The following is a 56557-nucleotide window of genomic DNA, read 5'->3' on the forward strand; positions in this document are numbered from 1 at the left end:
GGGCACGGGCCGACGCGACGCGGCAGGCACTGCTGAGCGCGGCGCAGGAGGTCTTCGCCGACCGCGGCTACGCCGACGCGGGCATCGCCGAGATCGTCGAGCGGTCCGGCATCAGCGTCGGCAGCCTCTACCACCACTACGGCGGCAAGGCCGGGCTGTACGTGGCGCTGTGGGAGGACCTGAGCGGCGAGCAGGAGGCGAGCGCCGCGCAGGCCGTGTCCGCCGCGCGCAGGGACGGCGAGACCGACCCGATCGCGCTGTTCATCGCCGGCGCCCGCGCCTACCTGCGGGTGTGCTGGGAGCGCCGGGACGCGGCCCGGCTGTTCCTCGGCGGCGAGGGCCCGTCCGGGTCGTCGCTGATGCGCCGCAGCCGCGCCCAGCACTGGATCGCGCAGAACACCAAGCTGCTGCGCGGCACCGAGCCCGCGGGCCGGGCCGAGCAGGTGCTGAGCCTGGTGCTCACCACGGTCATCGGCGAGGCCGGGCGGGAGATCGCCACGGCCGAGAGCGAGGCCGAGGCCGCGGAGATCATCGAAGAGGTCTGCCGCATCCTCATCCGGCTGGCCCGCTGAGCGGCCCGGTCAGCTCCGGCCCCTATCGGCGGACGGCGGGCCGCAGCCGGTGGATGCCGTCCAGGTCACCCTCCCGGAGGTCGTCCAGGGTGATGGCGAAGTCGCCGTTCGGCGCGGCGGGGTCGGCGAAGCGGCGGCCGGCGACCCGGTCCGGCAGATACCGGCGCAGGCTCCGGCTCGTCCCGGCCGGGTAGGCGACGGGGCTCCCCCACCCGTCCGGCATGCCGTCGCCGCCGAAGATCACCCAGTGGTCGGTGGCCACCGGCTCGTCCAGCCGCGGCGGGCCGCCGGTGTGGCAGTCGACGGCGGGGACGACGATCCGGTCCGGGTCCGCCGGCTCGTACCACATCAGCAGCGGCTTGGCGCGGTGCGCGTCGGCGCCGTCGAAGCAGCAGACGGCGAGGGTGTGGCCGGGGTAGCAGTCGGCGTAGAACTCCATCAGCGCGGGGTCGAGGCGCGGCCGCCGGTGCGGGGCGACGCGGGCCAGCGCCTCCGGGATCAGGGTGGCGTCCGCGGCGAGCAGCACCGTGTAGACGTCGTGCTCGAACACCTGCACCGCCGCCGCGGCGGCCGGCGCGCCCATCCAGGCCATCGCCGCGGCGCCCGCCGGCGCCGGGGACACCGCCTCCACCATCCGGTCCAGGACGCCCTCGTCGCCGGACCCGACGGGCAGGAAGCTGCCGGGCGACATCGGCGCGCGGGCCGGCAGGTGCAGCAGCATGGCGTTGGGGCCGTCCGCCCGGTTCACCGGCGTGTTCTGGTAGCCGAGGACTTCGACGAGCCCGCGCCGCCGATGCCGGTGCCGGCCCGCGTACAGGGTCGTCCCGGAGAACTCGGCCAGGTCCATCGAAACGCACATGAACCCAACCTAGACGTGCGCCGATCAAGGTGTCCGCCGGAGAGCCGGGTGGGGCGCAGGTGATGTTTCGGGTCACACGGGACGCCACGGACCGTTATCCTGACCATCGGGTTACCGGTTCCTGACGGAAAGTCGAAGGGGTCCATGCCAACGTCCACCTGGTTCCGCCTCAACGTCGCCAAGCGCGAGCGGGTGCTCGAGGTGGCGATGCGCGAGTTCGGGGAGAACGGGTACTCGACGGGCAGCCTGAACACCATCGCGCGTGAGGCCGGCATCGCCAAGGGCTCCCTGTTCCAGTACTTCAGCGACAAGCTGGAGTTCTTCGCGTTCGTCTGCGACGAGACGTCGCGGCGGATCCGGGAGGAGATGGAGCGCCGCATCGAGCGGATCGACTTCGACCAGTCGTTCGACGAGTGGCTCTTCGACGTCCTGTGCGACTGGACCGAGTACATGGCCGACCACCCGCTGGAGCGCGGCGTCACCGCCGCGACGAACTTCGAGCTCGACAACAGCGTCCGGTCCGTGGTCCGCGACACCGCCAACCAGCACTACCTGCAGGTGATCCACCCGACCCTGCAGCTCTGGCAGGCCCAGGGCGCGATCCGCGCGGACGCCGACCTCGACGTCCTCGCGACGCTGATCCTGACGATCCTGCCGTTCCTGGCGCTCGCGCCGTACTACGACGGCCTCGACCCCGTGCACGACCTGCGCGGCCGCACCCCGGCCGAGCAGCGCCCGGTGATCCGGCAGCTCCTCGCGGGCTTCCACCCCATGTTCGCCCCGGACAAGTGACCGCGTCCGCCCCGGACAGGTGACCGTTACCGTGACCGGCGGCGGGCTCAGAGGCGGGCCGCGCGGGCCGGCCTGACCGGCAGCCAGACGATCCGGACGGGGGACCGTGCGGGCTGCGGCGGCAGCGCCCGCACCCGGGCCTCGGTGAGCCGCTTGCCGGCCATCCGCAGCCGCCTGCGCTGCGCCCGCGGCAGCGGAACCGGAAGCGCCGGCGCGCGGCGGGACAGCCGCACCCGAAGCAGCAGCAGCGCCACCGACACCGTCATCGCGGCGAGGAAGCCCGCCTGCAGCGACGAGAGCCGCTGCACGGTGAGGGTCTCGTCCTCGATCGTGCGCAGCCCGGCGACGGGGACGACGGGCGCCGGGCTCGTCGCGATCTGCGGTGACGCGATCGGGGGCAGCGCCACCTGCGGCCCCTTCATCCCGGCGAGCGGGTTGAAGGTGGACGGGGTCAGCGGCGGGACGCCGGGCGGGAGGTTCGCCAGGCTGATGCCCGGCGGCGGGGCGCCGGAGGCATCGGTGATGATCAGCTTGTAGCTGCGGGACACGCTGCTCGCCTTGGCCGCCGAGGCGGTGGCCCGCACCGTGATGAGGCCGGGTTCGGCGCCGGACGGCGCGCGCACGGTCGCGATCGCCGCGGCCCCGCCGGAGCCGACGGCGCCGAGGCCCTGCGTCCCCGGGCTCACCGACGCGCCGGACGCCGACATCCGCACGACGGCGTTCTGCGCGGTCGCGTTCGCCGACGACACCCGGACCGTCGCGGTGACCGATCCGCCGGGCTTCATCGTGGCCGACGACACCGACAGCGCGAGGGACAGCACGGGCTTCTTGGGCTTCGCCGGGCTGCCCGGCGTGCCCGGAGGATCGTTCGGGGTGGGGCTCGGGGTCGGTGACCCGGTGGGCGTCTCCGTGGGCGTCCCGGTGGGCGTCTCCGTGGGTGTCTCAGTCGGAGTCTCGGTCGGCGTCTCAGTCGGTGTCTCGGTGGGCGTCTCCGTTGGCGTCTCGGTGGGCGTCTCCGTGGGTGTCTCAGTCGGAGTCTCGGTGGGTGTCTCAGTCGGGGTGTCCGTCGGTGTCTCAGTCGGCGCTTCCGTGGCGCTCAGCGTGGGGGTGGGGCTGGTCTCGTCGGCGTTCACCGGGTGCGCGCCCGTCAGTCCGACGAGCGCCGCCGCGCCCAAGACCGCCACGACCGAACGTGCCGAACGTGAGCGCACCCTGCACGCACCTCCACCCCGTGGCGACCAGCCCGATTAATTGCTCAGAATTGGATGGAAGCACGCGGAGAATGGGCAATCAACCCCGTCCGCCAATGTCATTGCCCGCTGCTTATCGACGGACGGGACGACATTCTCCGATTGTCAGCGAGTGAGCCTTTTCCGTCCGTCGGCGGCTTCCTCCGCGCACCGTTGCCGCAGCGAGGTCGCGCGCAGCACCACCTCGATCGCGAAACGCGCTTCGGGGTCGTTCAGCCGGTCGCCGAGGACGCCTTCGAGCTGCCGCATCCGGTAGCGGACGGTCTGCGGGTGGATGCCCAGCTCCTCGGCGATCTCGGCGGCGGTGCCGCGGCTCACCAGCCAGGCGCGCAGCGTGTCCATGAGCCGGCCGCGCTGCCGGCTCGGGAACTCCGCCAGCTCGCTGAGGTGCCGGTGCGCGAGCCGGTCGACGAGGGCCTGGTCCGACAGCAGCAGCAGGGTGATGAGGTGGTCGTCGCAGTCGGTCACCGGACCGCCCTCGATGATGCCCGTCTCCACTAACCGCAGCGCGTGCCGCGCCCAGCGCAGCGAGTCCGCCAGTCCCCCGGCGGCCGCCCGGGGGCCCGCGACGAGCTGCCCCTCGGGCAGCACCCGCAGCAGCGACCGCCGCCGCTCGGGCGTCAGCCTGCCCGGGAGCACCAGGAACGGCTCGGGCGCGTTGAGGTCGGCGAGCACGTCCTCGTCCAGTGCCCCCCGCACGTAGGGGGAGCCGGGCGGGGCGGCGACCACGGTCATCTCGTCCGGGATCGGCCATCGCGCCCGTCCGGCGACCTCGTCCAGGGCGCTGCGAGGGCCGCGCGGGCGCAGCAGCAGCTCCAGCAGCCGCCTGCGGTGGCCCTTGAGCTCGCCGTCCGGCCGCTCCTCCAGGTAGCCCTGGAGCGCCAGCGCGGCCAGCTCGTCGATGTAGGTGAACAGCGCGTCGGCGAGCTGCGCCATGACGTCGCTGGACAGGTGCCGGCGGGGGCCGACCTTCATGATGCGGCGCCAGGCGACCTGCGCGCCGATGCGGAACGCGGCCTGGAGCGTGTCGAGCGTCCGCCCCTCCTGTGCCTCGAACCTGCCGAGCCTGCGGTACGTCTCGCGGTAGCGCTCCCGCGGCGCGCGGGGGTTCGCGACCTGCTCCACGAAGTCGGTCAGCGCCCGTTCGACGCCGATCCGGAGCGTCTCCACGTACGGCCCCTCCATCGGCCGTCCGTACTCGGGGATCGACCTGCGTACCTCCTGAATGATCTCCCTGGACAGACTCGGGAGCTCCGGCCGCATCATCGCTGCCAGCCGCCGCGGCAGCTTCGGCTGCGGCCGCACGGCCTCCTGCGTGAGCGTCCGCGTCATCGAGACACCTCCGAGAACGCCGCCGTCACGGGTCGTGGCGTGGTTCCGGGCAGGGGGCACCCGGCGTCCCGGACGGTCGGCTTCGCTACGGACAGCCAGGGACGCACCGAGCGGGGACCCCTGTGCGCCCCCGACAGGCTGTGAACTGAGACACGCCGACCGTAGATCCAAGTCGCCGCGGCCCAAGGTAAAGAGAACACAAAATCACTCTGTGCCGTCCGTGCGGACACACACGGTACGGCCGTGCTCGGCTCACCGCATGGACGCCCTCCGCTCCTGCCGCAGCCGGCGCGCCCGGAGCACCGCGTCGAGGACGAAACGCGACGCCGGATCGGCCAGTTGCTCGTCAAACGTCTCGCTGAGGCGCCGCATCCGGTACCGCACGGTCTGCGGATGGACGCGCAGCCGCCGGGCCGTCTCGACCGCGTTTCCCTGTGCTTCGAGCCATGCGCCGAGGGTTTCGGTCATCCGGGATCGCTGCGTTCGGCTCATCCCTGCCAGGGCCGCCAATCGGCGCCGCGAAAGCTGGTCGAGCAGTGCCTCGTCCGACAGCAGCCACAGCGTCAGCAGGTGCCGCTCGCACAGCGTCGGGCCGCCGTCCTCCAGGACGCCGGCCTCGACGAGCGCCAGCGCCCGCCGCGCCCACCGCAGCGAGTCGGCCGCCTCCGCCAGCGGGACGGTCAGTCCCACCGCGGACCGGCGTTCGGGCAGCGCCTCGACCAGCATCTCGCGGCGCGCGGGACCGAAGGTCCCCGGCACCAGCAGGTGCGGTTCGGTGTCGCCCAGGTCGGCGAGCACGTCCGGGGCCAGCGCGGTCCGGATGCAGCGCGTCCGCGCGGGCAGCGCGACCATCGTCACCTCGTCCGGCACCGTCCAGCCCACGTCCTTCGCCGTCGCGGCCAGCGCGCCGCCGGGCGCCCCGGGCCGCAGTACGAGCCGCAGCAGCCTCCGGTGCGCCCCGGCCAGCTCGTCCGCCGACCGCGACCGCGCCTCCAGGTAGCCCTGGACGGTCAGCGAGGCCAGCTCGTCGATGTAGGAGAACAGCGCGTCGGCGAGCTGCGTCATGACCGCCGACGGCAGCCGCCGCCTGCTTCCCACGTCCGCGACGCGCCGCCAAGCGACCTGGACCCCGACCCGGTACGCGGCCTGCAGCGCGTCCAGGCTGCGCCCCTCGTACGCCGCGCTGCGCCCGAGCTCCCGGCACAGCTCGTCGCGGCGCTCGTGGGTGTCGCCCATCCCGGTCACCTGGTCGACGAAGGCGGCCATGACCTGCTCCACGCTGACCTGGATCGTCCGCTGCGGCACCGCCGGGGCCTGCTGGGGGTGCGTCGGGACCGACCGCTTGACCTCGCTGACGATCTCCTCGGTGAGGGACGGCAGTTCGGCGCTCAGAATGGCGATCACCTTCGGCGGGATCGGTCCCGGACGCCCCCGCCCGGTGACGGTCCCCGTCATCGTCGGCCTCCTTCGCGCCGGCAGAGGAACGATGCAATGAAAGTAACCCAACGGCGCACGCCGCGCACCATTCCCGAAAAACTTTCACACTCCGTACGGGCTGTTCTACATCGCCAATTGCTCACTTATGCTTGCCTATTCCGCCCCGCACACCACATACGTGCTCACTTCGCGAGCGAATGACGTTCGGTGTTGATCACCGGATGATGGATTCGCTCGATGCTCCCGGCCGAATCGTTACCGTCCCGGCCGGGCCGCACGACGCCCGAGACCGGCGGAGAAGCATCACGAACAGGGACATGCAACAACAAGGTCCCCTATTACTCCACGTAACGATTTTCGCGCTACGTGGCGGCATGGACACCGATAGCGTCCACCTCATGCCCTCCGCCGAACACGAGGTGCCGCTCGACCTGTTCCGGAACCAGCCCGCGCTGGCCCCGGAACTCCTCCAGGCGGTATCCGGAATCAAACCCCCCGAGTACGAGCAGATATCACTGGGATCGGAGACGCTCACCGACTGCAACCCCACCGAGTACCGATGCGATTCGACCGTCCTCCTCGGCGACCCCAAGCGCCCGGATCTCGCGATCGTCGTCGAGGTCCAACTCAAGCCGGACCCGCGCAAGCACTACAGCTGGCCGGTCTATCTGGCCACGCTCCGGGCCCGGCGCGAGTGTCCGGTGACGCTGCTGGTGCTGTGCCCGGACGGGAGAACCTCCGCCTGGTGCCGTGAGCCGATCGAGAGCGGACATCAAGGCTGGGTCCTGCGCCCCTGGGTACTGAACCTCACCGAAGTGCCCGCCGTCACCGACCTGGACAAGGCCCGTTCCTTGCCGGAACTGGCGATCCTGAGCACCGTCGCACACGCCGACGGCCCCGACCAGAAGGCCGTCCTGACGGCCTTCGCCGAAGCCCTGGAGGTCACAGAGCGTGACAGGGGCGAGCTGTATCATGACTACGTGCGATCGAGGCTCTCCGCAGCCGCACGACACTGCTTGGAGGAGATCATGCAGGCCGGCACGTACGAGTGGAAGAGCGACTTCGCCCTCAAACACATCGCCGAAGGCGAGGCCCGGGGCGAGGCCCGGGGCGAGGCCAAGCTGCTTCTCACCGTCCTGGAGACGCGCGGCTTCACCATCGACGACGACCTCCGGGAACGCATCACCACCTGCCAGGACCACGAACAGCTCCACACCTGGGCCCGCCGCGCCACGGCAGGCGAGCCCCTCGACCGCATCTTCACCTGAAAGACGACCGGCCGCGTCGCAAACGCGAACGAGACGGGATGTCGCCGTAACCGCGTGAGCCGACGACGGCTTGGCTCCACGCCACGACCATCGTCGGCTCAACCGCGGTCCCGTCCATCCCTCTGCCAGGTGGGCTGTTCATTCCCGTCCGCGCGGGTCTGCTCTATTTGCGGCTTGCAGGACGCGTACAAGCCCTCCACATTCGGGCATGGACATGGAGGGCTGCGTCGCGGGTGCAGACGGGGCCGCCCGACGCTGCTTGGAGGAAGTCATGCAGGTCGGCACGCACGAGTGGGACATCGACCTCGCCCTCGAACGTATCGCCGAAGGCCGGGCCGATGGCTGGGTTGAGGGCTGGGTTGAGGGCTGGTTCGAAGGAGCGACCGAGGTGCTCCTCATCGTCCTGAAGTCGCGCGGCTTTACCATCGACGACGACGACCGGAAACGCATCACGTCCTGCCAGGACCTCGAACAGATCCGCAACTGGGCCCGCCGCGCCGCGACCGCCGAGTCCCTCGACGAGGTCTTGATCTGACAGCCGCGGAGTGTTGACGGCGACCGGCGGGTCACCGCCGGTCGCCGTCAGGTGAGGTCGAGGCGACCGCTCTTCACGGTGTCGAGGAAAGCGCCCCATGCTTCGGCCCCGAAGCCCAACACCGACCCGCCCGGATCCTTGGAGTCCCGCGCCAGCACAACCGCCTCACCCCGCCCGACCTCTACACACTGGCCTTCTTCAGCGCTGTAGCTGCTCGTGCGCCAGGCTCCGACCTCAACGCACTCACCACCGTTACCGATGCTGTGGCTGCTCTTGCGCCATCTGATAGGGACTGCGTCCATGGGGGATCACACTTCCTCGGAGTCGCGAGCATCAGGCCATGTCTTGGGCAGCGGACGCGATGAGAACACGCGACTCGTCACGGCCAAGGGCCTGCGCTCGCAGGTGATTGAACACAAGCGTATAACTATGGACATCGTCGACTTTCTCCAGATACAGGCTTCCCCGTCGGTACTCGACGTACACGACCGCCGGGTCAGCAGGTTCGGGGAAGCTTAAGATCCTGAAGCCGCCTTGCATCCCCGGATGAGCGCCTGCCGTGAAGGGGAGCACCTGGATAGTGATGTTCGGCTGGCGGGATAGCGCAACAAGCCAGTCGAGTTGATCTTTCATGGCGTTGCGGCCACCCACCACTCGCCGTATCACAGCCTCATTGCACACAAACCACATCTCTGGAGCATTGTCTGCTTCGAGAAGCCTCTTCTGCCGCTCCATACGGAGTGTGGTTTGCCTGTTGATCTCATCCTCGCTTGGGACGATAGCTTCAGCGAGATAGGTCGCTCTTGCGTATGCCTCGACCTGGAGGATCCCTGGCACGACTTCAGGCTGGTAATCCTGAATCGATGCCGCCTCCTCCTCTAGCCCGACGTAGACCTGGAACCAACTGGGCATGGTGCTGCTATAGGGGTGCCACCAGCCGCGCTTGCGGGCGTCCTTCGCCACCTGGAGGAGGGCTTCGCGCTCGTCGCCGGTGACGCCGTAGACCTCCAGCATGAGGGAGACCTCGCCGACGCGGGCGCCGCTCTGGCCCGTCTCGATACGGGTGATCGTCACGGGCGCGCACCCGATGCGTTCGGCGACCTGTTCGCGGGTCAACCCGCACTCCTTGCGCAACCGGCGAAGCTCAGCGGCGAGGCGGCGCTTGCGGACGGTGGGGCTGCGGCGAGCGGTCACTTCGTCCTCCTTGTATCCGTTTTATGGTGCCTTGGGATCAAGATCGAAAAAACAAACTGCGTTAGTTCAGTTCGTTTCTATTGCAGAACGCACGTCATCCGCGCACACTCTGACCGTAGCGAAAGTCACGCACGGTAGACGGGCGATCACGCAAGAAAGTCGGGTGAATCGTGGTCGTTCGCGTGCCCGGGGAAAGGGCGTCAGACGATGTCAGCGGATCAGCGGCCGCATTCGGTGCGGTTCAGCCTCCTGGCTGATCTGTGTTACAAACTGGGCGAAAGCCAGCAATGCACCTCTATGCTCGTCCACCCGTCGCGCGGTGAGGCCGTGCTTTGGGTGCCGGAGCGGGCGTGGCCGCGCACATGGCTCGGGGTCGCAGCGGTCGACCATCGGGGGCGGTGGCGCTACGCCTTCGGCGGGCAGTGGTGCATGGCCGGGGACGTCGGGGAGACGGCCGCGCGGGTGGCGTGGGCGGTGCGGGCCCGGTGAAGCACTTGGGAACGTGCGTCATTCCGTCCAGCCCGAGGAACGTGGTGAACGGACGGCGGTGGCTGCTGGGACGGCTCGAACCGCTGCTCGGTGCTGAACACAGCGCATGCGATGACAGCGTCCTGCTGCTGTCCGAGACGCTCACGAACGCGATCGTCCACGGCGAGGGCAATCTCGTGGAGGTGGACGCCTACGTGGACACGGCCAACATCCGGATCGAGGTCACCGACGAGGGCGGTGCCAGCGTTCCGCATCACGTCGATGATCCCCAGGGCGAACACGGGCGCGGCCTGCCCATCCTGTCGATGCTCGCCAAGTCGTGGGGCTTCGAGCAACTGGACGACGGCCGGCTGCGCGTCTGGTTCGAGGTCCCGCACACCGCGCCCCCCGATACTCGCGCCGCAACGCCGGAGGACGCTCCGACCCCGCCGCGTCCCCGTGACGGCGCCTACGAGGTGTCCGCTTTCGCGGCGAACAACTCCGCTCACTCCGGCGACCGGTGACCGCCTGCCCGGCGCGACCGGTCAGTCAGGGCGGGCGCGGCGAGAACGCGCGGCAACGCGATCCGCACGCCACCATGTGCTGGGAGCGAGGAAGGAGCCGACGTCACTGGTCGTCGTTCTTGTGGTCGTCCCGTTCGGCGAGTCGTTGGAGGTTCTTGCGGACCTCCCAGGCGGTGGCCGCAATGCTTGCGATGCTCGGAGCCGGGCGGGTGGGCCGGCGCGCGATGGGCGTTTCAGGCGCGTGACGCGTGACCGCCTGGGCCAGCCTTGCCGTGTCCAGTCGCCAGCCCTGGATCTGTCGCTCCACCAGCGACGGCTCGGCGATCAGGCGGGAGAACCAGGGCATCAGGGCCGCCTCATTGAACTCCCGCTCCAGCGCGGTAGGTGGCGGCAGCCCCGGTGGCCTGGGCAAACGTGCCATCCGCTCGGTGACGCCCGCGGCGTTGAGTTCGACCCCCACGCAGTGGCGGCGTCCCTTCTGGTTGGCGCCGTGCACGATCCGGTCGAAGGTCACGATGCAGTCGATCCACGACCAGGGGATCAACTCTGCCAGTTCGCTTTCGCCGGTGGGGCCGAAGTAGACGCCGCGGGCGTCCACCGCGAACGACACCTCCCCGCGACGTACCGACCTCGTGACGAGAACGGCCACGACCGCGGTCACCGCGCAGAACCCTGCCAGCGCGAAGACGATGCCGGGCCCGGGGTTTCGAATGGCCTGGTACAGCAGGAACGCGTCCACGGCACCGAGGGCCATCAGAATCGGCAGATTGCCGCGCCAGCTCTGCTGGGCGATATAGGCACCGTCGGAAAGCCCGTCGGGGGCGTCGTCAGGTCTCATGAGCAGCACTCCTCTGCCGGCCGCACGGGCGGCAGCAGCACCGGGGACCAGTGGGCCGGTGCACGCCCGCTGAATACCGTGGAGGAAGGAGTCGCAGTTACCGTGTCGATAGGAATGATCGGGTCGCCGGGCTCGACACCCGCACTCGGTACAGACGGCGGACTCACGGCCGCGTCATTGAGCGCGTACACGGTGAAATGGTATTCCCGGTATGGTGACAGGCCATTTATGACGGCGGTTGTCACGTTGCCGGGCACATAAGTCGTGGTGGTGGCCGGGCTGCTCACGATCGCGTACGCGCGAACGGGCAGTGCCCCCGGGTCCTCGGGTGCGGTCCAGGAGACGGTCGCCGACGCGGGCCTCGGGGCAGCGGCCACGCCGCCAGGAGCGGACGGACTGATCCCCGGGCCGAGACCGCCGGCCGTCAGGTTCGCGGGGGCCAGAGTCCCGGCGCGGCACAGTACGTGGACCAGGGCGCTTCCGCTGTAGCCCTGACTCGTGGCGGTGATCTCCGAGGTGCCCCGTTCGGTTGAAACGAACCGGCCGTTGCCGTCGATGGACCCCGGCCCTGAGGTGACCTTCCATTCGACGGGCCCCGGCGGGATTCCGGCGAACTTGGCCGTGAAGGCTATGGGCACGTTGACGTCGGTCTCCGTGCGTGCGGGGTCGATCGTGAGCCCGACGAAAGGACCGTCGGCATGGAGGATGGTCCAGAAGAGGTTGATGATGCCGTCGATCCGCCCCTCTCCTTCGCCGAAGAGTGCGCTCAGCCGTAAGTACGCATCGACCCTGATGCCGATTCTCACCTCCCACCAGGGATTCTGCGTGGTGTCCGCCTTCGCCTCAAGGTACGGGCCGACGGCCACTCCAGGGCCGCCGACCTCGTTGAAGATCAGCGTGAACTCCGCCAGCACGGCGGCGTGGGCCAACGCATCGAGATAGAAATCGGCATGCCAGCCCTTGTTGGACCCCTGCCGGTCGATCTTCTCGAAGTGGACTCCCAGGTCGTCCTTCCAGATGTGCGCGCCGACCTCCCTGTTGTGCTGCAGCGCCACGCTGACGCCACCGGACACCCCGACCTTGATGTTCAACGCCAGGTTGAAAGTGGGTTGCACCCACAGGGGCGGGACATAGTAGAGCAGCTTGCGGCTGAGCTTGAGCTTGGCGAACTTCTTGGTGATGTTGAGCTCCGAGCCGATCCCCAGCTTCACCCGGTATTCGTCGGCGTAGGCCAGCGATAGGTGGGAGTCCATGTAGGTCTTGCCGCCGGACACCCACACCCTCGGGCGGATGTGCGGGGTAAAGGTCCACCACGCTTCCACCTTGCCCACCCGGCCCTCACCATCCGGCTTGGGAGCGAAGGTGAATTCGAGTACCAGGCTGCCGTCCCTGATCCCGGCCGAAACACCTCGGGGGGTGACACCGCCTGAGGGCGCGCCCTGGTCGACGGTCTTTCCGTTGATCGTGGGCCGGCGGAGCCGCACGCCGGGGCCCAGCGCCTCGAGCTGCGGCGTGTCCTCCGCCCCGAGGTAGGCGTCCATCGAGAACCCTCCGTCGGTCAGGGCCTCGTTCAACGCCGCCCGCCGGGCCGAGAGGATCAGCAGCCCGGACTGCCGCGTCACTCCGGTGATCGTGCGGAAGACGCCGTCGGGCACCTTGCCCGTGGGTGTGATCACCACGATGGAGCCGACCGTGAGGGCGGTGACCTGGGGCGTGGGGTCCTCGAAGTAGAGAGTTCCGTCCTTGTGGGCGGCGCGCAGGGTCTTGACCGACGCCTCCGACAGCACCACCAGCGGATTCGCCGTGACCGTCAGCTTGGGGGTGAGCTGGTCGGTCGCCGCGCTGGGCGGGCCGGCCCCGTGGGTGTTGGTGGCGTGGACGGTGAAGGTGTACTCGGTCGCGGGATCCAGGCCCGTCATGGTCGCGGTCGTGCCGGTGGTGGTCATGGTCGCCCCACCCGGCGTGGCCGTGACGGTGTAACCGGTGATCGGCGCGGTGCCGACGTCGTTGGGCACCGACCAGTCCAGCGCCACAGAGCCGGTCGCGGTGACGCCCGCCTGGACCGATCGCGGGGCGGCCGGCGGCCGGGCCGCGTTCGGTACGACGCCGGCCAGCTCGGATGGCCGGCTGTCGCCGACCTTGTTCGTGGCGGCCACCTTCACCAGGTAGGCCGCGCCGTTCGTCAGGCCGGTGATCGGGGCGACGGTCGTGCCGGCGGGCACGTCCACCTCGTGCCCGCCGGGCTCGGCGGTCAGCTTGTAGCCGGTGACCGGTGCTCCGCCGTCCGGTGGCTCCACCCATTGCACGTCGATCCGCCCGCCGAGCGGCGTCGCCATGAGGCCGGGGGGAGGGAGGGGCACGTCGGCCGCACCCGGGCGGACCGGATCGGAAGCACGTGAGGTCGCATGGCCGACGTCGTTGATGGCGACCAGAGAGAAGGTGTAGGACTTGCCGTTGGTCAGGCCCGTGATCGTGGTCTCGGTCTCGTCCGGACCGACTTCGGTCATCTGCCCGCCGGGATTGACGATGACCCTGTACCCGGTGAGACCGGAGGCCCCGGTCTCGGGCGGACTCCAGCTCACCCGGACGGCGCCGTCCCGTGGGAAGACATCGGTGATCAGTGGTTTGCCCGGCGGCCGCGGCGGTTCGGGGGTGATGAGGTCCGACGGCGCCGACGGTGGGCCGGCGCCTATGCCGTTGACGGCGGTGACCGTGAAGGCGTACGGCGTCCCGTTGGCGAGACCGGTCACGGGGACCTCGGTCTGGCTCCCGGCAATGCTGATGCTCTCCCCGCCGGGTGAGGCGGTGACGACGTACTTGATGATCGCGTCGTCGCCGTTGTCGGCGGGTGGCCTCCACGACACCTGCACTTGGCCGTGGCCGGGGGTTCCGGTGACGGCGGTGGGCGGGCCGGGCACCCGGGCCGCAACCGGCGTGATCTTCGCGGACGGCGACGACGGCGGCCCGGCTCCGACCCCGTTCGTGGCCGTGACGTCGAACGTGTACGCCTTGCCGTTCTCCAGCCCTTCGACGGTGACCGCGGTCTCGCCGGATGTGTAGGTGCTGGCCCCACCGGGCGAGACGGTGACCTTGTATCCGGTGACGGGGGCGCCGCCGTCGGCGGCGGGCGGCCGCCAGGTCAGGCGGACGGCCTCCCGCCGGGGATCTCCGGTGACACCGCGGGGTGCCGCCGGAGCGGCCGGCCCGTTGTAGTAGACGACCACCTCGATCTCTACCGTGATCGCGGTATCGCCGCTGTTGTGCACTTTGACCGTGCCGTCTTCACCGATCTTGGCCACGGTGTATCCGCTCGTAGCCGTGCCCTCCGAGTACGTCACCGCGGGCACGCCCTGGACGCCCACGTAGCCGCAGCACGACCCCGCGCCGGTCGGCTTGGCGGTCACGTTGACGCCCACCGCCCAGACGCCGGTGGCGGGGACACCGCCCTTTCCCAGCGGGGTGAGGATGTGATCCCCGGACGCTCCGATGCCCACCTCGGCGATCCGGGCCGGCTGCAGGGGCCGGGCGACCGCCCCGACCCTGGTGGCCGACGGCTTCACGTAGTAGCCCGCCACGTTGATTCGGACGCTCACCGCGCCTCCGGTGGTACCGATGCTCACCTTGCCGTCGTCGCCCAGCGGGACGATCACGAAGTTGTGAGCCGGATCGCCCGCGCTGAAGGCCAGATTGGACAGGGCAGGCCGGGCGGTCCCGGAGGGATAGAGCGTGAGCTCGCCGGTATCCCGGCCATGGGTGTGGACGGTCACCGCGACGTGGGTCACGGCGAGCGTGTTGGGAACGCCGCCTTTCCCCGGCGGCCGGAAGCTGTGGGTGGCGTCCGCGGCGATGCGGGTTTCGGGGAGGATCCGCGCCCCCGGCAACCCGACGTAGACGCTCCCGGCCGTGGCACCGGCCTGCGAGAGCGTGTAGCCGTACAGATCGGCGTAGACCCGGACGGCGCCCCCGCCCCGGTTGACGATCTTGACCTGGCCGTCCGCGCCGACCTTCGCGGTCACCAGGTCGTGGACATAGACATCATCGCGGTAGGCCGATGCGATCGCCTCCGGCTCGGGGGCTCCCGAGGGGAACACCACCAGGGAACCCGCTCCGCCGGTGCCCTTCGACGCCAGATTCAACGCGACCGTGGCCACCTTCGACGCCGGCACGCCGGCCACCCCCGCCACGCGTACCGTGGCGGTCGCACCGGCGGCGATGTCCAGCGGCCCGGCCGCCCGGCCCCGCACCGAGTAGAACTGGCCGGGCTGCGGGGCCGCCGGGTCCGCGGCCTTGGGGGCGGCGACAGGTGATCGCCGCGGGGCGGCCGCCGCGCCCTCCCCGCTACCGGACCAGGTGTCCAGCACGCTGGTCAGCGAAAGCAGCAGGGCCAGCGTGAGGCAGCGGGCCAGTAAGGGGACGAGACGGCGTTTCATGGTTGTGCCCTTCGTGCTGGGACGCGGGTCGCGGCGGCCGGCCCGGCGGCGGCCGGCCGGCCCGCGTTCCCCGTGTGGCGCCGAACCTGGCGCGCGATGGCGGCAAGGGAGCTGTGTGCGGGGCCCGGGGGGACTCGTTCGAGGAGGTGCTCCGCCTCGTCGACGAGCTCGCGGATCCAGGCCCGGGTCTGCTGAAGCGCGGTGGTCGTGCCGATCAGGTCGGCCAGTTCGCCCGCTCGGCCCGCGCGGGTGCGGATATCACCGTCGATGGGGCGGACCGCTTCCAGCCGCGCCCCCAGCTGCGCTCGCGCCAGCCGGAAGGCCGGACACGGAGACGCCTCGTCGAGATCCGCCAGCGCGTCGCGGCCGAGCCGGTCGGTACCACCGGACAGCCGGCGGTCGTCCTCCAGAAGCTGCACCGCCAGACCGATGTTCCGGCCATACGAACCGAGGGCCGCGATCACCTCCTCGGTGGCCCCGCCCGCGCGAGCGCCGAGTTCGCAGGACGCGGCGGTGAGCGCGGCGAGCCCCGACCGCGACGACAGCTCCAGCCACCGGCGGGGCGCGGGCGGCGGGCTGAGCCGGTGGGCGGCGAGCTCTCGGACCCGGCCTCGGCACGCCTCCTCGACCGCGGAGGCGACCTGTGCGGCCAGCGGCGGACTCGCGGTGGCGCAGAGCGCCAGCGCCCTCGCCAGCAGCAGGTCGGAGGCGAGGACGGCGAAGGTCGTACCCCAGTTCGGTCCGGAGTGGACCCCGGCGGCAGCATGTACATCCACGCTGGCGGCGGCCAGCAACGCCATCGCCGCGAGGTCGGCCGAGGCCGCCAGTGGGATGAGATGATCGGATCCCGTGCCGGCCTCGGGGGTCTCCGACCGGGCGCCGTGGCCGTCGTCTTCATCACGGCAACGCGCGGCGAGCAGCACGAACAGCGCCGGCCGCGGCGCGAAGACGTGCTCGTCGGCCGCCATCGAATGCAGCCGCGCCAGGAACGGCCAGTCGCGGCGAACCGTGTCGGCCAGAATCTCGCCGGCCACGACGAGCTGGGATCCGAGCCCGAGCCCTGGATGCAGGCAGCGGCGCATGTCGCGGGTCATGGCCACCGCCTCCGGGTCGAGGCCGAGGCCGGGTGACAGGGTGGCGCGGCGGACCAGGGCGAAGATCGGCCGGTCGGACTCGAACGTGTCCTCAAGGACACGCCAGGCGAGCCGATGCCGGACGGCGGCGTGCCGACCGGTCTCCAGGTGGCCGCTGAACCTGCGGGCCAGCCGGGTCGCGTAGGCCGAGAAGTCGTCGGTCCGCCCGGCCGCGAGGCGGGCATCGGCGATCTCCGCGGCGATCTTTCCTGATTCGAGGGCAAAGCTGATGCCCTCCCCGGTCGCCGGGTTGACCATGCCGGCCGCGTCTCCCGCCAGGAGCAGCCCCGGAGCCCAGGACCGCTCCGGCGCGAAGCCGGTGTACAGGGGAGCGCCGCGCAGCGGCCCGACCTGCCGTGCGGAAGCGAAGCCCGGGAGGCCGGCACGCAGTTCGGCGGCGAACCTGGCGAACATCTCGGCCAGGTTCACGCCGGGCTGCCGCTCGGCCACGCCGACACCGATGTTGATCCGGTCCGGGCCCATGGGGAAGATCCAGCCGTAGGCGGGAAGCCGCGCCCCGGTCGCCGGATCCGCGAGCGGCATGACGAAGCGCAGGAGGTCGTCGAGCCCGCCCGCCCCCTTGAAGTCGAAGTACGCGCGGACCGCGTAGCCGAACCTGCCGTTCCGCCGCCCCGCCCGCACGGACCGCCGGGCCAGGACGGAAGTGCCCCCGTCCGCCGCCACGACCACCGGAGCGCGCAGCACACCCGCTCCGCCGGCGATCTCGACCCCCTGGACCGCACCGGCCTCCGTCCGGACGAGCCCCACCGCCCGGACGCGGTCGCGGAAGTCGGCACCGGCGTCGGCGGCGCGGGCGACGATCGCCTCGTCCAGCACCGCGCGCGGGACCACGATCCCGTACCCGTCGTTCCCGTAGTCGAAGTCGCGTGTGCTGCGCCGCCCCTCGGGACCCAGCGAGACGCTGAGCCCTCCGATGGGCCGGGTCCGGCCGAGATCGCCGAGCACGCCCATCTCGGCCAGCAGCCGGACACCGGCGCGGGTGACCGCGTCACCGCAGGGTTTGTCGCGCGGAAACGCGGACCGGTCCAGCAGGATCACCCGCCTCCCGCGCCGTGCGAGATGGTACGCGGCCGTCGCCCCGGCCGGGCCCGCTCCCACGATCACCACGTCTGCGTCGTCCATCATCGACTCCCCGCGATCCGCACTCAGCCCACCTGCTGCCGGCAGGGTTCGGGCCCGCTCGCGAGCTGTCTGGAGCCCATCGTGCGGCCGGGACCGCGCTGAGCGGGCAGCGCCCGGATCAGCCGGGTGTACAACCGCCCCGCGGCGTACGGGTCCGCCGGCCGGGACCGCTCACCGGCAAGCCCGCCGACCGCGAGGCCGATCGCGAAGGTGAGCGGCCTCTCGTACCGTCCGGTCAGGTGCTTAGCCAGGCCGATGGCCCGGTCGCGGGCCTCCGGTGCCGGCCGCCCCATCGCGTCGAGCACCTCGGTGGCGGCGTCGAGCGCCTTATCGATCTCCGCGCGCTCGGTGCCGGTGGCTTTCGCGTACCAGTCGGCGAGCCGCTCCTCTGCCATCGCCACGTCGGTTCCGCGGTCGGTGCACCGCACGCCGGCCACGATCTCGGCCACCGCGCGGTAACCGAGCCGCCGGGCACCGGCCAGGTCACCGGCGGCCGCGGGGCCGCCGGCCGTGGCCGCCGGCGCCGCCGAGATCGCCACAGGCAGGCCGACCGCCGCCGTGCCGCCGATGATCACCAATCCCGTCGAGCGCAAGAACCCCCTCCGGGTCTGCGCCCGCCTCCCGTCCTCGGCACTCGTGCCGTCTCCTCCGGGCATTCTCGTCGTCTCCGTCCTGCTCTTCGGTCGTCGGTGAGCCGCCCGCCTGCCCGGGCCGGCTCAGTGCCGCCGGAGCACCACGTACTGCGGCAGTCTGATCAGGGACTCCTTGGCATCCGAGGCGGCCAGGGCCGCGATCCGCGATACGGCCTCCTGCCCGTATCCGTGCGCGACCTTGACGGCCCCGGTGACGCCTCCGGCGGCGATGACCAGGTCACGCGCCTCCGCTTGCCCGGCCTCGTCCAGGTCGTCCCGCTGCAGGATCCGCCGGAGCCGGTCGGCCTCCGCGGTCTTGAGCTGCAGCACCAGCAGCACCGGCAGGCCGTAGACGCCCTCACGCAGATCGATCCCCGGGCGCTTGCCGGAATCGCCGTCGGCGGTGATGTCGAGCGTGTCATCGACCGCCTGGAACGCCAGCCCCAGGACCCGGCCGTACAGCCCCAGTGCCTCGGCGGTCTCCTGGCTCGCGCCGGCGAGATGGGCACCGGCCCGGCAGGAGAGCTCGAACAGCGCAGCCGTCTTACGAGCCGCGATCTGCATGTACGAGTCGAGCCGATGGCCGACGTTGTAGGTGTTCTCCGCCTCCTGGAGCTGCCCCAGGGCGAGGGCCAGTGCGCTCTGGCTCGCCCAGTCGGCCAGCCACCCGTCCAGCTCCACGAGCATCCGGATCGCCCGCGCGAACAAGAAGGTGCCCGCCGTCAGGGCCTCGGCGTCACCGCGCAGCGCGTTGACGGTGGAGACGCCGCGCCGCATCTCGGCCCGGTCCATGACGTCGTCGTGATAAAGCGCGGCCACATGCAGCAGCTCGATCGCCGCGGCCGCCGTCAGCAGATCGTCGTCGGCCGGGGCGGACCCGGCGGGTGAGGCGGCTCCGGCCGCGGTGAACAGCAGCGCCGGGCGCACCCGCTTGCCTCCCCGCCGCAACAGGTGCTCGGCGACCTCGGACAGCCGTACATCATCGGACCGCGCGAATTCCGCCAGCGTGCCGTCGAGGGAATCGAGCAGCGTCCGCGCCGGACCGTAGGTGAGCCAGCCGGACTCGTGGCGAGCGGAGCCGGCGCCGCGCCGGGAGCCCGTGTGCCCGTCGCCTTCAGTCATAGGGATCGGAAATCGAGTCGGACTCGGCGGCGATCTCCCTGATCCGCTGGTACAGCGTCGCATCGTCCAGCAGTGCGATGAGCTCGCGGCCGTTCTTGCCGAGCACCCTGTCGCGGCAGAGCTCGAACACCTCCTGCACCGCATCGGCCTCCTCCAGGAGCATGTACTTGCGCGCCCTGTCGATGGCGTCCTGTGTCTCGGTCACATGCTGCTGAGTGACCCGGATGTCGTCGCGATCAGGGTCGTAGAGGGCCAGCTTCGCCTCGCTGAAGTACTGGTCATAGACCGCCTGGACGAAGGCACGGTCCTCCTCCGGGACTTCGCCCGCGTGCGCCTCCTGGACTCGCTGAACCAGGCTCTGCTGGTTGCGGTTGTCGAAGAACGTGTCGATGACCCAGCGCCCGGTCAGCGAGTTGGCCAGATACTTGTCCCGCGCGTACCGGATCGGCTCCCACTCCTGCGACCACGGCACACCGGTCACCTCCTCGGCGGTGGCGAGGAAGACACAGCCGCAGTCCGTCAAGGACACGTCGCCCGTTCCGCCCCGGCAGACGATCGAGCCGGAGTCACCCGGGCAGCTCATCCCGGTGACCGCGATCTGGTTGTCGAAGAGGGCCGCGCGCCCGTCGCCCATGTTGACCTCCAACAGGACGTCGATGTCCTGGATCCGGCCCGTCGTGTACAGGGTGGTGCGGCCGGTCTTCTGTACCGGGGCCCCAGGCGGCTGGACGTCCTCGGGCCCGACGCCGGACCGGGCGGCGGCCCCGGCCGTCATCTCGACATCGAGCCGGGCGGCGACCTCGTTGATCGGGCTGAGGAACGTGCGCGTCTCCACCCCCATGTCGGCCCCACCGGCGAACAGCAGGCCGACGGCCGGCTGCTCCGGGCTCGGCCGGGTCATGTCGCCCCGTATGTCGTCGACGATCGCACAGTCCACGTTGAGGTCGGCCACCGCGCAGTCGACGACGCTCGTCCCGCCGAAATCGATCGGCACGAACCTGGTGAGCCTTGCGATGACGTTCTCCGCCACCTTCGGCGCATCGGCCGGTCCCGGCTGGTAGATGGCGTCCCCGGCCACTCCCCGGTTGATGTCGGCGAGCACGTGGTTGTTGGAGAGGATGGACAGGCGGTCACCGTTGGCCTTGTCCAGGACGAAGCAGCCGAGAGTACCGGCGGTGACGTTCTCGTGACCGATGCTTATTCCGGCGAGTGCCGGCCGTTCACGATCCCGTAACTCGTGCGCGTAGATGCGCCCGGTTTCGACGACATCCGTTTCTATCCGCCCGCCGTCGACCACCACGGACCGTGGCAGAACCTCGCCCTTCGCCAGTTCGGCCTCCGGCTTTTTGCGCCGCACGTAGATGACGCAGGCGGGGGTGTCCAAATGTTCGCCACCGCGACGCGGAGCACCGAAGGCGACGCCGACGACATTGGGGTCCCTGCCGTGGCGCGCCCAGATCCGCTTTTTGGCCTCGGCAGCCATCGGGCGCGCTCTTCGCCAGTCCTCTGGTCTGCTCATACCACCTTCCCGGTGATCTGGCCTAAACGCATGATCAGCTGATCTCCATGTGCGCAAGATTCAGCCACTCTTGGCGTCCTGTCAAGATGTTCTCCATCAATAACTGGATGACCAAGATCGGACACTGACTTATTGTGACACCGGCACTACCATCAAGTAGATGATTTTCTTGCCGAAAGAACCGCACTCGAGGTGACCAAAATCGACATGGGAGCTTACCGTGCGTAAGATTTCGCAACGATGCCGGCGGATCGCGGCAACACCGACCACCATCTTTCGACGAGCGGCCTGAACATGCACCGAACCGCGGTCGCGCAATTACGAAAAGTGATCATCGGGCAGGTGCTCACCGGAAAGCCGCTACTGGTCACCGCACTTACCGGTGCGCTCGCGCTCACCGTGAGTTCAGGAACCGCGCGTTATCAGGCCGAGGCGTCCGACCTCACCTGGAGCGTTCCGCTCAGCGGAGTCGCGACCGCCGTCAACAGTCAGGTCTTCATCGGTAGCAGCGGAGGAGGGATAGCCCACTGCGATGACGTCAAGGCAACGGTCAGCGCAAAGCGCGGAACCGGCCTGTCCGGGGACGGCATCGTCTCCGTTACCGACCTTGAGTTGAAATCGATCGGAAACGTCGATGATGCCTGCAGAGCCCCGTACGGCCTCGGTGTGACCATCAGCGCCTTGGGCCTGCCCTGGGACTTCGATGCCCGCGCTTACGACGCCAGGACGGGCGTCACCACCGGGCGGGTCTCCGGAATCGCGGTCAATGTCGCGGTCACCAACGGCTGCCAGATCACCGTGGCCGACGGCTCGGGCGGCCCCGGCGAAGTAGATGCCACGTACGAGAACTCCACCGGGCGGATCTCCATCCTCGACTACGGTCACCTGAAGGTCACGAGCACCGCGGGCTCATGCCCGGGAGTCGTTGTCGGCGGCGAGGTCATCTTGAGCGGCATGTTCAAACTGGCCCCTTATGGCATTATCAGAAGCCCCTAGCGTCAGGGGGTGGCTGGGCGCGTTTCGCCGGTTCAAGGCAGGCCCTGCCCCCCGGGCCGGAGGCCGATCACACCACTGAGATGCTTCTTCAGTGGCACCTCTTCAAGCGATTCCGGTATATCGACCTCGGACAGGCTCCGCACGTAGACGATGATCCCCCAGTTGCTCGTCCCGGCCGTGTCCCTGCGGTCGATGGCCGTTATGCCCGCTCCTACCACGCCCTTCTTCCGCATGAGCTCGTCACGGTGCCGATCCAGCACGCGCTTGGCGATCGCATACTCAACCCCTGCCACGGCCGTGCCCTTCTTCGCCGGCGTCGTCTGACTCCGCAACGGAACCGGCGTGGCCGATCCCTCGCTACCGCGGTCTCCCCCGGCTGCCGAGCATCCCGCCAAGGCGACCGCCAAGGCCAATGAACAGACGATCCGCATCCTCACGGCTGTCTCCTTCGGGGGTCGGCGAATCCCGCACCGGTCACCGCGATCTCAGCTCACGTCAACTCCAGATTCCACCAGTGGGACAGGCACCTCCGCCGATGTCAAGCGGCCGAACAGCCCGAGGCCGTGCCCGCGGCGCAGCCGCGGGCACGGCCCCTGGAAAGCGTTCGGCTCAGAGCTGGTCGTAGCTCTTCATCGCCAGGTACTCGTTCTGGATCATGGTGTTGGTCCCGGCCGGCGCGGGGAAGCCGCCGATCTGGTTGACCAGCCAGTCGGCGACCCCGCCGCCGAACAGGCAGCCCTTGGCACCGGGCACGGAGAAGGAGTTGTCGACGTGCTTGGCGGACCGCACGGTGGGCGGCGGGTCGGTGCGCACGATCGTCGCGGGCTCTCCGGTGATCGGGGAGTTGGGCGCCGGCGGGGCGGTGGTGCCGGTGGTGAGGTCCAGCATGATCGGGTTGCTGTCGGTGCCGATCGTGCAGTTGGAACCGAGGACCGGGTTGATGAGCCGGACCTTCAGCCCGAGCTTGATCCGGAAGTCCGCGCTCGTCGGCTGCTCGAAGAACCCCGCGTACTCGGCCTTGGCGTACACGGCGGTGAGGAACGGGTCGCCGAACAGGCCGGGCTGGACGAGCATCTTGTCCGCGCGCAGCTTGCCGAACACCGAGCCGAACTCGAAGGTGGTCGGGTTGTAGGTGTTCGCGAACGTGATCCGGATCGGCTTGTCGATCGACTGGTCGAAGTTGCCGAGCTGGAAGGTGCCGCTGGTGACCACGACCGAGACGCACCGTGAGAAGCGCGGGTCCGCCCCGTCGGGAAGGGGCGGGCAGTCGGAGAAGTCGAAACTCTCCGGAATCGGGTCCGGGTTGAGCGCGGGCGCGGCATTGGCCGCCGTCCCCATGCCGAAGGTGAGCGCCGCGGCCGCGACGATGGCGGGAAACGCGAGGCGTACGCCGCGTTTCGGGAAACGGGTGAGCTTCACGGTGGATCCTTTCGTCGATTCCCCACCGGAGAATAGGGCCGAAACAATGGCGGATCAATACACGGCAACGCGCCGCTTCGAAGTTTTTTTCAGTTTTGTTGGCGCCTGCTAAAGGCGCGACTCGTAAACGATGGATATTGTCATCGCATGAATATTCAGTCGTTATTGGTGCCGCCCGTTCCCGCCATCCGTCCGCGCTCGCCGCGGGCCCAGGACGACCCGCGGCGAGCGGCCGGACCGCACCCGCTGGGGTGGTTCAGCCAGGGGCGGCCGGTCCCTGGGGTGGCCGGCGCGGGCTCGGCCCGCGCCGCGGCGGACGCATGGCGGCTCAGGGTTGGGTGATCTGCTGCGGCGGATCCAGGACGAAGTCGGCCGAGCCCTGGCCGAGCCGCTGGTTCTTCACGAATCCCGACACCGCGCAGGTCGACTCGGGCGAGTAGTTCAGGCTCGTCCCGGGGGTCGACGACAAGACGTGGGTGCCGTTGTCGTAGGTGCCGCTGAAGCTCCCCGGCCCCTCGGAGTAGACGATGGGGAAGAAGCCGTCCGTGAAGAGACCGGTCATGCGCGCCTGGCATTTGGTGCCGTCGGCGTTCTCGCCCGTCGCGTTGATCTTCACGCCGTTGACCGTGAGATCCACCCGGCCGTCCTCCCTGACCAGGACTCCGTTCAGCCACAGTTCGCCGTCCTGGCTGACGTCGACCGGGCGAACGGTGTTGTCGGCGGCCCTCAGCTCGCAGCCGTCGAAGGACATTCTCGCCTTCGCCAGCATGAAGCGCGGAGTCCAGTGCTTGGCGTCGAGACGGAACCGCATGGTGGCCGATTCGCATCTGAGCCCGGCCGTTCCGAAGAGGTTGTTCAGCGTGAACGGCTTCGCGACCGCGGTTACATTTCCACCCGGTCTGATGGTCCAGGTCTCCGGAAGCGGGGCCGCATTGTCATCGCAACCGGATCCGGTCGCGCCGTTGCACCATCTTCCCGATTCGAGATTCACATAGTTGCCCGACCCGGAGATGCTCGCGGTAAGGAGCGGACTCAGATCCTCGCCTTCCCCGCAGCCGGAGAACGCCGGTATCTCGAGATCCTTGACGATGGCGGTCTGTCCGAGGTCGGGGTTCAGTACCCCGGTGAACTGGTTTCCCAGGAACGACTCCGCGGAGAGCAGTGTCGAGCCCGTCGTGCACGCGTCGCCGAGATCGAGCGGGACGCCGTTGACCTCGGCCTTGCCGGCCTTGACCCGGACGTACGACGCGACCTTGATGCCGGTCTCGTCCAGGACGTCGGTCGGCTCGTCCGGCTTGCGCAGGCCCATGAGGCGGAGGTTGCCGGTGATCGGATCGCTCGCCCCCGCTCCGGGTGCGCCGACCTGGATCGTCTCCGCCACGGCGCGGGTCGGCATGAAACCGAAACCGAGCACGGTTCCCGGAACGGGATCCGTGCGGTTGACGATGTAGCCGAGTTGCTCCAGGTAGTTCGGCCCGGTGAGCTGGTTGGTGGCGCGATAGGTGGTGACCCCCCGCCGCAGGAGGGTCTCGGCGGAGACCGGGACGGCGTTCCCGGCCTTCTTGATATTGACGAACCCGACGGCTCCGATGCAGTACGGGAGCCCTGGGCCCTCGACCTTGGTCAGCCCGGTCGCGGGAACCGGCGGGTCTTCGAAGATCTGGTTCAGCGCGTCGGCGTCGTTGAGGGCGTAGCGGGGATCGAGGCCCGGCGCGGGGATCTCCTCGCACACCTCCTGCTGCTGGGCGGCGGCTTGGCTGGGAGCTTCGATCCGCGCGCCGGGAGCCTGGGTCCCGGTCCCCCTCCGCACCCGCACGTTCCCGATCACCGTCTCGTTCTCCGCGGCGCAGCGCATCGAGAGGCCGGCCTCCTCGGCGCCGGCCTCTGCCGCCCCCTGGCCCGGCACCAGAGACAGGCCGACGTCACCGATCGCCCAGGAGAGGCCGCCCGGTGAGCGGGGAACCACCGGGGGCGCGACCCCGCTGCCGGTCAGGTGCACGGTCCCGTCGCCGCGTGACGGCGTGGCCGCCAGCGCGAAGGCCGGCCACCCGCCGTGCATCTCGCGGCCCGGCTCGCGGACGGCGGCCCGCACCCGCGCGACGCCCCCGAGCGCGGGGACGGGCTCGACGCCCGTCACCGGCGGCGGCGCCGAGGCCCCGCCCGGCGCCTTCGCCAGCACCTCGTCCGCCAGCCCGGCGGGGAGGGCTACGTCGACCCGGACGGTGCCCAGCTGGACGGGTTCACCGACGGCGCCCGACGACGGGACGGTCGTGTCGATCCGCAGCCCAACCCGGTGCGTACCGGACTCGCCGGAGCACACGAGTTTCATTTCCGTTCCGATGTCCGCCATCGCCGGGGGGACCGCCACCAGCGCGCCGCTGCTCACGGTGACGGCCGCGACCGCCGCGAGCCGCGCGGCGTTCCTGGACATCGGGTGCATCGCACATCCTTGTTCGACGGGCGGCCGCACCCGGGCCGGCGGGCCCGGGTGCGGCCTCGGTCATGGCCGTGACCTCAGCTCAGGGGCTGGTGATGGTCTGGCCCGGGCTCAGCGCGTACTGGCCGATGAGCGCGACCTGGTCGCCCTCGTTGATCAGCGAGGGGTCGCAGTCGGCGTCGGCGGTCGCCACCTCCAGCGTGTTGCCGGACACGTCCAGCGTGCTGCTGCCGTTCGTGTGGGTGCCGGTGATGGTGCCCCCCGCGCCGCCGGGGCCGGTGATCGTCGCGTCGCACTCGTCGCTGCCGTGGATCTCGGCCTTGATGCCGGTGAGCTCGCCGCTGGTCACTCCCGTGGCCGCGTCGTAGCTGTGGGCGTTGAAGGTCCACGGCAGGTTGGTGGCCGTCACCTTGACGACGATCCCAACGGGACCGGTGCACCAGTTGTTCGGGTTGCCGGGCGTCGAGAACGACACCGAGTCCAACTGCGCGATGCCGGCGCCGGACAGGCCGCTGCCGCTCTGCGCCGTGCCGGAAGCCGTCGACACGTTGCAGATCACGGGAGCTCCGGTCGACAGGTCGACCGCCTGCAGCGCAACGGTGTTGACTCCGGAGACGGTTCCGCCGGGAGACACCGTCCAGGTGCCGGCCGCCGAGGCGGGGACGGCGGCGAGAGCGAGGGTGGTGGCCGCGGCCGCGGTGGTGGCCATGGCCTTACGGGTGAACTTTCGCATGTCAGTCCTTTTCCCTTCGAGGGGGGTGGTTTCTACTGCTTGTAGGGACACTGACTGCGTTCTACAAAAAGCAACTCCTCTGGGTTTGGCGGGGACAGAACCCATGGAGTCGAATTCCTGAACTCCATACCATGACCACCCGGTCCTGCCGGTACTGCTAGCCAAAATATACGCGCCGGTAACCGGCACATCAAGAGGACGGCCTAACCTTTCTTTGCCACCCCTTTGAACTCCTTGTGAAGTTAGCATCTGCTTAGCGTTCGATCACCGTCATTTGTCACCGATAAAGCATCACTCCGCCAATCCGCGCCGCGGTCAGCCGCCGAGGGTGTCGATGTTGGCGATCTTCCACGCCCCGCTGGTGCGGACCGCGTCCACCGCGAAGACGGCCGCGGAGTGGCTCGTCTCGTCCTTGTCGGTCCGCGTGTTCTGCTGGTCCGCGAAGATCAGCAGGCGGGCGCGGTCCCCGGTCAGCGACTTCACCGCGGAGTCGGTGACCGTGGTGGTGAGGACCTGCTTCTGCCGGGGTGCCTGCTCGCGGACGAGGGCGAACAGTTCCCTGTACTGCTGGACGGCCTTTCCGGTGAGGAGTTCCCGCGCGGCCTCCTCCGTTTTTGCGACATCCGCGTAGTTGTAGGAGAACACCGTGTCAACGGCCGTGGTGATCTGTCCTTTGACCTCGCTGGTGCGGGCGTTGTCGCTCAGGGCGGCGTTCTTCGCGGACGCCGCGCCGGTCCGTTCCCTTTCCTGCGCGGCCGCCCAGGCGGCCACCCCGCCGAGCGCCATTGTCAGCACACCGAGGAGGACGACCACGCGGATGCGCGCGGTACCGGGGACCACCCGGCCGAGGATGCCGATCTTTGCCATTCGCCTCTCCTGCCCGTCAGGGCGTTCCGGTCGGTGCCTGGCCGAGCGCCGACAGTTTCCACCCGGTCGGCGTCCGGGTGAGCCGGCCCGCGAAACGGCGGGTGCTGTCGACGGGCTTTCCTTCGGCGCCGCTGATGGTGATGCGGACGGCGGCGATGACCGCCGCCTTCCCGGCGCGGGTGTCGAGCTCGGTGAGGGCGGACTCCAGGACCTTCGCGGTGCTCGTCGTCCCGGCCTTCTCCACCTCGGCCTTGAGTCGTGCACGCCCCTTGACGATCTCGTCGTAGAGCTCGGCCGTCGCCGAGTCCTGCCAGACCTTCAACCCCGCGTCCACGTTGCGGTGGTCGAGGGTGTTGAGGTTGACGATCGCCTGGTCGGCCGCGGCGAGGACCCGGTCGCGCTCGGCGGCGTAGGACAGGGCTTCGTCGCCCGCCGCCGAATGGTACGACCAGCCGAACCACGCGGCCGCCGCCATCGCGACCAGCGTCACCAGGGACGCCACCCGGACCAGCGGATCTCTGGACAGGCGGCGCGGTGCCGCCGCGTCCGGCTCCGCGGCGTCCGGCTCCGCGGCCTCGGCATCCGGCCCTGCTTCTGCGGCGGCGGGTTCGGCCTCGGGCTCGGTGGCCTCGGGCTCGGTGGACTCAGGCTCGCGGCGTTCCGCCTTGTCCGCGCCCTCGTCCACGCCCTTGTCCACACCCTTGTCCGCGGTCTTGGTTCTGGTCACCTGAATTCCACCCTTTCTTCAGGCGGCCCGGAGGGCGCTGATGCGCCAGCCGTGGTCGTCGCGGGCCGTGACGATGAGCTGCGCCGCGACCGGCGGGCCGGTGCGTTCGCCGTCGCGCGCGGCCGTCTGGTCGAGCAGGACCAGCAGGACCGCCGTCCCGTCACGGGTGAGTTCGATGAGGCCGGCCCTGGCCACCTTCGTGGTGAGGGAGAGCTTCATGAGCGGGGCGTTCTGCTTCACCAGGCCGAACAGCGTCCGGTACTCGCCGGTGGCGCGGCCGGTGAGGACCTCCTTCGCGGCCCGTTCGGTGGCCGCGGGGTCGGTGTGCGTGTAGGTGAAGATCCGCTCGACCTTCGCGGAGACGTCCGCGATGATCTCCTCGGTGCGCGCCTCGTCGACGAGCGCCCGGTTGGCGGCCGGCGAGCTCTCGTGCCGCCGCTCCGCCCACCCGTCGACGGCCAGTGCGGCAAGGAAGACCGCGAGAGCGAGCGCCATCGGCCATCCCAGGATGGCGGCCCGCTTGACCACCGGGACGGCCCGGCTCCGGCCGAACCTCCCTGCCCGCGGGCGCGGAGTACGGCGAGCCGGACGGTCCCGGCCGGTCCGCGGCTCCTGCTCGGTGACGCTCACGGCCGGCTCCCCTCGGCGGGCGGGTCACCGGGCGCCAGCGGCTTGAGCGAGGCGACCTTCCATCCGCCGGCGACCCGCTTCATCCCGACCTCGTAACGCTTGCGCTGCTCGGTGCGCCGACCGTCCTCCCCCGTCGCGTCGATGAAGATCCGGACCGAGGCGATGACGGTCGCCTCGCCGGCGGAGCGGTCGAGTCCGGTGACGGCGAGCGCGGTCACCCTGCCGTGGGAGGCGGCGGCCTGCTTCGCGAACCTCGCGCGGGCGGCGACCATGTCGCGTTCGAGCGCGTCGTGGAACGGCCCGGTCGCGACCCGCAGCCAGTGCGCGAGGTCGAGGTCGGCCCGCTCGGGGTCGATGCTGTTCAGGAGCGTGATGTGCCGGACGGCCGTCCGGCTCACCTCGTCCCGCTCGGCGGCGTACTCGGCGTCCGCGCCTCGCCCGGCCTGGGCGAGCGACCAGAGGGACGCGCAGAGCAACACGGTGGCGGCGGCGACGAGCACGTACCCGGCCGGGCGGATCCAGCCGGGCGCCCGCGCGGCGGTGCGGCGCACCGCCGCGGCGCCCTTCATCGAGGTCCCTCGATTCCGAGGAGGCCCCGCAGGTCCGCCGGCGGGGCCGGGTCCGCGGGGGTCCGCACACCGAACACGCTGAACAGGCCGGCCAGCTCGGCCCGGTTCAGCGACCCGGGCCTGACCGGCTCCGGCACGCCCCTGCGGGGCGCGTTCGCGGAGCCGCGGACGTTGATCCCGGTCCTCGGGCTCTCCAGGCAGCGGGCGCCGGAGTTGAACGCGGGGGCGGGCGACAGGTCCAGGCCGCTGCGGTACCGGGTCCCGTCGTAGCCGCGGGTGCAGGGCTGCGGGTTGAAGAACGTGTTCACCAGGCCGAGCCGCACCTTGCCATCGGACACGATGGTGGCGCCCATGCCCGCGACCTGCGGGAGCCGGGCGAGCAGTTCCTCGATGCCGTCCTGGCGCGGCTCGGCCAGGCGGGCGGTGGTGAGGAGGTTGGCCAGCAGCACGCTCAGGTTCGGGTCAAGGTCGCGGAGCAGGCGGGACATCTCGGTCGCCGCCCCCGGACCGGACGCGATGACACCGCGCAGGTCGGCGTCGGAGGCGCGGAGCTGCCGCGCCAGCAGCCGCGTGTTGGACGAGAACGCCTTGAAGGCGTCCGCCATCTCGTTCTGCGTGCGCAGCACGTCCTGGCCGTTGTGGATCAGTGCGCGGGTCTCGGGGAACGCCGCGTCGGAGGCCGACACGAACCGTGCGCTGGTGTCGAGGAGCTGCTGGAGGTGCGGCCCCTGCCCCGCGAACGCCAGGGCCAGCTCGTCGATCAGGATTTTGACGTCGTTCAGCGGAAGCGACGCGGCGAGGTCGTTGACGCTCTTGAGCGTCTCGTTCACCGGCGCCGGGGTGGTGGTGGCGCTGCGCGGGATCGTGGCGCCCTGCGCGAGGTAGGGGCCGGAGTCCGTCCGCGGCCGCAGGTCGACGTACTGCTCGCCGACGGCGGAGCGGTTGGCGACGACCGCCTCCAGGCTCACCGGGATCTCCGGCGCGGAGCGCTCGATGTGGAGTTCGGCGATGACGCCGTCGTCGCTGAGGTCGAGCACGCCGACCTCGCCGACGGTGACGCCGCGGTAGGACACCGCGGACCCCTCGAAGAGGCCGCCGGTGGCCGGCAGGTCGAGGCGCACGGTGTAGTAGCCGCTCATCCCGACGTAGCGTCCCAGGTCGGCGTACCTGACCCCGACGTAACCGATCACGGCCAGCGCGATCATGAGGAATGCGACGATCTTGATCCGGGTACCCGCGGTGAGCATGGTGTCAGTCCCCCTCGCCGAGCGTCGGCAGCGGAAGTGCGGGCCCTCCACCGGACCCGTCGCCGGGCGCCCGGCGCTGCGGCGCCTCCGTCGCGGGCGCGGGCGACGCGGCGGGCGGGTCCGCCTCCGGGCCGCCGGTCAGCGCCTCGGGGCACGGCGTCGGCTGCGGCCCGCCGGGCGGTGCGGCGGCCAGCGCCCGCGACCGCGCGATGTTCTCCCTCGGGGTCGTCTCCTCCACCGGCGGGATCACGCATTCGTAGCCCTTCGCGGCGACGACGGTGAGGTAGCCGTTCAGGTAGTCGCCCTTGACGCCCTTGAGCGCCTCGTCGGTGAACGGGAAAGTGAGCAGGACCTCCAGCGACTTCGGCAGGTCGCGACCCGAGTCGGCGAGCTTGCGGAGGACGACCGCCAGCGAGCGCAGGTCCGCGACCGTGTCGTCCTTGCTCTTCTCGATCACCTCGACCGCGACGTCCGACAGCTTCTCCAGCTCCCGCAGCATCTCCACGAGCTGACCGCGCTGCTCGTCCATGACCTTCAGGCCCGGCGACAGGTCGTCCAGGACCGTCTCGACCTGGCCGTTGCGGGACGCGACCGTGGACGACAGCCGGTGCAGGCCGTCCAGCGCGTCAGTGATCGACTTGCGGTTGCGATCGAGCGTGGCGGTCAGCTGGTTCAGGTTCCGCAGCGCGGACCGGACCGTGTCCTCCCGGCCGCCGAGCGCCTGGTTGAGCTCCCGGTTGATCGTCCGGATCTGCGGGAGCCCGCCGCCCGACAGCAGCAGCGACAGCGCGCCGAAGACCTCCTCGACGTCGGCGTTGCGCGACGTGCGGGCTACCGGGATCGTGGCGCCGTCGGCCAGCGGCTGCGCGGACGGCGACGCGGGGGCGGCGAGCTCGACGTACTTCTCCCCCAGCAGGCTCGACTGCTCCAGGTTCGCAATGGCGTTCGCCGGGAGGCGCACGTCGCCGTTCACCAGCAGGGTGACCTCGGCGTCCCACGCCCCCTTCGGCAGCGACACCCGCTTCACGCGGCCGACCGGGACGTCGTTGACCCGGACGGCGGCCTGCGGGACGAGGTTCAGCGCGTCCTCGAACTGCACCTTCACCGTGTACGGGTTATCGCCGAGGTCGGCGCCGCCGGGCAGCGTGACGTCCTCGATCCGCATCGAGCAGCCCGCCGCCAGCACGGCCGCGGCCGTGCACACCGCCATCACCTTCGTGGGCACGCGCATCAGCGGCCTCCCTCGTCGCCGGTTCCGGTGCCCGTCCCGACGTAGGTCCGCCCCGCCGGCGGCAGCGGCAGCGCCGGCACGCCGGGCCTCCCCTCCTGCGGGACCGGGGTCGCTCCCGGCGCCCGGAGCCGTTCGCAGCGCTCGCGGATCGTCTCGCTCGCGAAGGTCCCGGCCGCGCACAGCGGGCTCGGGTCGGCGGCCGGCGGGTCGACGCCCGGCTGGTCCGTGCCGCCGAACGCCTTGGTGATCTCCAGGAGGTTGCCGCGGCTCATCAGCGAGCGCGTCTTCGGGTCATAGGCGTTCAGCGCGTTCTGCACCACCAGGGGCGCGGTGTCCAGGATCTCCGCGAGGGACGCGCGCTGCTCGACCAGGACGCCGGTGATGCGGGCGAGCTTGTCGACGTTGTCCTTGAGGCCCGCCCGGTTGTCGGCGATGAACAGTTTCACCTCGCGCAGCGCCCGCGCGAGGTGCTCCAGCGCCGCGGCGATCTCGTCGCCGTCCGCCGCCAGGAACTCGGTGACCTCGGCGAACTGGTTCTCCGCCAGCCGGATCTGGGACTCGTTCTCCTTCAGCATCTTGGAGAACGCGTTCAGGTTCGTGACCGTGGCGTACAGGTCGCCGCTGGAGTCGGCGAGCGTCTGCGACGCCTTGCCGAGGTCGGCGATCGTGGTGTTGAGCGCCTTGCCGTTGCCGCCGAGGTTGGCGGCACCGACGCTGATGACGTCCGACAGCGCGCCTTGCGCGTTCAGCCCGTCCGGCCCGAGGTCGTCCGCGAAGCGGCGCACGGCGTCGTAGAGCTGGTCGAGTTCGAGCGGTGTCGCGGTCCGGTCCACGTCGATGGAGGCGCCCGCGGGCAGCTTCGGCCCGCCGCCGTAGGCGGGATCGAGCTGCACGTACCGGTCGGAGACCAGGTTGGGGGCGATCACGACGGCGCGGACGCCGGCCGGCACGTCCACGTCCCGGTCCACGGTCATGTCGACCCTGACCCGGGTGCCGAGCGGCTCGATCGCGTTGATGGAGCCGACCTTCACGCCGAGGACGCGCACGTCGGAACCGGGATAGACGCCGATGGCGGTGCCGAAGTAGGCGGTGATCCTGCGTCCGGGGCCATCGCCCAGCAGCGGGAACAGCGCGATCCCGACGAGCAGGACGAAGATCAGGATCATCGCCTCCAGCACCCGGACCCGCCGGTCCCGGTTCGGTGACGGCAGCCGCGGCAGTTTCACGGTGCGTGTCGGGGACGACGCCATGTCACCGGCCTCCCGTCAGGTGCGGCGGTTCGCAGCCCGGCCCGGGCGGCGTCCAGTCGCCGTTCTTCAGGTACTCCTCGGGGACGGTGCCGCACAGGTACCCGTCGACCCACCGGCCGTTGCCCGTCGCGTTGCCGACGAGCCGCAGGTAGGGGGCGGCGTTCCGCAGGGTCCGGTCGAGGTCGTCCTGGTGGCGCTGGAGGAGGTCGGTGACCTTGCCGAGGGACGCGAGCGTCGGGCCGATGGTCCGCCGGTTGTCGTCGATGAGGCCGACGAGCTCCTCGGCGAGGCGGCGGGAGCCGACGAGGATCGCGTGGATGGCCTCGCGGCGCTTGCGGAGTTCGGCGAGGAGCAGGTTGCCGTCCTTGAACAGCGTCTCGAACTGGTCGTTCTGCGCGGCGATCGTGCCGGACAGCTGCTTGGTGCCGGCGAGGAGCCGCGCCAGCTCGGCGTCCCGGGACGCGATCGTCCTCGACAGCGACGACAGGCCGTCGAGCGCGACGCGGACGCTCGCGGGGGTGTCCTCGAACGTCGTGGAGATCGTCTCCAGGCTGTTCGCCAGCCGGGTCGTGTCGAGCCGCTCGAACGTCCGCCCGAGGTCCTGGAACGCGGTCGTCACGTCGTAGGGGGCGACGGTCCGGTCCAGCGGGATCGGCTTCTCCGGGTCCTGTTCGCGGGCTCCGAGCGGGTCGAGCTGGAGGTACTTCGACCCCAGCAGCGTCTTGATCATGATGGCGGCGCGGGTGGAGTCGCCGACCCAGGTGTCGCGGACCCGGAAGGTGACCCTGACCTTGTCGCCCTCCAGCTCGACACCGGTGACCTTGCCGACCTTCACGCCCGCGACGCGGACCTCCTGGTCCTCCTTGAGCCCGGCGGCCTCGGAGAAGTAGGCGCTGTAGGTCGTCCCGCCCCCGATGACCGGCAGGTCGTCGGCGCGGAAGGCCAGCAGGCCGAGCACCAGCAGCAGCACCATCCCGACGATCGACACCGGGACCGGGTTGCGCTCGCGCAGCGGCTTCAGCCGCGGCCTGCCCTTCTTCATGCGCGGCAGCGCGCGCGGCAGCGGCGCGGCCGGCCCGCCGGACGGCGGAGTGGGCGGTGTCGGGGGCGTCATCGGCGACACCTCGCGTCCTCGATCGGGATGCCGGTCGGCGGGGGCCGGTTCGTCAGGTCCGAACCCGCGTAGTGGACGCCGATCAACGTGACCTCGCACTGGTAGAAGTTCATCCACGACCCGTAGGAGGCCAGCCGGCCGAACGTCTGCAGCTTGCCGGGGGTCCGTTCCAGGAAGCGCTCCAGCAGCGGCGCGTCCCGGTCGAGGTTGTCGCTGAGGCGGCCGAGCTGGACGATGTCGTCCTTCAGCGGGTCCCGCGCCACCTGGAGCAGCCCGGCGGTCGCCGACATCAGGTCGCCGATCGCGCCGATCGCCTCCCCGATCGGCCTGCGGTCGGCGGCCAGCCCCGAGGTGAGCCTGCGGAGCGTGGTGACCAGGTCGACGAGCTGCCGGTCCCGCGTGTTGATCGTCTGGACCACGCTGTCGAGGTTGGTGATGACCTGGCCGATCACCTCGTCCTTGGCGGCGAGCGTGCTGGTCAGCTGCCCGACCGTGCGCAGCAGGCTCTCGACGGTGCCCGCCTCGCCCTGGAGCACCTTCACGATGGACTCGGAGAGCTTGTTGGCGTCCCCGGGCGACAGCGCCTGCATCAGCGGCTGGAAGCCCTGGAAGAGCTGGGTGAGGTTGAGGGTCCCCGCCGTGTTCTCCACCGGGATCGTGTCGCCGGGCTTCAGCGTCTCGTTGGGCGAGCCGGTGCCCTGGTCGAGGGCGATGTAGCGGCCGCCGACCAGGTTGAGGTACTTGACCGCGGCGGTCGCCGACGCCGGGACGTCCCGGTCGCGGTCCACCTCGAACGTGACGAGGGCGAGGCGCCGGTCGGTCACCTCGATCTTCTCGACCTGGCCGACCTCGACGCCCGCGATCCGGACGCCGTGACCCGGGTGCAGTCCGGCCACGTCGGTGAACTTGGCGTGGTAGGTGACGCGGTCGCCGCTGGTGGCGCCGGTGATGCTGGACGCGAGCAGCGCGGTCGCCAGCACCGTCACCACAATGAAGATCAGCGAGCTGGTGAGGGGGAAGGCGAGCCCCTTCAGGCCCTGTCCGGTGAGCCTCACTTGACCGTCACCTCCGTGCCCCGGTAGATGGGTCCGACGAGCACGCTCGACCAGTCCGGCAACTCCTCGGGGACCTGGTCGAGCGGGGGGCCTGCGAGCTCGTTGACCAGGTCGTTCTCGGACGCGGAGTTGGCCGGGCCGAGACCGCCGCCCGCGGTGCCGCCCTCGCCGGGAACCCCTCCGGCGGGCAGCACCCGCGTCGCCCCGCCGCCGGTCGGCAGGTACGGGACGCTCGGGCAGCGGGGCCCGCCGCCCGCGTCGTAGCGCGGCGCGTCCGCACCCGGCCTGTAGCGGCCCTTGTGCGGCACCGACACCACGATGCCGTGCACGCCGGGACGGTCGGTGCCCTTGCCGAGGGCCCGGTCCATCTCCGGGACGAAGTCGGCGAGCGTGCGGAACGTGCAGGGCGCCGCGGGGGCGTAGCGGCGCATCAGCTCCAGGCTCCCCCGGCTCTCCGCCGCCAGGTGGATGATGATGCCGGAGTTGTCCTCCAGGAATTCCCGGAGGTCGGCGGCCGAGCGCGATATCGACGCGTACAGGTCGGAGAGCGCGGTGCGCTGCTCCAGGATCGTGCGGCTCGTCACCGTCAGGTCCGTGAGCGCCTGCAGCAGGTCGGGCGCGGCGTCGGACGCGTTCCGCGAGAACTCCGCCAGCTCGGCGAGGTTGCGGGTGAGCGCCGGCATCTCGGGGTTCAGCTTCCGCAGCAGCGCGTCGAGCTGCTCGAAGTTGCGGCCGATCTGGTCGCCGCGCCCTTCGAGGGCGGTCGACATCGCGTTCAGCGTCGCCGAGAGCTTGGCCGGCTGGATGGTGTCGAGCAGGTCCATGGTGTGGTTGAGCAGCTCCGCCAACTCCACCGCGTTCCTGCTGCGGTCCTCGGAGATGACGTCGCCGTCGGCGATCGGCGGCGCCTGCGTCCCCGGCGGCGGCGTGAGCGCGACGTACCGGGCGCCGAACACCGTCGTCGGCAGCAGCATCGCGGTGGCGTCGGACGGCACCCGGTCCGCCATCTCCGGCTTCAGGGCCAGCTCCAGCGCCGCCCCGTCCCCGTCCGCGCGGATCGACCGGACCTCGCCGACCACGACGCCGCGGACCTTCACGTCCGCGAGCGGGTGCATCTCGTGTCCGGCCGTCCCGGTGCGCAGCGTCACCATCGTGGCCTCGGTGAACCGCTTGTTGTAGATCGCGACCGAGAGCCAGATCAGCAGCGCCGGGACCAGCAGGAACGCCACCCCGGCGAGCCGCCGCCCGACCACGTGCATGGTGCCCGATCTCGCCATGTCAGCCCGTCACCTTCACCGTCGTCGTCGCGCCCCAGATGGCGAGGCTGATGAAGAAGTCCGTCACGCTGATCAGCACGATCGCGGTGCGGACCGCACGGCCGACGGCCACGCCCACGCCGGCGGGACCGCCGACCGCGCGGTAGCCGTAGTAGCAGTGCGCGAGCACCACCATGACGCTGAAGATCAGCACTTTGACGAACGACAGCACCACGTCCTCGGGGGCGAGGAAGATGCCGAAGTAGTGGTCGTAGGTGCCGGCGGACTGCCCGTTGAACCACAGCGTCACCTGCCTGGACGCCATGAACGAGCTGAGCAGCCCGATCCCGTACAGCGGGATGATCGCGACGGTGCCCGCGATGATGCGGGTGGTCACCAGGTACGGCAGGGACGGGACGCCCATGCCCTCCAGCGCGTCGATCTCCTCGTTGATCCGCATCGCGCCGAGCTGCGCGGTGAACCCGGCGCCGACCGTCGCCGACAGCGCCAGTCCCGACACGAGCGGGGCGATCTCGCGGGTGTTGAAGTACGCCGACACGAACCCGGTGAACGCCGACGACCCGATCTGGTCGAGCGCCGCGTACCCCTGCAGGCCGACCACGACGCCGGTGAACATCGTCATGCCGATCATCACGCCGACGGTGCCGCCGATCACCGCCAGCGCGCCGCTGCCGAACGCGACCTCGCCGAGCAGCCGCAGCGACTCGCGCATGTAGCGGCGGACGGCGCGCGGCGTCCACAGCAGCGCCTTGACGTAGAAGACGAGCTGGTCGCCGGGCCGGTCCAGCCACGACACCAGTTTCACCGGCCGCAACCGGCGTGCCCCGGGGATCGCCATGTCACGCCCCCTTCGGCGGGACGACCTGCAGGTAGATCGCCGTCAGTACGAGGTTGACGAAGAAGAGCAGGAGGAACGTGATGACGACGGACTGGTTGACCGCGTCCCCGACGCCCTTCGGCCCGGGGCTCGGGTTCAGCCCGCGGTAGGCGGCCACGACGCCTGCGATGAACCCGAACAGCAGTGCCTTGAGCTCGCTGACGTACAGGTCGGGAAGCTGCGCCAGTGCCGAGAATGAGGCGAGGTAGGCGCCCGGTGTCCCGTCCTGCATCAGCACGTTGAAGAAGTAGCCGCCCGCCACGCCGACGACGGAGACCAGCCCGTTCAGCAGGACCGCGACCGCCATGCAGGCGAGCACCCGGGGGACGACGAGGCGCTGGATGGGCGAGACGCCCATCACCTCCATCGCGTCCATCTCCTCGCGGATCGTCCGCGAGCCGAGGTCGGCGCAGATCGCCGAGCCCGCCGCGCCGGAGATCAGCAGCGCCACGATCAGCGGGCTCGCCTGCTGCACGACGGCGAGCACGCTGGCGCCGCCGGTGAGGGACTGCGCGCCGAGCTGCTTGGCCAGCGACCCGACCTGCAGCGAGATGACCGCGCCGAACGGGATCGACACGAGCGCCGTCGGCAGGATCGCCACGGACGCGATGAACCAGAACTGCTGGATCAGCTCGCGCATCTGGAAGGGCCGCCGGAACGTCATCGCGACGACGGTCCCGGCGAGCGCGAACAGCCCGCCGATCTGGCGCAGCGCGCCGGTGCCGGGGGTCGTGCTCTCAGGCGCCGCCATGGCCGCCCGCCTCCTGCCGGTTGCGGCGCCCGGCCAGGATGGCCTGCTGCGCGGGATGGGGAAGGCTCGGGAGCATCGCGTCGAGGCGCTGCGCGTGGCGCTGCTCGCCCCGGCGCGGCGGCATCCCGGGCGTCGGGCGCAGCTGCGGCGGGATCTCGATCGTGCGGCGGCGGCGCGGCGCGGAGGCGGCCGCCGCGGCGGCCTCGGCGGCCAGGGCGGCGGCGTCCTTCTCCTCCGACATCCCGATGGGGCCGCGCGGGTCGCCGTGCAGGAACTGCGCGACGGCCGGTTCCCGGCTCGTGAGCAGCGCCTCGCGGGGGCCGAACGCGATCAGGTCGCGGCGGTAGAGCATCCCGATGTTGTCGGGGACGGTCGCCGCGATCTCGATGTTGTGCGTGACGATCAGCATCGTCGCGTCGATCCGCGCGTTGACGTCGATGAGCAGCTGCGACAGGTAGGCGGTGCGGACGGGGTCCAGGCCGGAGTCGGGCTCGTCGCACAGGATGATCTCGGGGTCCAGGACCAGCGCGCGGGCGAGCCCGGCGCGCTTGCGCATGCCGCCGGAGATCTGGCCGGGCAGCTTGCGCTCCTCGCCGGCCAGCCCCACCATCTCCATGCGTTCCAGGACGATGCGCCGGATCTCGGACTCCTTCTTGCGGGTGTGCTCCCGAAGCGGGAACGCGATGTTGTCGAAGAGGGACAGCGAGCCGAACAGCGCGCCGTCCTGGAACATCAGGCCGAACCGCCGGCGGGCCTCGTAGACCTTGCGGTCCGGGTCGTTGACCATGTCGACGCCGTCGATGAGCACCCGTCCCCGCTCGGGCTTGAGGAGCCCGATCAGCGACTTGAGGAACACCGTCTTGCCGGTCCCCGACGGACCGAGCAGCACGCTCACCTCGCCCTCGGGCAGCGTGAGCGTGACGTCGCGCCAAATGGTCTGCGGTCCGAACGCTTTCGTCAGACCTTCGACCACGACTTCAATTCCCAACGACCATCACCACCCTGTCCGGCCGGGTCAAGCGAGGACGTTACGGGCCAGTAGACCCCGAATTCAATAGCGACCGGCAGGATTCCCTGGCCATAGCCGCAAATGGCCTTGAAAATTGTCACCGGCTTAGTATTCGATCTTCCCCGATCCGTCGCCGGTGACTACTTGGCGGTAACATGAGGGCCGTCGGCGGGACGCCGGCCCGCACTCCACGGAGGGGATTGTCAACGGGACAGCATCCGGACCGCGGTTTTGTCACATCTCGCGCAAAGAAGCAGCCTGGCGCCGCCGATCCCGGCCGGAAGCCTTGTCAGCGGTCACTGACGACTTTATGTTCGCTAGTGTTCCTCGATCCCGCCCAAGGGTGTCCGCCACCGCTCGGCACACCCCGCCGACGCCACCGTTCCGCTCCGGGGCGGGCAGCACGGCGCCGGTGTCCAGCAGGCCCGATGCGGAGGTTTCCCATACCTATGTCGCAGGCATTGGAATTGTCTGAAACAAGCAGAACCATCTTCGCTGATTTCATCCGCCTGCTGCGTTCGGAGCTGCCCGACGTCACCCAGGAGGTCGTTACCGAGATCCGTAAGTCGATCCCGGAGTACAACCGTTCGGCGGATTCCGCCTATGACCAGATTCTGCGGATCAGCACCGAGTTACTCCTCGCCGGTTTCCTGGACACCTTCAGCGAGCCCGGCGCGCCGCTCACCCAGCGCGACGAGACCTGCCGCGCGGTCGGGCAGTTCGAGGCCATCGAGGGACGCAACCTCGACCACATCCAGGCCGCGACCCGGATCGCCTTCCACATCGCCTGGCGCCGCACCGTCGTCATCGCCGAGCGCGAGGAGATCCCCACGTCGATCGTCTCCAGCACGGTCGACGCGATGCTCGGCTACCTGGAGGAGGCCGTCGCCCAGATCCGGCTCGGCCACCAGCAGGCCACCGGCCACGCCGACGTGCGCCGCCGCGAAGACCGGCGACGGCTCCTGCACCTGATCCTCCAGCAGCCCGCCGTCGTCCCCGAGGCGATCGAGGACCTGGCCAGGGCGACCTCCTGGTGGCCGCTCCCGGAGGAGGCCACGCTCATCGCCGTCCACCCCGAGGCGCCCTGCACCCGCGCCGCGCTGGACTCCGACGTCCTGGTGGACCTGGACTCCGCCGAACCGGCCATGCTCGTCCCCGGGCCGCTGACCGAGGCCCGCCACGCCATGCTGCACGCCGCCCTGTCGGACGCGACCTGCGTCGTCGGCCTCACCGTCCCGCTGGAGCGGGCCACCCACTCGCTCCGGTGGGCGCGGCGCGTCCTCGCCCTGGCCGAGGAGGGCGTCATCAAGGACGGGTCGCTCATCCCCTGCCAGGACCACCTGATGACCATGTGGCTGCTGTCGGACCCGCCGCTCGTGGAGGAGCTCACCCGCCGGCACCTGGAGCCGCTGCGGGAGATGTCCGACGGGCAGCGCCGGCGGCTGGTCGAGACGCTCGCCGAGGCCGTCACCACCCGCTCGACGGCCGTCGACATCGGCGAGCGGCTCAAGATCCACCCGCAGACCGTGCGGTACCGGCTCCGGCAGCTCGAAAGCTACATGGGCGACAGCCTCGACGACGCCGACACCCGGTTCTCCCTCGACGCCACCCTCCGCGCCGTCCGGCTGCGCAACCGGCGCAACCCCGGACGCGGCGGCGACCCCCGCGGCTGACCCCCGCACCGCACAGTCTTATATGTGCGCTCAGTCCTCGATGTCCGCTCAGTCCTCCAGGTCCGCTACGAGGACGTCCATGTAGCGGGCGGCGAACCGTCCCGCCGCGGGGAGCTCCCGGGCCTCGTCCGCGGTGAGCACGCGCGGGCGGGCGATCCGCCGGGCCCGCCCGAGCCGCTCCACCCCGCCGCGCCCCTCGGCGAGCAGGTTGCGGACCCAGTCGGTGTCCGCCCCGTACGGCAGCCCGATGACGAGGGTCCGGCCGCTGCGGAACGCGGTGACCGGCGTCCGGTACTCGCGCCCCGACCGGCGCCCCTTGTGGACGACCATGGCAAGAGGCGGCACGTAGGGCGCGTAGACCCCCTGGATCCGGTTGGTGACGGCCTTGTTGAAGCCGCGCATGGCCCGAGGTATCAGCGGTTTCACCATGGTTCCTGCCTAGCACGCCCGCGGCGTCCCCGCGCGGGAGGCTCTAGCTGGTGATCGTGTACTCCTCGGGCTTGACCTTGCGGGAGCCGGCCCAGTACTCGAAGGTGTGGCCCGGCCAGATCGTGCGGTTGACTCCCTGGTCGTCCAGGTACCAGCTGTTGCAGCCGCCCTCGTTCCACACCGCGCGGCGCAGGCGCCGGTGCATGCGGTCGTTGTAGCGGCGCGCGGCGGCCGGCTTCGGCTCGATCGTGTCGCCGCCGCGCTCCTGGAGCAGCCGCAGGCAGCTCAGCACGTGCTGGATCTGCACCTCGATCATGAAGACGACCGAGTTGTGGCCGAGCCCGGTGTTCGGGCCGAGCAGCATGAAGAAGTTCGGCAGGCCCGGCACCGTGGTGCCGCGGTGCGCCTCGATCCCGTTGGCCCAGATCTCCTGCAGCTTGACGCCGTCGCGGCCGGTGACGCGCAGGTCGGTGAGGGCGTCGGTCACCTTGAAGCCGGTGCCGTAGATGATGCAGTCGACCTCGTACTCGCGTCCGTCCGCGGTGACGACGGAGTTCTCGGTGACCTCCGCGATCTCGGACGTCTCCAGCTCCACGTTCGGGCGGGTCAGCGCGGGATAGTAGTCGTTGGACAGCAGGATCCGCTTGCACCCGATCGTGTAGTCCGGCGTCACCTTGGCGCGCAGCTCCGGGTCGGAGATCTGCCGCGCGATGTGCCGGCGGGCCAGGAACTCCTGCGGGCCGGACAGCCGCGGGTCGATCGTGAAGCCGACGGCGCGGGCCTCCAGCGTCCAGTAGATCCCGTTGCGGAAGGCGCGGGCGGCGCCCGGGACCTTGGTGAAGACCGAGCGCACCGGCGCCGGGATGGACACGTCCGGCTTGGGCTGGATCCACGGCGCCGTCCGCTGGAACACGACGAGGTCGGCGGCCTTCTTCGCGACCTGCGGCACGAACTGGATGGCGGACGCGCCCGTCCCGACGACGGCGACGCGCTTGCCCGCGAGGTCGTAGGAGTGGTCCCACTCGGCGGAGTGGAACGCGGTGCCGCGGAACCGCTCGATGCCCGGCAGGTCCGGGTAGGACGGGACGTGCAGGGCGCCGATGCCGGACACGATGGCCTTCGGCGTCAGGGTCGACCCGTCCGTCAGCGTGACGTTCCAGCGCCGGGCCTCGTCGTCGTACTCCATGGCGTCGACGGCCGCGCCGAAGCGGATGTGCTCGCGCACGCGGTACTTGTCGGCGGTGCTCTCCATGTAGGAGCGGATCTCGGGCTGCGGCGCGAACATGCGCGTCCAGCCGGGGTTGAGCTCGAACGAGAAGGAGTACATGTGCGAGGGGACGTCGCAGGCGCAGCCCGGGTAGGTGTTGTCGTGCCACGTCCCGCCGAGCGCCTCGCTCTTCTCCAGGACGACGAAGTCGTGGAAGCCGTTCTGCTTGAGCCGGATCGCCATGCCGAGACCGGCGAAGCCGGCGCCGATGATGACGATCGTGGGGGCACGCTCGCTCATAACCCATCCTCTCGCGTAACCTACTTCCGGTAAGTTACCTGGAGTAGGTTACTGACGGTAGGTCCAACAGGGAGGTTCTGCTGTGAGTGGCGCCACACCCCGCCCCGCCCGCCGGCGGATGTCGCGCGCCGAGCGCGAACGGCAGATGCTGGACGTGGCGGAGGAGGTGTTCGGCGAGCGCGGCTACCAGGCCACCTCGATGGACGAGATCGCCGAGCGCTGCGGGGTCTCCAAGCCGATGCTCTACGAATACTTCGGCTCCAAGGACGGGCTGCTCGTAGCGTGCGTCGGCCGGTCCAAGGCCGAGCTGCTCGACGTCACCCAGAAGGCCATGGCGGGTGCCACCACCCCGCAGGACATCCTGTGGCGCGGGATGGTCGCCTACTTCGAGTTCATGGACGCGCACAGCAGGTCGTTCGCGATGCTGATGCGCGAGCCGATGGCCGCCTCCGCGGAGACCATCGAGGCCGTCGAGTCGACGCGGCGGCAGCAGAGCACGCTCATCGCGGGCGTGCTGGCGACGTTCGCGCCGTCCGCCCCGGCCGCCGCGATCGACGCCTACACCGAGATCATCATCGGCGCGAGCGAGCGGCTGGCGCAGTGGCGGGCGCGGCGGCCGGAGATGTCGGCGCACGACGCGGCCCGCCACATGACCGACTTCTGCTGGCACGGACTCAGCCCCTATGTGGCGGACGCCGGGGAAGGCGGTCCAGCGCCCCGATGAGCAGGTCGAGGCCGAACTCGAAGTCGGCCTCGGCGTCGATGCCGGCGAGCGCCGGCCCGTAGGCGATCACGTGCGGGAACTCGTCCGGGTCCAGCCGGGACCACGCCTGCGCCCCCGTCTCGGCGAGGTGGCCGAGCATCTTGCTCATCGCGACCTCGCGCAGCTGCGCGCCGAGCGCGTAGGCGAGCAGCGCCCGCATGATCCGGACGGCGGTCTCGCCGTCGAACCCGGCCGCGTCCGCCAGCGCCAGGGCGCGCTCGGCCGGCCGCAGCGCGACCGGGGTGTCGATCTTGTGGGTGAGGACGATCGTCATGCAGCGCGGGTTGTCGTGGGCGACCTTCCGGAAGGCCCGCACCAGGGCCCGCGCACGTTCCTGCCACGGCTCGGACGGGTCGTCGTGCAGTTCCAGGCCCGAGACGACGTGCTCGGCGACGCCCTCCAGCAGCGCGCTCTTGTTCGGCACGTGGTTGTAGAGGGACATCACGGCGACGCCCAGCTCGGCCGCCACCCGGCGCATCGACAGCGCGTCCGCGCTCTCCCGCTCGATCAGCCCGACCGCGGCGAGCACGATCCGCTCGCGGGTCAGCACCGGCCGCACGGTCCCGGGGGCCGCGTTCCTCGTCATGGTCCCGCCCTTTCCCCGGCCGTTGACACCTATAAGTGCGCCATGACACGGTACGTACATTGTACGTGAGACGTACATCGTACGTCTGCGCCTCCCGGGGAGGAGCGCCCATGTCGACCCATGACCTCTACACCGAGCCCGTCGCCACGTCCACCTGGAACGTCCCCATGATGGGCGACGCCCGGTTCACCTGGGAGTACGACGACGGCCGCGACCGCCTGCTCGCCCTCTACCAGAAGGGCAAGGACAAGCAGTGGGACTCCACCAAGCGGATCGACTGGGACCTTGAGGTCGACCCGCACAACCCGCTCGGCGTCCCCGACCAGTCCCTCGCCATCTACGGGACGAAGTACTGGGACCGCCTCTCCGAGAAGGAGCGCGGCGAGCTGCGGCGGCACTCCACGTCCTGGCAGTTCTCCCAGTTCATGCACGGGGAGCAGGGCGCGATGGTCACCGCCGCCCGCATCGTGGAGTCGGTGCCCGACCTCGACTCCAAGTTCTACTCCGCCACCCAGACGATGGACGAGGCCCGCCACGTCGAGCTGTTCACGCGCTTCCTGCACGACAAGGTCGGGATGATCTACCCGATCAACACCAAGCTGCAGGACCTGCTGAACGAGACCCTCACCGACTCCCGCTGGGACATGCCCTACCTGGGGATGCAGGTCCTCATCGAGGGCCTCGCGCTCGCCGCGTTCGGCGTCATCCGCGACATCACCACCAAGCCGCTCCCCAAGCAGATCCTCGCCTACGTCATGCAGGACGAGGCCCGCCACGTCGCGTTCGGGCGGCTCGCCCTCCGCGACTACTACAAGCAGCTGTCGCCCGCCGAGCTCCGGGAGCGCGAGGAGTTCGTCATCGAGGGCTGCTACCTGATGCGCGACCGCATCCGCGGCCGGGAGATCTGGACCAACTTCGGCATCGACCCGAAGGAGGTCGACGAGATGGTGGAGAACTCCCCCTACATGCGGATGTTCCAGAGCCTCCTGTTCAGCCGCATCGTCCCCTGCGTCAAGGACATCGGCCTGTGGAGCGAGCGCATCCAGAAGACCTACGACGACATGGGCGTGCTGGACATGTCCAAGGCCGACCTCGACGCCCTGATGAACCAGGACGAGGAGATCGCCGACAAGCTCGACACCGAGCGGTTCGCCGCCGAGGAGGCGGCCCGCAAGGCGGAGGTCGACACCGTGATCGCCGACGCCGCCGCGGGCTGAGTACGGTTGGACCGTCGCCGTCCAGCACGCCCTCTCGGAGGTCTCGCATGCCACTCGCCCACTTCGACGGAGCACTCGCCGTCGTCACCGGAGCCGGCAGCGGGATCGGCCGGGCCACCGCGCTGGCGCTGGCCGGCCGCGGCGCCACCGTCATCGCCGCCGACATCGACCTCCCCGCGGCGGAGCACACCATCACCCTCGCCAAGTCGGTCGGCTCCGGCGGCACCGCCTACAGGGTGGACGTCTCGGACGCGGCCGCGATGGAGTCCTTCGCCGCCGAGGTCAAGGAGATCCACCGGGCCCCCGACATCCTCGTCAACAACGCCGGCATCGCGGTCGCCGGCCCGTTCCTCGAAACCGGCCTGGACGACTGGGACAGAATCCTCGGCGTCAACCTGTACGGCGTGATCCACGGGTCGCGCCTGTTCGGCAAGCAGATGCACGAGCGCGTGCACGGCCTCCCCAACAAGCCCGACAAGCCCAACTTCGGCGGCCACATCGTCAACGTCGCGTCCGCCGCGGCGTTCGCCCCCTGGCGCGCCATGCCCGCCTACTGCACGACGAAGGCCGCCGTCCTGATGCTCAGCGAGTCCCTGCGCGCCGAGCTCGCGGGCAGCCGCATCGGCGTCACCGCCGTCTGCCCCGGCTTCGTCAGCACCGGCATCGTCGACAACGGAACCTACGTCGACGGGGACGAGGAGACCCGCACCCGCCTCCAGCAGAGCGCCAAGAAGGCCATCAAGCTCCGCAACTACCCGCCGGAGAAGGTCGCCGAGCGGATCGTCCACGCCATCATCAAGAACAAGGCCGTGGTCCCCGTCAACTTCGAGGGCCACCTCCTGCACACGCTGTCCAGGGTCTCCCCCGCCGCAGTGCGCCTCCTGGCCAGAATCCCCACCTCCCGCGGCTAGCGCCCGCGTCCGGGCGCGCCCCTCCCCACGACTCCCCCATCGGTGAGAGGAGACGGATCGATGCCCCCCGACGTACTGCCGAGCGATGGCCGACCCCGTACATGGACGGCGGTGATCCGCTGCGACGACGGCGACCACACGCTGGAACTGACGCACCGCGAGGTGGTCGCCGAGCGCCTGCTGCGGACGTCGCGCAGGCATTCGTTCGACCCGGACGTGGACGTGGACTGGGACGCGCCGCAGGACCCGGACGTGTTCTACATGCCGCCGCAACTGGTGTCGATCTATGAGACGCCGCTGTGGGACGGGCTGACGCACCGGCAGCGGGTGGAGCTGTCGAAGCGGGAGATGTGCAGCATCGCCTCCTTCGGCATCTGGTCGGAGATGATGCTGATGCAGGCGCTGGTGATGCACGCCTACCGGCAGCGCTACGACAGCGACCACGTGGCCTACGCGCTGACGGAGATCGCCGACGAGTGCCGGCACTCGAAGATGTTCGGCCGGATGGTACGCACATGCGGGCTGCGCACGCACCGCCCGCGCGCGGCGGAGTTCCACCTGGCGAAGCTGCTCGGGGCCGTCTACGACCCGATGCCGGTCTTCGCGGGGACCCTGGTCGTGGAGGAGTTCACCGACGCGTTCCAGCGGACGACGTTCCCGGACGAGGACGTGCAGCCGCTGGTGCGGCAGGTGACGCGGATCCACGTGATCGAGGAGGCGCGGCACATCAAGTACGCCCGCGAGGAGCTGAAGCGGCTGGTGGCGGTGCTGCCCGCGGTACGCCGGCGGATGGCGGCCGCGGGTCTGGCGCGCGTGACGCGGGTGATGACCGGCCAGCTGGTCCACCCGTCGTGCTACGCGGCGGTGGGGCTGGATCCGCGGCTGGCGCGGCGGGTGGCGGCGGTCAGCCCGCACCGGCGCGCGACGATGGCGTGGGCGTTCCGCAGATGCACCGCGTTCTTCGACGAGGTCGGCTTCCTGGACGGCCGCGCACGCGACATCTGGGTACGCGGCGGCTTACTGGAGCGGTAACAGGCTCCAGCTACCCGACTCGTGCATACACACCAAGATCATGACCGAGTGGAGCCAGCGCCGTCAGCCGAGCCAGAGGACCCGGACGATCACGATCCTCTCGCCCCGGACATCGGGCAGGTAAGCCACCATGAGCCGGCCCCGGTGCTCCCTTTGCAGCCCGGGGACGTCACCGGTGTGCGCCGCGCCTTCGGGGAAGAGCATCGAATCTCGCGTCGCGATCTCACGAGCAAGGCTCTCGATCTCTGTGATCGCCTCGGGCGGCAGCCCGTCCAGGAGGTCATCGGGGTCGTACTCCCAGGCCCACTCACTCACCGGCGACCGCTCGACCGGCCGCGCGGACGATGTCACCGATCTCACGGATCGCGCGCTGCCGGACCTCGGGGTCGTCGCTGGCCATGGCGCGTTCGGCCGCGTGCAGGCGGCGGGCGGTCTCCGGGTGGCGCTCGATCTCCACGATCTCGCCCCAGTGCAGGTGGAACCTGCGGATGGGGACGATGCTGCCGTTCTCACCGGCCTCGACGAACGCCTTCTGCATGTCCTCGAACAACTCGGGCAGCCGCGACGGCGCCACGGTCGCCACCGCCTTACGGAGCGCGGGCCAGGTCAGTTCCGGCATGGGAATCAGCGGCTCCTCACGCCCCTCGCGCTGTGCGACCATCTGCCGCCCTCCTGTTCAGTGGCCTGTGGGCCAGAATAGTCGGCCTGCCCGACAACTCCCGGGGCAACGAGGACTCGTGCAGCGGATGGCGGCCGCGGGTCTGGCGCGTGTGACGCGGGTGATGACCGGCCAGCTTATCCACCCGACGTGCTACGTGGCGGCTTACTGGAGCGGTAACAGGTTCTACTGCGGGCCATTCATCCTGACAACCCGAGGCTCGTATTAGAAAATGGTTCGTAAATGCTTCGGGTTTGGTCCTGTTGACGGGATGCAGAAGGGCCGCGGAGGGGGGTCCACTCCGCGGCCCGTCGACGTTCCGGGTTGCTGACCTGGGATTATACCCAGGACACTCCTACCGATTGGACGGTCACGTCGTCGACCTCCTCCTCCCAGGTGCCGCAAATACGCCGATCACCCGGCCTCGTTCGGGGAGCATGATCGGCATACCCCTCCCCTTTGCACATCACCTTAGAAGCTCTTGACAGAGAATATGCCATGATCGGCCGATTCAGGTCAGAAATGATTTAGCGCGGTGACGACTTCGCGGGCGACGGCGGTGGCCCGGTCCAGGCAGGCGCGCTCCACCTCCCGCCGCCCGGCCGCACCGGGGGCGTGCTCGCCGTAGCTGACGGTGAGGACCGCGTTGCGGGTCCGGGCGGTGACCTGCCCGATCACGGCCGGTCCGGCCTCGTCGGCCTTGAACCAGCGGTACGCCTCGTCCCCGAGGCCCCGGTGGCGCCGCAGGCTGATCGTCCGGACGGGCGGCGCGTCGTGCGCCTGCGCCCACCGCTCGTCGTAGTGGCTCGCGGCGTCCTCCACCGGGGTGGCGGTGTTGTCCGGCGCGTACAGGTGCGCCTCCACGCGGAGCCACCGGGACGGCGAGCCCTCCGCGGAGTACGTGCACGTGGTCAGTGTCGAGTTCCCGCTCTGCCGCTGCCGTGCCTTCGGGACGGTCCGGTCGACGGTCGCCCGCGACACCGTCCCGCACGGCGACGGCAGCGTCCGGACGAACTCCCGCGACCGCACCGGTGTCCGGTCCGCATCGGCGGGCATCGGCCGCACGGCCGCGGCGTCCTCGGCGCCGCCGCCGCTCTGGCTCCGGCCGGGCACCACCAGGAACACGCCCGCTCCGGCCACCGCGAAGGCGGCGAGCACCGCCAGCAGCTTGAGCACCCGCGGACCGCGGGACGGCGATGGCGGTTCCGGTGCGGAGTAGAGCCGGTGGAACGGCTCCGGCGGACGTTGAAGCCCCACTCCCCGCTCCTCACTCCCCCGTCTCGGTGACTGGGCCCGCCTCAAGTCAACGTAGTCAGGCGCCACGTTCCTGACCAGGCCCCTGGACGGTATGGATTGTCAGACCTCGTGGTCACAATGGAGAGGTGCTGGTAGCCGACATCGCGCGGACGTCGCAGGCCGTCGCGGGCACCTCGGGCCGCAAGGCCAAGGTATCCGCGCTCGCGGAGTGCCTGCGCACGGCCGAACCGGACGAGGCGGCCACCGTGGTCGCCTACCTGTCCGGTGAGCTGCCGCAACGCCAGATCGGCGTCGGGTACGCCGCGTTGCGGGACATCCCGCCCCCGGCCGCGGAACCGTCGCTGACCGTCCCGGAAGTGGACGCGGCGTTCACCGGGATCGGCGCGGTCTCCGGGCCGGGCTCGGTCGCGCGGCGGCGCGAGCTGCTCGCCGCGCTGTTCGGCCGCGCCACCCGCGCCGAGCAGGACTTCCTCGTCCGGCTGCTGGCGGGCGAGCTGCGGCAGGGCGCGCTCGACGGGGTGATGGCCGAGGCGATCGCGGCGGCGGCCGGGGTCCCGTCCGCCGAGGTGCGGCGGGCGCTCATGCTGCGCGGGACGCTGGGGCCGGTCGCCACCGCCGCGCTCGCCGACGGCGTGCCGGGCCTGCGCGCGTTCACGCTGGAGGTGGGGCGGCCGGTCAAGCCGATGCTCGCGGCGTCCGCCCCCTCCATCGAGGAGGCGTTCACCAAGCTCGGCGCCGAGGCGTCCGTCGAGTGGAAGCTCGACGGCATCCGCGCGCAGATCCACCTCTCGGACGGCGAGGTCCGGGTGTTCACCCGCACGCTGGACGAGATCACCTCCCGGCTGCCGGAGGTCGTCGCGGCCGTGCGGGAGCTGCCGGTCCGCGCGGCCGTGTTCGACGGCGAGCTGATCGCGCTGCGGCCCGACGGGCGTCCCCACCCGTTCCAGGTCACCGCCGCCCGCACCGCCACGCGGACCGCCAAGAACACCGAACCGGTCCCGCTGTCGCTGTTCCTGTTCGACGTCCTGTACCTGGACGAGGGAGATCCGGCGGGCGGCGCCGACCTGCTCGACGCCCCAGGCGCGGAGCGCGGCGCGGCGCTCGTCCGGGCCGTGCCCGCGGAGCTGCGGATGCCCGGGATCGTCACCGCCGACCCGGCACGGGCCAAGGAGGCGTTCGACGAGGCCGTCGCGCACGGCCACGAGGGCGTCGTGATCAAGTCGATCGACACCCCCTACACGGCCGGGCGGCGCGGCGCCGGATGGATCAAGGTGAAGCCGCGGCACACCCTCGACCTCGTCGTCCTCGCGGTCGAATGGGGGCACGGCCGCCGGCAGGGGCTGCTGTCCAACCTGCACCTCGGGGCCCGCGACCCCGGGACCGGCGGTTTCGTCATGCTCGGCAAGACGTTCAAGGGCCTCACCGACGAGCTGCTGGCGTGGCAGACGGAGAAGCTCCGCGAGCTGGCCGTGCGGGAGGACGGCTGGACGGTCCACGTCCGGCCCGAGCTCGTCGTCGAGATCGCGTTCGACGGCGTCCAGCACAGCCCCCGCTACCCGGGCGGCATCGCGCTCCGCTTCGCCCGCGTCCTGCGCTACCGCCCCGACAAGTCCGCCACGGACGCCGACACCATCGACACCGTACGTGCCGTCGCACCGGTCATGGACTAGGCGCGTTCATCGCAGTCCAGGCCCACTTCGCTCGCCGGCGCGCACCACGTGACCTGGCCTGTGCGCGGCACCGCCCTCCAGCCCCCGCCCACCACCAGTCAATCGACGATCTTCGGATCGGGTCCTCAGCCGGACGTTCCCGCCCTGGGGCGCTCGCTGGGCGGGGGCTCCTCCTCCGGCTCGGTATGGCGGGCTCGGCGCCGGGTCGCGGCGCGGGTCCGCATGCGGGACGCGGTCCCCCGGTGGGTCCGGGCCAGGGCGCCGCGCCGCGCGCGGGTCTCCGTCCGGCCTTCGCCTCCCGTTACCGGTCCGCGCGGGGTTCCGGGGGTCGCCTTGCGGGCGGCGCGGGCGGCGCGGGCGGCGGCCCTGCGGCGGGCGCGGGCGACCCGGCGCAGGCGCGCCCGCTCGGTGGCCTCGGCGCGGCGCTGCATCAGCTCGGGCGGGATGAGGTCGTGCCGACCCGCGATGAACTCCTGCACCCAGATCTTGCCCCGGATGAGCGGCCGGCGGAGCTTCTTCTCCCGCCGGACGGCCCGCTGGTAGCGACGCGAGTCCGCATCGTAGCGCCAGCGCGACCAGGGCGAGGCGGGGCGCGCGACGCGGATCGCGCCGACGATCAGCAGGGCGGGCAGGAACAGCCCGATGAGCCCGGTCCAGATCTTGCCCTTCAGCAGCGTGATCACCGCGAGGACGAGGTTGCCGAACAGGAACGCGGCGTAGAGCGGGGACAGCGAACCGGAGCCGGAACCGGAGTCGAACCAGAGGTTCTCGTAGCCGAACGGGTGGATGCCGAGGAGCAGCAGGCCGGTCACGGCGATGGCGACGAAGACGGCGTCCACCGACGCGCGGCCCTTCTCCGTCCAGTAGACGTCGCTGAGGTGCAGGATCAGCGCGAACTCGTCCAGGACGAGGGCGGAGCCCACACCGAACACGACGGCGGCCGCCAGCTCGAACCTGACGTGCGCGTCCGGGATCGCGACGCTCCCCACCCCGCCCACCAGCATCAGCACGACACCGAACACGACATGGTGGATGTGCACGTCACCGGCGGTCACGTTCCGGAGCCACCGCACGTTCGAGCGGATCAGCCGGACGTTCACCCGGGTCACCACGAACGTGATGATGAACGCGGCGAAGAAGCCGAACAGCGGCAGCCGCCCGGCCTCCACGATCCGCTCACCGAACATCTCGATCATGTCCCCCCCGCACGCTCCATCATGCCCTGCGACATGCACGGATATCGTGGGACGCGGCCGATCAGCGACGATCCGAGGAGAAAGCCGCCTTGAGCCGCACCGTGGACCGCTGCGACCCCGGATACCGGGCCTGGATCGCCGAGGCCGTCCGCCTGGTCGACGCCGACGCCAACCGCAGCGCCGACACGCACCTGCACGTGTTCCCACTGCCGCCGGAGTGGGGCATCGACCTGTACCTGAAGGACGAATCCGTCCACCCCACCGGTTCCCTCAAACACCGGCTCGCCCGCTCCCTGTTCCTCTACGGGCTGGCGAACGGCTGGATCCGCGCGGACACGACGATCATCGAGGCGTCCAGCGGGTCGACGGCGGTGTCGGAGGCGTTCTTCGCGCGGCTGCTCGGGCTGCCGTTCGTCGCGGTGATGCCGGCGTCGACCAGCCCCGAGAAGATCCAGCTCATCGAGTTCCACGGCGGCCGGTGCCATCTGGTGGACGACCCCTCCTCGATCTACGACGAGTCGCGGCGGCTCGCGGCCGAGTGCGGCGGCCACTTCATGGACCAGTTCACCTACGCCGAGCGCGCCACCGACTGGCGCGGCAACAACAACATCGCCGAGTCGATCTTCGAGCAGTTGCGGCTGGAGCGGTTCCCCGAGCCGTCCTGGGTGGTGGTGGGCGCGGGCACCGGCGGGACGTCCGCGACGATCGGCCGGTACGCGCGGTACCGGCGGTTCCAGACGCGGCTCGCGGTCGTCGACCCGGACGGGTCGGCGTTCTTCGGGTCGTTCGCCCACGGCGACCCGGAGCGGACCGCGGCGGGCTCGCGGATCGAGGGCATCGGCCGGCCCCGCGTCGAGCCGTCCTTCCTGCCGTCGGTCATCGACCGGATGGTCCGGGTGCCGGACGCGGCGTCCATCGCGGCGATGCGCTGGACGAGCGCGGTCAGCGGCCGGGAGGTCGGCGGCTCGACCGGCACCAACATGTGGGGCGCGGCCGAGCTGATCGCGGAGATGCGGGCGCGCGGGGAACGCGGCAGCGTCGTCACGCTGATCTGCGACGGCGCCGAACGCTACACCGGCACCTACGGTTCGGACGCGTGGCTGGCCGCGCAGGGCCTGGACATCGAGCCCTACCTCGCCGCGCTCGACGGGTTCCTGAAGACCGGGGAGCTGGCCGCTATCCCGTGAAGCGGACGGGGTTGACCAGATCGGCGTAGATGAGCAGCCCGCCCATCACGATCAGGACGACCGCCATCACATACGTCACCGGCAGGGCCTTCGCGACGTCCACGTACCCGGGGTCGGGCCTCCGGAAGATCTTCGCGAAGCCCTTCTTGACCGCCTCCAGCAGGGCGCCGGCGATGTGCCCGCCGTCCAGCGGCAGCAGCGGGACGAGGTTGAACAGGCCGACCGCGAGGTTCAGCGACCCGAGCAGCATCACGAAGTAGGCGATCTTCTCGGACCCGTCGAGGGCCTCGGAGGCGGCCACGTCCCCGCCGATCCGGCTGACGCCGACGACGCCGATCGGGCCGTTGGGGTCGCGTTCCTCGCCGCCGAACGCCGCGTGCCAGATGCCGACCATCTTCTCCGGCATCCGCACAAGCGCGCCCGCGGTCCGGACGGTCAGGTCGCCCATCGTGCTCGCCACGGCGCCCGGCCCCTCCCGCTCGACCGCGCTGGTCGGGGTGATGCCGAGGAACCCGACCTCGACGATCTTGTCCGGGTCCTCCAGGTGGTACATCTGGTTGCGGGCGATCGGGACGTCCAGCCGCATGTCCCGCCCGTCGCGCTCGACGGTCATCGGCACCGTGCGCCCGCCCGCGTCGCGGATCTCCTCCTGCAGCTCCCGGTAGTCGTCGATCGGCTTCCCGTTGAAGTCGACGATCCGGTCCCCGGGCCGCAGGCCCACCTGCATCGCCGGGGTCTGCGCCGCGTCCGCCGGGCACTCGCTGACCTCCGACTGGCTCGCCGGGACCATGCACTCGGCGACCTCCCGGATCACCGGCTGCGGCTGGTTCGTGCCGATGCCCATCAGCAGGATCGCGAAGAACACCACCGCGAGGAGCAGGTTCATGGCGGGCCCGCCGAACATGATCAGCAGCTTCTGCCACCACTTTTTGGCGTAGAAGACGCGGTTCTCGTCGCCCGGCCTGACCTCCTCCAGCGCCGCACCGCGCGCCGACTCGATCAGGCCCTGGAACGGCCCGGTGCTGACCTGCCGGATCTGGCCCGGGGCGTCGCCCTTGCGCGGCGGCAGCATCCCGATCATCCGGATGTAGCCGCCGAGCGGGATCCACTTGATCCCGTACTCGGTCTCCCCCCGGCGCCACGACCACATCGTCGGTCCGAACCCGACCATGAACTGGGTGGTCCGCACCTTGAACAGCTTGGCGAACGAGAAGTGCCCCAGTTCGTGCAGCGCGATGGACACCAGGAGGCCGAAGAAGAGAATCAACGCCCCAACCAGGTAGGCCATGCGTCTTGCCCCTCCGGTCGTGCACCCCGCTCACCGGGGGGTGGATCCAGCAACTCACCAAGAGTACGGCAACGGCGTTCCTGTGGTTGAACCATCGCGCGACCGCCTGCGGCGGGGTGCGGCCGGCGTGTCCGCGGCGACAGCGTTGTGTGGACCGTGTGCGGCCCCCGGCGGCGGGTTTCAAGGCGGCCGGGAGTGCAATAATCATCCGCACCGCCGATGATCCCGTGCGGGAGAGGCCCCCGCAGCCGGCGGGGGGCGCCGAAGGAGCAAGATCCTCCCCGGAAACTCTCAGGCCCACGGACCGCACGGACCAGGCGACCTCTGGAAAGCGGGGACCCCGGTCCCCCGCCGAAGGTGAAAGCCCGCCCCGGCGGCGGGTGAAGCTCTCAGGCGCCGATGACAGAGGGGGAGGCACCGAGACGACCGGTGCGCGGATGGGACGATGGTCCGTGTGCGCCCGTGACGAAGGAGCCGAACCCATGCCCGCCGATCCGACCGCCAAGAAGACGCCGCTGTACGACGTCCACCAGGAACTGGGGGCGAACCTCGTCGACTTCGCCGGTTATCTGATGCCGCTGCGCTACGCGAGCGAAACGGCCGAGCACCAGGCCGTCCGCACCGGCGCCGGGCTCTTCGACCTGTCCCACATGGGAGAGATCTTCGTCTCCGGGCCGGGGGCGGGCGCCGCGCTCGACTACGCGCTGGTCGGCAACCTCGCGCCGATGGCGGTCGGCAAGGCCCGCTACACGATGCTCTGCGCGCAGGACGGCGGCGTCCTGGACGACGTGATCGTCTACCGGCTGGCCGACGCCACCTGGATGGTCGTCGCGAACGCCGCCAACACCGACGTCGTCCGCGAGGCGCTGGTGGAGCGGGCCGCGGCCTTCGAGGCGGCCGTGGAGGACCGCACGGGGTCGTACGCGCTGGTCGCCCTTCAGGGGCCGCGTTCGGAGGAGATCCTCGGAGGGTTCACCGACGCCCCGTTGGCCGACCTCAAGTACTACGCGGTCCTCGCCGGGCGGGTCGCGGGCGTCGACGCCCTCCTCGCCCGCACCGGGTACACCGGCGAGGACGGCTTCGAGGTGTTCGTGGACGCGTCCGACGCCGTCCCGCTGTGGAAGGCGCTCGCCGGGGTGGACGGTGTCGTCCCCGCCGGGCTGTCGGCGCGCGACACGCTGCGCCTCGAAGCGGGCATGCCGCTGTACGGCAACGAGTTGTCCGCGGAGATCACGCCGTTCGAGGCGGGCCTCGGCCGGGTCGTCAAGCTGGACAAGCCCGGCGACTTCGTCGGGCGGACCGCCCTGGCGGCGCAGGCGCAGACGCCGCAGGGCCGTAGGCTCGTGGGACTCGTCGCCCGCGGGCGTCGCGCGCCGCGAAAGGGGTACCAGGTCGTCACGTCCGGCGGCTCGCCGTGCGGTGTCGTGACGAGCGGGGCTCCGTCGCCCACACTGGGCACGCCGATCGCCATGGCGTACCTCGACAGCGGCGTCGAGGAGACGGGCCTGGCCGTGGACGTCCGCGGCCGGCAGGAGCCGGTCGACGTGGTTCCGCTGCCGTTCTACAAGCGTTCCTAAGACAGGTTGGTCCCGGGGGTGTGGGGGTCACCCCCGCAATGACAGGAGAGATGTGATCGTGAGCGTTCCCGAGCAGCTCCGCTACAGCGAAGAGCACGAGTGGGTGTCCGGCCTCGGCGGGGAGGACGGCATCGTCACCATCGGCATCACCGCGCACGCCGCCGACGCGCTCGGCGAGATCGTCTACCTCGAGCTGCAGCCGTCCGAGGGCGACTCCGTCGAGGCGGGCGAGCCCTGCGGCGAGATCGAGTCGACGAAGTCGGTCAGCGACATCTACTCCCCGGTGAGCGGCGAGATCACCGCGATCAACACGGCGGTCGTGGACGAGCCCAAGGTCATCAACGACGACCCGTACGGCGAGGGCTGGAT

General features: G+C 70.6%; 54 protein-coding genes and 1 riboswitch (1 of these 55 cut by a window edge). Of the genes, 17 read left to right on the forward strand and 37 right to left on the reverse strand.

Translation table 11 applies throughout. The features are described 5' to 3' along the window. A partial coding sequence (locus tag E1289_RS10485) for a TetR/AcrR family transcriptional regulator (protein WP_131978175.1) occupies positions 1 to 572 on the forward strand: 572 nt, incomplete at its 5' end. Between the two features lie 22 nt (positions 573 to 594). On the opposite strand, the gene E1289_RS10490 is transcribed toward E1289_RS10485, so the two are convergent. Further along, positions 595 to 1431: a hypothetical protein gene (locus E1289_RS10490; protein WP_131978178.1), complete on the reverse strand. Its 837-nt coding sequence runs from the start codon at positions 1429 to 1431 to the stop codon at positions 595 to 597. Positions 1432 to 1575: 144 nt separating this feature from the next. Here E1289_RS10490 and E1289_RS10495 point away from each other — a divergent pair, with 144 nt between their 5' ends. Continuing rightward, positions 1576 to 2223, forward strand: coding sequence for a TetR/AcrR family transcriptional regulator (locus E1289_RS10495; protein WP_131978182.1), 648 nt, complete (start codon positions 1576 to 1578; stop codon positions 2221 to 2223). 47 nt (positions 2224 to 2270) lie between these two features. On the opposite strand, the gene E1289_RS10500 is transcribed toward E1289_RS10495, so the two are convergent. Further along, positions 2271 to 3044 (reverse strand): hypothetical protein, encoded by a 774-nt coding sequence (locus E1289_RS10500; protein ID WP_131978185.1) that lies wholly within the window; start codon positions 3042 to 3044, stop codon positions 2271 to 2273. On the opposite strand from E1289_RS10500, the gene E1289_RS38125 reads away from it, so the two are divergent. Then, on the forward strand, positions 3010 to 3474 hold the full coding sequence (locus E1289_RS38125) for a hypothetical protein (protein ID WP_165970420.1): 465 nt from the start codon (positions 3010 to 3012) through the stop codon (positions 3472 to 3474). The genes E1289_RS10500 and E1289_RS38125 overlap by 35 nt on opposite strands. A 104-nt stretch (positions 3475 to 3578) precedes the next feature. Here E1289_RS38125 and E1289_RS10505 read toward each other — a convergent pair whose 3' ends face one another. Continuing rightward, a complete protein-coding gene (locus E1289_RS10505) occupies positions 3579 to 4805 on the reverse strand; it encodes a PucR family transcriptional regulator (protein WP_131978188.1) in 1227 nt (408 codons plus the stop codon). Positions 4806 to 5057: 252 nt separating this feature from the next. Next, complete coding sequence (locus tag E1289_RS10510) at positions 5058 to 6260, reverse strand: PucR family transcriptional regulator (protein ID WP_131978191.1); 1203 nt, start codon at positions 6258 to 6260, stop codon at positions 5058 to 5060. A gap of 380 nt (positions 6261 to 6640) precedes the next feature. On the opposite strand from E1289_RS10510, the gene E1289_RS10515 reads away from it, so the two are divergent. Continuing rightward, positions 6641 to 7510, forward strand: coding sequence for a hypothetical protein (locus E1289_RS10515; RefSeq protein WP_131978194.1), 870 nt, complete (start codon positions 6641 to 6643; stop codon positions 7508 to 7510). A 271-nt stretch (positions 7511 to 7781) separates the two neighbouring features. Continuing rightward, entirely contained in the window at positions 7782 to 8045 is a 264-nt protein-coding gene (locus E1289_RS10520; RefSeq protein WP_131978197.1) for a hypothetical protein, read from the forward strand. 47 nt (positions 8046 to 8092) lie between these two features. On the opposite strand, the gene E1289_RS10525 is transcribed toward E1289_RS10520, so the two are convergent. Together E1289_RS10525 and E1289_RS10530 are read right to left on the reverse strand one after the other, a co-directional pair. Continuing rightward, on the reverse strand, positions 8093 to 8347 hold the full coding sequence (locus E1289_RS10525; protein ID WP_131978200.1) for a DUF397 domain-containing protein: 255 nt from the start codon (positions 8345 to 8347) through the stop codon (positions 8093 to 8095). A gap of 31 nt (positions 8348 to 8378) precedes the next feature. After that, positions 8379 to 9239 (reverse strand): helix-turn-helix transcriptional regulator, encoded by an 861-nt coding sequence (locus E1289_RS10530; protein ID WP_131978203.1) that lies wholly within the window; start codon positions 9237 to 9239, stop codon positions 8379 to 8381. Positions 9240 to 9566: 327 nt separating this feature from the next. On the opposite strand from E1289_RS10530, the gene E1289_RS38130 reads away from it, so the two are divergent. Both E1289_RS38130 and E1289_RS10535 read left to right on the forward strand, forming a co-directional pair. Then, on the forward strand, positions 9567 to 9728 hold the full coding sequence (locus E1289_RS38130) for a hypothetical protein (RefSeq protein ID WP_165970421.1): 162 nt from the start codon (positions 9567 to 9569) through the stop codon (positions 9726 to 9728). Then, positions 9725 to 10231 carry an ATP-binding protein gene (locus tag E1289_RS10535; protein WP_279487257.1) on the forward strand — a complete coding sequence of 169 codons (507 nt, stop codon included), beginning with the start codon at positions 9725 to 9727 and terminating at the stop codon, positions 10229 to 10231. Before E1289_RS38130 ends, E1289_RS10535 begins: the two co-directional genes overlap by 4 nt. A gap of 103 nt (positions 10232 to 10334) precedes the next feature. Here E1289_RS10535 and E1289_RS10540 read toward each other — a convergent pair whose 3' ends face one another. The 6 genes from E1289_RS10540 to E1289_RS38135 form a co-directional block, all read right to left on the reverse strand. After that, positions 10335 to 11069 carry a hypothetical protein gene (locus E1289_RS10540; protein ID WP_131978209.1) on the reverse strand — a complete coding sequence of 245 codons (735 nt, stop codon included), beginning with the start codon at positions 11067 to 11069 and terminating at the stop codon, positions 10335 to 10337. Continuing rightward, the gene (locus E1289_RS10545; protein ID WP_131978212.1) at positions 11066 to 15499 is read right to left on the reverse strand and encodes a fibronectin type III domain-containing protein; all 4434 of its coding nucleotides are present in this window, start codon (positions 15497 to 15499) and stop codon (positions 11066 to 11068) included. Before E1289_RS10545 ends, E1289_RS10540 begins: the two co-directional genes overlap by 4 nt. Further along, positions 15496 to 17775, reverse strand: a complete 2280-nt coding sequence (locus E1289_RS10550) for a geranylgeranyl reductase family protein (protein WP_165970423.1) — start codon at positions 17773 to 17775, stop codon at positions 15496 to 15498. The genes E1289_RS10545 and E1289_RS10550 overlap by 4 nt, the downstream gene beginning before the upstream one ends. A 23-nt stretch (positions 17776 to 17798) precedes the next feature. Next, positions 17799 to 18368 (reverse strand): hypothetical protein, encoded by a 570-nt coding sequence (locus E1289_RS10555; RefSeq protein ID WP_131978218.1) that lies wholly within the window; start codon positions 18366 to 18368, stop codon positions 17799 to 17801. A 123-nt stretch (positions 18369 to 18491) separates the two neighbouring features. Beyond that, positions 18492 to 19529 (reverse strand): polyprenyl synthetase family protein, encoded by a 1038-nt coding sequence (locus E1289_RS10560; RefSeq protein WP_165970424.1) that lies wholly within the window; start codon positions 19527 to 19529, stop codon positions 18492 to 18494. Further along, complete coding sequence (locus E1289_RS38135; RefSeq protein ID WP_165970425.1) at positions 19522 to 20913, reverse strand: hypothetical protein; 1392 nt, start codon at positions 20911 to 20913, stop codon at positions 19522 to 19524. The genes E1289_RS10560 and E1289_RS38135 overlap by 8 nt, the downstream gene beginning before the upstream one ends. Positions 20914 to 21288: 375 nt before the next feature. Here E1289_RS38135 and E1289_RS10565 point away from each other — a divergent pair, with 375 nt between their 5' ends. Further along, a complete protein-coding gene (locus E1289_RS10565; protein WP_131978224.1) occupies positions 21289 to 22044 on the forward strand; it encodes a hypothetical protein in 756 nt (251 codons plus the stop codon). Positions 22045 to 22076: 32 nt separating this feature from the next. On the opposite strand, the gene E1289_RS10570 is transcribed toward E1289_RS10565, so the two are convergent. From E1289_RS10570 to E1289_RS10650, 17 genes are all read right to left on the reverse strand, one after another. After that, positions 22077 to 22481, reverse strand: a complete 405-nt coding sequence (locus E1289_RS10570; RefSeq protein WP_131978227.1) for a hypothetical protein — start codon at positions 22479 to 22481, stop codon at positions 22077 to 22079. Between the two features lie 172 nt (positions 22482 to 22653). Next, positions 22654 to 23463: a hypothetical protein gene (locus tag E1289_RS10575; RefSeq protein WP_243712736.1), complete on the reverse strand. Its 810-nt coding sequence runs from the start codon at positions 23461 to 23463 to the stop codon at positions 22654 to 22656. A 328-nt stretch (positions 23464 to 23791) separates the two neighbouring features. Further along, a complete protein-coding gene (locus E1289_RS10580) occupies positions 23792 to 25894 on the reverse strand; it encodes a hypothetical protein (RefSeq protein ID WP_131978230.1) in 2103 nt (700 codons plus the stop codon). An 88-nt stretch (positions 25895 to 25982) separates the two neighbouring features. After that, positions 25983 to 26633, reverse strand: a complete 651-nt coding sequence (locus E1289_RS10585) for a hypothetical protein (RefSeq protein WP_131978233.1) — start codon at positions 26631 to 26633, stop codon at positions 25983 to 25985. 315 nt (positions 26634 to 26948) lie between these two features. Next, complete coding sequence (locus E1289_RS10590; protein ID WP_131978238.1) at positions 26949 to 27500, reverse strand: nuclear transport factor 2 family protein; 552 nt, start codon at positions 27498 to 27500, stop codon at positions 26949 to 26951. A gap of 16 nt (positions 27501 to 27516) precedes the next feature. Then, a complete protein-coding gene (locus E1289_RS10595; protein ID WP_243712737.1) occupies positions 27517 to 28227 on the reverse strand; it encodes a hypothetical protein in 711 nt (236 codons plus the stop codon). Between the two features lie 18 nt (positions 28228 to 28245). Then, positions 28246 to 28857, reverse strand: coding sequence for a hypothetical protein (locus E1289_RS10600; protein ID WP_131978241.1), 612 nt, complete (start codon positions 28855 to 28857; stop codon positions 28246 to 28248). Next, on the reverse strand, positions 28854 to 29426 hold the full coding sequence (locus E1289_RS10605; RefSeq protein ID WP_131978245.1) for a hypothetical protein: 573 nt from the start codon (positions 29424 to 29426) through the stop codon (positions 28854 to 28856). The genes E1289_RS10600 and E1289_RS10605 overlap by 4 nt, the downstream gene beginning before the upstream one ends. Further along, complete coding sequence (locus tag E1289_RS10610; protein WP_131978248.1) at positions 29423 to 30673, reverse strand: MlaD family protein; 1251 nt, start codon at positions 30671 to 30673, stop codon at positions 29423 to 29425. The genes E1289_RS10605 and E1289_RS10610 overlap by 4 nt, the downstream gene beginning before the upstream one ends. A 4-nt stretch (positions 30674 to 30677) precedes the next feature. Then, positions 30678 to 31904: an MCE family protein gene (locus tag E1289_RS10615; RefSeq protein ID WP_243712738.1), complete on the reverse strand. Its 1227-nt coding sequence runs from the start codon at positions 31902 to 31904 to the stop codon at positions 30678 to 30680. After that, positions 31904 to 33154 (reverse strand): MCE family protein, encoded by a 1251-nt coding sequence (locus E1289_RS10620; protein WP_131978251.1) that lies wholly within the window; start codon positions 33152 to 33154, stop codon positions 31904 to 31906. The genes E1289_RS10615 and E1289_RS10620 overlap by 1 nt, the downstream gene beginning before the upstream one ends. Before the next feature lies 1 nt (position 33155). Beyond that, positions 33156 to 34268 carry an MCE family protein gene (locus E1289_RS10625; RefSeq protein WP_243712739.1) on the reverse strand — a complete coding sequence of 371 codons (1113 nt, stop codon included), beginning with the start codon at positions 34266 to 34268 and terminating at the stop codon, positions 33156 to 33158. Continuing rightward, positions 34265 to 35323: an MCE family protein gene (locus E1289_RS10630; protein ID WP_131978262.1), complete on the reverse strand. Its 1059-nt coding sequence runs from the start codon at positions 35321 to 35323 to the stop codon at positions 34265 to 34267. The genes E1289_RS10625 and E1289_RS10630 overlap by 4 nt, the downstream gene beginning before the upstream one ends. Then, positions 35320 to 36600: an MCE family protein gene (locus E1289_RS10635; RefSeq protein WP_131978265.1), complete on the reverse strand. Its 1281-nt coding sequence runs from the start codon at positions 36598 to 36600 to the stop codon at positions 35320 to 35322. The genes E1289_RS10630 and E1289_RS10635 overlap by 4 nt, the downstream gene beginning before the upstream one ends. A 1-nt stretch (position 36601) precedes the next feature. After that, the gene (locus E1289_RS10640) at positions 36602 to 37438 is read right to left on the reverse strand and encodes an ABC transporter permease (RefSeq protein WP_131978268.1); all 837 of its coding nucleotides are present in this window, start codon (positions 37436 to 37438) and stop codon (positions 36602 to 36604) included. 1 nt (position 37439) lies between these two features. Then, positions 37440 to 38228 (reverse strand): ABC transporter permease, encoded by a 789-nt coding sequence (locus tag E1289_RS10645; RefSeq protein ID WP_131978271.1) that lies wholly within the window; start codon positions 38226 to 38228, stop codon positions 37440 to 37442. Next, entirely contained in the window at positions 38215 to 39216 is a 1002-nt protein-coding gene (locus E1289_RS10650; RefSeq protein WP_131978274.1) for an ATP-binding cassette domain-containing protein, read from the reverse strand. The genes E1289_RS10645 and E1289_RS10650 overlap by 14 nt, the downstream gene beginning before the upstream one ends. A gap of 488 nt (positions 39217 to 39704) precedes the next feature. Here E1289_RS10650 and E1289_RS10655 point away from each other — a divergent pair, with 488 nt between their 5' ends. Then, positions 39705 to 40910 (forward strand): helix-turn-helix domain-containing protein, encoded by a 1206-nt coding sequence (locus tag E1289_RS10655; RefSeq protein WP_131978277.1) that lies wholly within the window; start codon positions 39705 to 39707, stop codon positions 40908 to 40910. Positions 40911 to 40958: 48 nt separating this feature from the next. Here the strand turns inward: E1289_RS10655 and E1289_RS10660 are convergent, their stop codons facing one another. Together E1289_RS10660 and E1289_RS10665 are read right to left on the reverse strand one after the other, a co-directional pair. Next, a complete protein-coding gene (locus E1289_RS10660) occupies positions 40959 to 41339 on the reverse strand; it encodes a nitroreductase family deazaflavin-dependent oxidoreductase (RefSeq protein WP_131978280.1) in 381 nt (126 codons plus the stop codon). 43 nt (positions 41340 to 41382) lie between these two features. Beyond that, the gene (locus tag E1289_RS10665) at positions 41383 to 42846 is read right to left on the reverse strand and encodes an NAD(P)/FAD-dependent oxidoreductase (RefSeq protein WP_131978283.1); all 1464 of its coding nucleotides are present in this window, start codon (positions 42844 to 42846) and stop codon (positions 41383 to 41385) included. Positions 42847 to 42928: 82 nt separating this feature from the next. Here E1289_RS10665 and E1289_RS10670 point away from each other — a divergent pair, with 82 nt between their 5' ends. After that, a complete protein-coding gene (locus E1289_RS10670) occupies positions 42929 to 43570 on the forward strand; it encodes a TetR/AcrR family transcriptional regulator (protein WP_243712740.1) in 642 nt (213 codons plus the stop codon). On the opposite strand, the gene E1289_RS10675 is transcribed toward E1289_RS10670, so the two are convergent. Next, positions 43521 to 44195 (reverse strand): TetR/AcrR family transcriptional regulator C-terminal domain-containing protein, encoded by a 675-nt coding sequence (locus tag E1289_RS10675; protein ID WP_131978286.1) that lies wholly within the window; start codon positions 44193 to 44195, stop codon positions 43521 to 43523. The genes E1289_RS10670 and E1289_RS10675 overlap by 50 nt on opposite strands. Positions 44196 to 44305: 110 nt before the next feature. Here E1289_RS10675 and E1289_RS10680 point away from each other — a divergent pair, with 110 nt between their 5' ends. The 3 genes from E1289_RS10680 to E1289_RS10690 are packed head-to-tail and all read left to right on the forward strand — an operon-like array spanning position 44306 to position 47355. After that, on the forward strand, positions 44306 to 45412 hold the full coding sequence (locus E1289_RS10680; protein ID WP_131978289.1) for a ferritin-like domain-containing protein: 1107 nt from the start codon (positions 44306 to 44308) through the stop codon (positions 45410 to 45412). 47 nt (positions 45413 to 45459) lie between these two features. Next, on the forward strand, positions 45460 to 46323 hold the full coding sequence (locus tag E1289_RS10685) for an SDR family NAD(P)-dependent oxidoreductase (RefSeq protein ID WP_131978292.1): 864 nt from the start codon (positions 45460 to 45462) through the stop codon (positions 46321 to 46323). Between the two features lie 60 nt (positions 46324 to 46383). Then, on the forward strand, positions 46384 to 47355 hold the full coding sequence (locus E1289_RS10690; RefSeq protein WP_131978295.1) for a diiron oxygenase: 972 nt from the start codon (positions 46384 to 46386) through the stop codon (positions 47353 to 47355). Between the two features lie 63 nt (positions 47356 to 47418). Here the strand turns inward: E1289_RS10690 and E1289_RS10695 are convergent, their stop codons facing one another. The 3 genes from E1289_RS10695 to E1289_RS10705 all read right to left on the reverse strand — a co-directional run bounded on the left by E1289_RS10695 (position 47419) and on the right by E1289_RS10705 (position 49270). Beyond that, on the reverse strand, positions 47419 to 47670 hold the full coding sequence (locus tag E1289_RS10695) for a hypothetical protein (protein ID WP_131978298.1): 252 nt from the start codon (positions 47668 to 47670) through the stop codon (positions 47419 to 47421). Then, a complete protein-coding gene (locus E1289_RS10700; protein WP_131978301.1) occupies positions 47663 to 48016 on the reverse strand; it encodes a hypothetical protein in 354 nt (117 codons plus the stop codon). The genes E1289_RS10695 and E1289_RS10700 overlap by 8 nt, the downstream gene beginning before the upstream one ends. A 513-nt stretch (positions 48017 to 48529) precedes the next feature. After that, positions 48530 to 49270, reverse strand: coding sequence for a hypothetical protein (locus E1289_RS10705; RefSeq protein ID WP_131978304.1), 741 nt, complete (start codon positions 49268 to 49270; stop codon positions 48530 to 48532). A 125-nt stretch (positions 49271 to 49395) separates the two neighbouring features. Here E1289_RS10705 and E1289_RS10710 point away from each other — a divergent pair, with 125 nt between their 5' ends. After that, positions 49396 to 50940 carry an ATP-dependent DNA ligase gene (locus E1289_RS10710; protein WP_131978307.1) on the forward strand — a complete coding sequence of 515 codons (1545 nt, stop codon included), beginning with the start codon at positions 49396 to 49398 and terminating at the stop codon, positions 50938 to 50940. 125 nt (positions 50941 to 51065) lie between these two features. On the opposite strand, the gene E1289_RS40095 is transcribed toward E1289_RS10710, so the two are convergent. Beyond that, positions 51066 to 52136 (reverse strand): hypothetical protein, encoded by a 1071-nt coding sequence (locus E1289_RS40095; protein ID WP_279487272.1) that lies wholly within the window; start codon positions 52134 to 52136, stop codon positions 51066 to 51068. A gap of 89 nt (positions 52137 to 52225) precedes the next feature. On the opposite strand from E1289_RS40095, the gene E1289_RS10720 reads away from it, so the two are divergent. Beyond that, a complete protein-coding gene (locus E1289_RS10720) occupies positions 52226 to 53323 on the forward strand; it encodes a PLP-dependent cysteine synthase family protein (RefSeq protein ID WP_131978310.1) in 1098 nt (365 codons plus the stop codon). Here the strand turns inward: E1289_RS10720 and E1289_RS10725 are convergent. Beyond that, positions 53313 to 54611 carry a site-2 protease family protein gene (locus E1289_RS10725; RefSeq protein ID WP_131978313.1) on the reverse strand — a complete coding sequence of 433 codons (1299 nt, stop codon included), beginning with the start codon at positions 54609 to 54611 and terminating at the stop codon, positions 53313 to 53315. The two genes, E1289_RS10720 and E1289_RS10725, sit on opposite strands and share 11 nt — an antisense overlap. A 220-nt stretch (positions 54612 to 54831) precedes the next feature. Beyond that, positions 54832 to 54928, forward strand: a riboswitch (glycine riboswitch). A 165-nt stretch (positions 54929 to 55093) separates the two neighbouring features. On the opposite strand from E1289_RS10725, the gene gcvT reads away from it, so the two are divergent. Both gcvT and gcvH read left to right on the forward strand, forming a co-directional pair. Beyond that, positions 55094 to 56188, forward strand: a complete 1095-nt coding sequence (gene gcvT / locus E1289_RS10730; RefSeq protein ID WP_131978316.1) for a glycine cleavage system aminomethyltransferase GcvT — start codon at positions 55094 to 55096, stop codon at positions 56186 to 56188. A gap of 58 nt (positions 56189 to 56246) precedes the next feature. Continuing rightward, on the forward strand, positions 56247 to 56557 hold the 5' portion of the coding sequence (gene gcvH / locus E1289_RS10735; protein ID WP_131978319.1) for a glycine cleavage system protein GcvH. The gene runs 79 nt beyond the window's last position; only the first 311 of its 390 coding nucleotides appear in the window; the start codon lies at positions 56247 to 56249; the stop codon falls past the right edge of the window.

Source organism: Actinomadura sp. 6K520 (genome assembly GCF_004349245.1).
In the GTDB taxonomy this organism is placed as follows: Bacteria; Actinomycetota; Actinomycetes; order Streptosporangiales; family Streptosporangiaceae; genus Spirillospora.

What these genes read in the sequence shown, in the direction of transcription:
- E1289_RS10505 (WP_131978188.1), bottom strand. Translation starts at nt 4,805, where the DNA reads ATGACGCGGACGCTCACGCAGGAGGCCGTGCGGCCGCAGCCGAAGCTG.
- E1289_RS10585 (WP_131978233.1), bottom strand. Translation starts at nt 26,633, where the DNA reads ATGCGAAAGTTCACCCGTAAGGCCATGGCCACCACCGCGGCCGCGGCC.
- E1289_RS10690 (WP_131978295.1), top strand. Translation starts at nt 46,384, where the DNA reads ATGCCCCCCGACGTACTGCCGAGCGATGGCCGACCCCGTACATGGACG.
- E1289_RS10625 (WP_243712739.1), bottom strand. Translation starts at nt 34,268, where the DNA reads ATGACGCCCCCGACACCGCCCACTCCGCCGTCCGGCGGGCCGGCCGCG.
- E1289_RS10580 (WP_131978230.1), bottom strand. Translation starts at nt 25,894, where the DNA reads ATGTCCAGGAACGCCGCGCGGCTCGCGGCGGTCGCGGCCGTCACCGTG.
- E1289_RS10725 (WP_131978313.1), bottom strand. Translation starts at nt 54,611, where the DNA reads ATGGCCTACCTGGTTGGGGCGTTGATTCTCTTCTTCGGCCTCCTGGTG.
- gcvT (WP_131978316.1), top strand. Translation starts at nt 55,094, where the DNA reads ATGCCCGCCGATCCGACCGCCAAGAAGACGCCGCTGTACGACGTCCAC.
- E1289_RS10590 (WP_131978238.1), bottom strand. Translation starts at nt 27,500, where the DNA reads ATGGCAAAGATCGGCATCCTCGGCCGGGTGGTCCCCGGTACCGCGCGC.
- E1289_RS10565 (WP_131978224.1), top strand. Translation starts at nt 21,289, where the DNA reads ATGCCGGCGGATCGCGGCAACACCGACCACCATCTTTCGACGAGCGGC.
- E1289_RS10515 (WP_131978194.1), top strand. Translation starts at nt 6,641, where the DNA reads ATGCCCTCCGCCGAACACGAGGTGCCGCTCGACCTGTTCCGGAACCAG.
- E1289_RS10545 (WP_131978212.1), bottom strand. Translation starts at nt 15,499, where the DNA reads ATGAAACGCCGTCTCGTCCCCTTACTGGCCCGCTGCCTCACGCTGGCC.
- E1289_RS10605 (WP_131978245.1), bottom strand. Translation starts at nt 29,426, where the DNA reads ATGAAGGGCGCCGCGGCGGTGCGCCGCACCGCCGCGCGGGCGCCCGGC.
- E1289_RS10620 (WP_131978251.1), bottom strand. Translation starts at nt 33,154, where the DNA reads ATGGCGTCGTCCCCGACACGCACCGTGAAACTGCCGCGGCTGCCGTCA.
- E1289_RS10615 (WP_243712738.1), bottom strand. Translation starts at nt 31,904, where the DNA reads ATGCGCGTGCCCACGAAGGTGATGGCGGTGTGCACGGCCGCGGCCGTG.
- E1289_RS10525 (WP_131978200.1), bottom strand. Translation starts at nt 8,347, where the DNA reads ATGGACGCAGTCCCTATCAGATGGCGCAAGAGCAGCCACAGCATCGGT.
- E1289_RS10495 (WP_131978182.1), top strand. Translation starts at nt 1,576, where the DNA reads ATGCCAACGTCCACCTGGTTCCGCCTCAACGTCGCCAAGCGCGAGCGG.
- E1289_RS10550 (WP_165970423.1), bottom strand. Translation starts at nt 17,775, where the DNA reads ATGGACGACGCAGACGTGGTGATCGTGGGAGCGGGCCCGGCCGGGGCG.
- E1289_RS10510 (WP_131978191.1), bottom strand. Translation starts at nt 6,260, where the DNA reads ATGACGGGGACCGTCACCGGGCGGGGGCGTCCGGGACCGATCCCGCCG.
- E1289_RS10645 (WP_131978271.1), bottom strand. Translation starts at nt 38,228, where the DNA reads ATGGCGGCGCCTGAGAGCACGACCCCCGGCACCGGCGCGCTGCGCCAG.
- E1289_RS10635 (WP_131978265.1), bottom strand. Translation starts at nt 36,600, where the DNA reads ATGGCGAGATCGGGCACCATGCACGTGGTCGGGCGGCGGCTCGCCGGG.
- E1289_RS10680 (WP_131978289.1), top strand. Translation starts at nt 44,306, where the DNA reads ATGTCGACCCATGACCTCTACACCGAGCCCGTCGCCACGTCCACCTGG.
- E1289_RS10540 (WP_131978209.1), bottom strand. Translation starts at nt 11,069, where the DNA reads ATGAGACCTGACGACGCCCCCGACGGGCTTTCCGACGGTGCCTATATC.
- E1289_RS10660 (WP_131978280.1), bottom strand. Translation starts at nt 41,339, where the DNA reads ATGGTGAAACCGCTGATACCTCGGGCCATGCGCGGCTTCAACAAGGCC.
- E1289_RS10675 (WP_131978286.1), bottom strand. Translation starts at nt 44,195, where the DNA reads ATGACGAGGAACGCGGCCCCCGGGACCGTGCGGCCGGTGCTGACCCGC.
- E1289_RS10520 (WP_131978197.1), top strand. Translation starts at nt 7,782, where the DNA reads ATGCAGGTCGGCACGCACGAGTGGGACATCGACCTCGCCCTCGAACGT.
- E1289_RS10610 (WP_131978248.1), bottom strand. Translation starts at nt 30,673, where the DNA reads ATGCTCACCGCGGGTACCCGGATCAAGATCGTCGCATTCCTCATGATC.
- E1289_RS40095 (WP_279487272.1), bottom strand. Translation starts at nt 52,136, where the DNA reads ATGATCGAGATGTTCGGTGAGCGGATCGTGGAGGCCGGGCGGCTGCCG.
- E1289_RS10560 (WP_165970424.1), bottom strand. Translation starts at nt 19,529, where the DNA reads ATGACTGAAGGCGACGGGCACACGGGCTCCCGGCGCGGCGCCGGCTCC.
- E1289_RS10640 (WP_131978268.1), bottom strand. Translation starts at nt 37,438, where the DNA reads ATGGCGATCCCCGGGGCACGCCGGTTGCGGCCGGTGAAACTGGTGTCG.
- E1289_RS10700 (WP_131978301.1), bottom strand. Translation starts at nt 48,016, where the DNA reads ATGGTCGCACAGCGCGAGGGGCGTGAGGAGCCGCTGATTCCCATGCCG.
- E1289_RS10490 (WP_131978178.1), bottom strand. Translation starts at nt 1,431, where the DNA reads ATGTGCGTTTCGATGGACCTGGCCGAGTTCTCCGGGACGACCCTGTAC.
- E1289_RS10685 (WP_131978292.1), top strand. Translation starts at nt 45,460, where the DNA reads ATGCCACTCGCCCACTTCGACGGAGCACTCGCCGTCGTCACCGGAGCC.
- E1289_RS10665 (WP_131978283.1), bottom strand. Translation starts at nt 42,846, where the DNA reads ATGAGCGAGCGTGCCCCCACGATCGTCATCATCGGCGCCGGCTTCGCC.